Consider the following 46,420-nt stretch of genomic DNA (forward strand, 5'->3'; position numbering starts at 1 on the left):
CTTGCCGTTCTCGTCCTTGCCGTTCTCGTCCTTGCCGTGCTCGTCCTTGCCCTTGTCGTGGTCGGAGGAGTTCTCCTCCTCGCGCCACTCGCGGTCCTCACCCCGGTCTTCATGCGCCGGCTTGAGCTTGACCTTGCCGGTGACCTTGGACCACACGTACGCGTGCTCCTGCCGATCCGGGCAGATCTCGAGGAGCTTGACCTCGTCGCCAGCCTTGACGACGTGCGGCTTGGCGTAGACCTTGCCGTCGTCGTGGCCGTCGGCGAACGCGATCCCCGGTGCGAACACCAGGAGCGACGCGCCGCCGAGCGCGGCGCCCGCAACGACCTTCCCGAGCATCTTCTTAGCCATGACCTGCGTCACTCCATCCCTGTTGTCCTGAGCTCGGCGACAACCGAGCTAAGACCGACGTTAGACCGTTTCATGACTTATGAAGTGAAAGATTCGCGTTTTACCTTTGATCCAAGTAAGAGGTGAAGGGGTGGTACGCGGCTTTCGTTGCGCTGAGCGTCGTGTCAGGCGGCTCGGAGTCCTGTGGGTGTGCCATGGCGTTCCGCGCTTCCCGTGCCGGGCCTGCCCGGTCAACCGGTAGCGGCGGGTCCGAGCGGCGCGTGCCGGTCGGGCGCAGTCGGAGGTATCGTCCGAAACGGCTCCGGCAACACATCGAGCCATTGCCATGGAAGCGCTCCCATGCAAGAATCGGCGGACGCGGTTCAGAGAGCCATACCGTGCAGGCAGGGGAGTCGAGGGCACCCGGTTTCACCGGGCGACGCACCCCGCCGCCGATCGACCGGCCGACGCATTGGCCGGGCACCACCACCACCATCGCCCGTCCGGGTCGGGCGCCCCCCAAAGAATCCCGTGGTGCCGACGGCCGTCCGTGCAGGACGCCCATCGGGCCGTCCCGCCGGGCCGTACCTGGGCCCGGTCTCGCCCAAGGAGATCAGTGGCATGAATGTGTGGAGAAGGCTAACCGGCCCACGCCGGGCCCTCGCGCTCGCCGGCGCGGGTGCCCTGGTCGCCGGTGGGCTCGTAACGATTCCGGTTACCGCGGCGCAGGCCGCGACGCAGTGCGACATCGCGTACACGAGCAATGACTGGCCCGGCGGTTTCACCGCGAGTGTCACCATCAAGAACGTCGGCGACGCGCTGAACGGCTGGACGCTGGGCTGGACCTTCGCCAACTCCAGCCAGCGGGTGCAGCAGGGCTGGTCGGCCACGTTCACCCAGTCCGGCAGCCAGGTCACCGCCCGGAGCCTGTCCTACAACGGCACCCTGGCCACCGGCGCGTCGACGAGCATCGGCTTCAACGGCGCGTGGAGCGGCAGCAACCCGAAGCCGACCTCGTTCACCCTGAACGGCGTGGTCTGCAACGGCGGCACCACTCCGCCGACCGACCCGCCCACCGATCCGCCGACCGACCCGCCGACCGACCCGCCGACGGATCCGCCGACCGACCCGCCCACCAACCCGCCCGGCACCAAGGTCGACAACCCGTACGTCGGGGTGCGCGGCTACGTGAACCCGGAGTGGAAGGCCAAGGCGGACGCCGAGGCCGGCGGAAGCCGCGTCTCCAACAACCCCACCGCCGTCTGGCTGGACCGGATCGCCGCGATCAACGGCACCCCGGACAGCAGCTCCAACGGCGCCTTCGGGGTTCGTCAGCACCTGGACGAGGCGCTGCGCCAGGGCGCCGGTTACATCCAGTTCGTGATCTACAACCTGCCCGGCCGGGACTGCTCCGCGCTCGCCTCCAACGGCGAGCTGGGCCCGGACGAGCTGCCGAAGTACAAGGCCCAGTACATCGACCCGATCGCCGCGATCCAGGGCGAGTCGAAGTACAGCAGCCTGCGGATCATCAACATCATCGAGATCGACTCGCTGCCGAACCTGGTCACCAACACGTCCGATCAGGCCGGCGGCACTGTCATGTGCGACACGGTCAAGGCCAACGGCGCCTACGTCAACGGTGTCGGCTACGCCCTGGCCAAGCTGGGCGCGATCGGCAACGTCTACAACTACATCGACGCAGGCCACCACGGCTGGCTCGGCTGGGACTCCAACTTCGTCCCGACCTCCAACATCCTGAAGACCGCAGCGGTCGCCTCCGGCAGCACTGTCAACAACGTGCACGGGTTCATCACCAACACGGCGAACTACTCGGCGTTGCAGGAGCCGTACTTCAAGGTCACCGACAACGTGAACGGCCAGACGGTGCGGCAGTCCAAGTGGGTCGACTGGAACTTCTACGTCGACGAGCTGTCGTTCGCCCAGGCGTTCCGCAACCAGCTGGTCTCGGTCGGCTTCAACTCCAACATCGGCATGCTTATCGACACGTCCCGTAACGGCTGGGGCGGCTCCGCCCGGCCCACCGGTCCGGGCGCGACGACCAGCGTCGACACGTACGTCAACGGCGGCCGCATCGACCGCCGGGCCCACCTCGGCAACTGGTGCAACCAGGCTGGTGCCGGTCTCGGTGAGCGGCCCCGGGCCACCCCGGCGACGGGCATCGACGCCTACGTCTGGGTGAAGCCGCCGGGTGAGTCGGACGGCTCCAGCAAGGAGATCCCGAACAACGAGGGCAAGGGCTTCGACCGGATGTGCGACCCGACGTACGGCGGTAACGCCCGCAACGGCAACAACCCGTCCGGGGCGCTCGGCGACGCGCCGATCTCCGGTGCGTGGTTCTCCGCCCAGTTCCAGGAGCTCATGCGCAACGCCTACCCGGCGCTCTGATCGGGTAGCTCACGCACCAACCCGCTGCCAGTGGTTGGTGAGGCACTGTTGGCAGCAGGTTCCCCCCGGGTCCCCGGCTCGACCGTCACAGGTCGGGCCGGGGACCCCCCTTAGGGCACTGTGCGTTCGATCGCCGCCCGGCCCTGCTCGGCCAGGTCACGGCGGGCCTTCTCCAGGTTCTCCGGTGTCAGGTCCTGCCCGCGGGCCATCACCAGGTCCTCCGGCTCCCAGGGCTGCTCGCCCCCGGTGCGGATGTTGTCCCCGCCGGCGCCGGTGCCCGTCCCGGTCGCCCCGGTGCCGGCGGCGTACGGGTCGCCGATCAGCTCGTCGGTGTCCGGTGCGAGGTCGGCCGGTCGGCTGCGGGGTTCGGCGAAGCCCGGTGTGTCCCGGTCCGGGCCACCTCCGGTCCGCAGTTGCGGCACGGTGGCGTCATCGTCCACCGCCGAGGCCACCTCGGGGCTGTCCTCCAGCGGCGGTTGGCGATCGCGATCGGTCATGGTGCTGCCTCCTGTGTCCGACACGGTGCCTGATTTCCCCCACGTACCCCTTCGTGCCGCGCTCATGCCGCACGGCCCGGCGGTCGGCCGGGCCGTGCTCAATCCGTGCGGTCAGATGCTCAGGCGTCGGGCTGCTGCTCGTTCGGGTCCGGCGCTTCGGCTGGGCGCCACCACTGCCAGAGCAGCATGAGCAGACCGAAGGCGAGCATCGCCAGCCCGGCCCACAGGTTGATCCGAACGCCCTCGGCCTTGTCGATCTCGGCCCGGCTGTCGAAGATGCCGATCAGCGTCACGATGACCCCGTACGCGACGAAGAGGCCACCGATCACCCGGCGGATGTCGAACAGCCGGGCCGCGGCGGAACGCCTCTGCTCCGCCTGCGCCTCGTCGATCAGCGGGTCCTGTGCCGGCTGGCCGTCGTTGCTCATCTGCCGACCCCTTTCCTTAGAAGACCGGGATGTAGAAGAGGGCGGCCAGCGCGACCGCGATCAGACCGAGCAGCACCGGGGAGCGGTACCAGGCGGCGTCCCCCGCGAGCACGTCGCCCTTCAGGTCGACGCCGCCCATGCCGTACACCAACCCGCGCAGTTCCTCGTCCCGCTTGGGTGAGGTGAGCGGGGTGACGATCGCGGCGACCACCACCGCCGTGACGAACGCCAGACCGGCACCCCAGAAGCTCTCCTCCAGGTCGGAGTTGAAATGGATGACCCCGCCCTTGTAGAGCAGGTAGAGGCTCAGCGACACCAGGGTGCCCAGCAGCAGCGACCAGAAGCCGGCCAGCGCGCTCATCCGCTTCCAGAACATGCCGATGATGAACGTGGCGAACAGCGGCGCGTTGAAGACGGAGAAGAGCGCCTGGATGTAGTTCATGATGTTGCTGAACCCGGCCGCGATGAACGCGGTGCCGATCCCGATCACCACGGCGGCGACAGTCGCCCACCGGCCGACCCGCAGGTAGTACTCGTCCGACCGGTCACGGCGGATGTACGCCTGCCAGATGTCGTAGGTGAAGACGGTGTTGAAGCCGCTCACGTTGGCCGCCATGCCGGCCATGAACGAGGCGAGCAGGCCGGTGACCGCCACCCCGAGCACGCCGTTGGGGAGCAGGTCGCGCATCAGCAGCGGGATGGCGTTGTTGTACTGCAGGTCGCCGCTCTCCGCGCCGAGGCCCTTCACGGTGACCAGGGCCACCAGGCCGGGGATGACAGTGACCAGGGGGATGAACAGCTTCGGGTACGCGGCGATGATCGGCGTGCGCCGGGCGGCGCTCATGTTCTTGGCCGAGAGGGCCCGCTGCACCTCGGCGAAGTTCGTCGTCCAGTAGCCGAACGACAGCACGAAGCCGAGGCCGAAGACGATGCCGATCCAGTGCGCGCCCAGCGGGTTGGCAGTGCTGCCGGTGTCCTGCCACGCGTGCAGGCCCGCCTCGCCGAGTTTGGTGTCGCCGACCGCGTCCATCAGGCCGTTCCACCCGCCGACCTTGACCAGGCCGATCACTGTGACCGGGATGAGGCCGGCCAGGATGACGAAGAACTGGAGCACCTCGTTGTAGATCGCCCCGGACAGGCCGCCGATGGTGATGTACGCCAGCACGATCGCCGCGCCGACCACGATCGCCGTCCAGAGCGGCCAGCCGAGCAGCGCCTGCATGACGAGGGCCAGCGCGTACAGGTTCACGCCGGCGATCAGCACTTGGGCGACGGCGAAGCTGATCGCGTTGAGCAGGTGGGTGGGGCGGTTGAACCGCAGCCGCAGGTACTCCGGCACGCTGCGGACCTTGGAGCCGTAGTAGAAGGGCATCATCACGATGCCCAGGAAGACCATCGCCGGGACCGCGCCGATCCAGTAGTAGTGGACCGTCATCACGCCGTACTGGGCCCCGTTGGCGGCCATTCCGATGATCTCCAACGCGCCCAGGTTCGCCGACACAAAGGCGAGACCGGTCACCCAGGCGGGCAGGGAGCGGCCGGAGAGGAAGAAGTCGACGCTCGTCCGGATGGCCCGGCGCGCGGCGAAGCCGACCCCGAGGACGGTGACGAAGTACAGCGCCAGGATCAGGTAGTCCAGGCCGTTCATGTTGAGCCGGAGACCGTCGCCGTCCATCCCGTCACCCCTCGTCCCGACGTCCGCGCTGGTTGGTGTGCGCGCGCCCTATTACCCCGTCCGCGCCGTTTCACTCGCGGAGGTCGAGACCGCCGTGTTCGGGCCCTGTCGAGTGGTCTGGCGGGGTTGGCGACTGTCGGCACGCACGAGGGCGCCCCGGCCGGTTTCGGCCGGGGCGCCAGTGGTGGTGCTGTGTACTCAGCGACCGAGTACGCGGTCCAGGAAGTCCCGGTAGTTGCGGACCGCCATCCGCAGTTGCTCGGTGTCGGCCGAGCCGGCGTCCTGCCACCCGCCCAGGGTGCTCTTCTGAGCGGCGAGCGCCGAGGAGAGGGCCTGGATGGCCTCCTCCACCAGTGACTGCGCCTCACCGGCAGCCGCCTGTGGGTCGTCGACGAAACGCAGCTGCACGTCCCGCCAGCGGTCCCGGAAGCCCTGCGCGGTGTCCGTGTCGAGGAGCGTGGCCGGCTCGGCCGCGACCGTCGACCCGGCGGATCGGGACGTTCCGGCGGACTCCAGCGTGGGGCTGGTGTCGTCGCCGGGGACCGGTTCGCCGTCCGCGTCCGGGTCGACCATCTCCGGTGTCGCGCTGCCGTAGCCGGCCGCACCCGCCGCGGCGGCATCGCGGTCGCCGGTCAGATCGACGCGCCGCTCGGGGTCGCCGTCAGTGCTTCCCGGCGGAACGACGGTCCGCGCGGACGTGTCCGCGGCGGTGCGGTCGTCGAGATCCGCGCTGTCGTCGACGTCCGCGCTGTCGTCGACATCAGTGTCGCGGCGGTGCAGCTCGGCGGTGGGGTCGGCGCGCAGACCCTCCCGCTCGCCGTCCTCGGCGCCGTCGCCCGGCTGGGCGGTCCGCTCGGCCCTCGGGTCCGGCTGATCCTGCGGGTGCGGGCTGGCCAGCGCGGAGGCGGCCACCGCGTCGGCCACCGTGGTGGCGCCGAACGTGGTCGGCAGCGGCCCCGGCTCGTGGAAACCATCCTCGTCGGTGGACCGGTCGTCGCGCCGGTGGCGCGGGTCGGCGTCGTCGGTCAGCTCGTCGTCGGCCGGGTCGTACGCGGCGTCCCGGTCGGTGTCGTTGGCCCGCTCGTGGGCGGTGGTCTGGTCGTCGAAGGTGCCCCGCTCGTCGAGGGCGTCCTCCGGGACGTCGGAGCGGCCGGCCCGGTCGCCGGCCGGGGGTACCGGCACGGGCGCGGACCGGACGGCCTCCGGGTGGTCGTTGCTCACCTGCTGCTCTTCCTGGCGCATCGGTGGCCTCCTCAGCGGCTCGTGGCGTCGTGGTCCGGGTGGTGGCGCTGTTCGGGAGTGTGGTGGCCGACCGGCTCCTCGCCCAGCAGGTCGGCGAAGAGTGCGCGGTAGTGCACGACCGCCTGCCGCAGCTCCTCGGTGTTGGCCTCGCCCCGGGAGTTGCGCAGGTGGATCTCGTGCGCGTCCCGGTAGTTGGTCAGGGTGCGGGCGTGCTCGACGGAGAGGTGGGCGATCTGGTCGGAGAAGTCACCGGTCGGGTAGCCCTGCTCCTCGATGAGCCGGGTGACCAGTTCATCCGCGTCGCCCACGGTCTCGCCGGGGGAGTCGATGAAGCGGACCTGGAGTTCCTCCCAGGCAGCGGCGTACCGGGCCCGGGACTCCGGGGTGAGTGGGGTGAGCGTGAGCTCGGCATGCCGGCGTTCCCGGTCGCGCAGTTCGCGCTCCGCGGCGGACCGGCTGTCCTGTTCCGCCACCACCCGGTCGTACTCCGGTCCGAACCGGTTGCGCAGGGCCCGGCGGTTGTTGAGCGAGCGGGCGGCCACGGCCAGCACCGCGACGATCACCAGCACGACGAGCACGATGACGACTATCTGCGTGGGCGACATGGGCTCCTCCTTCGTCATCTGCTATTCCCTCCGCGCAGTGATCGCCAATCCCGATCCGAGGCACTTTCCTGACGAGGGGCGCAACTACTCACCGGCCAAAACCTGATTCATCCCAGATGAGGCGCATGGGCGGTGGAGACACGGGCGGTAGTGAAACAGCCTCCGATTACGTATCCTGCCCAAGGCGCCCGCGCCGGTGCCCGGCGACGCGGCCGGGCTCGCAGCCGGCAGGCGCGGTGCTCGGCAGCGCCGGCACCCTCCTGCCACCCTGTACGGGCGAGGTCTGATGAAAACCCGCGACTGGCCGATCCGCTCGAAGCTGACCGCGTTGGTCGTCGCGCCGGTGACCGCGCTCCTGGCACTGTGGATCTTCGCGACCACGCTGACCTTCGGTCCCGCACTGAACCTGCTCTCCGCCCGCACCCTGTTGTACGACCTGGGTCGCCCCGGCGAGACAGTCGTCACCGAGCTGCAACGGGAACGTCGACTCTCGGTGGTGCAGCTCGCCGGTAACTCCGAGCTGCCCGCGCTCGCCGAGCAGCGCCGGCGCACCGATCGGGCGATCGCCGAACTGCGCCGGCGGGTGGACGGAGAGCCGCTGCGCGACGCCGCTGACGACCTGCTGGAAACCCGGGTCGACCAGCTGGTCAACACCCTGGCGGCGCTGCCGGACGGGCGGAAGTTCATCGACCAGCGCAAGGTGGACCGCGCCGGTGCCATCGGCCTGTACAGCGGCATGGTCTCGGCGGCCTTCCAGGCGTTCGCCGGCATGGCGACCCTGACCGACCCGGACATCAACCGGCAGGCCCTGGCGCTCACCGCGCTCGGTCGCTCCCGGGAACTGCTCGGCCAGAGCGACGCGCTGCTGGCCGGCGCGCTCACCGCCGGACGGTTCGCCGAGGGGGAGCACACCCAGCTCGTACAGGCCATCGGCAACCAACGGTGGCTCACCGAGAGCGCCGTGGCAGACCTGCCCGCGAGTAGCCGGGTCGCGTACCAACGGTTGACCGAGAGCGAGGCGTTCACGCGGCTGCGCAGCATGCAGGACGCGCTCGTCGTACCGAACCGGTCCGGCCGGCCGACTGTCGACGCGGCGGCCTGGCAGGCCAGCCAGGACGCGGTGCAGCAGCAGTTGCGGGACTTCGAACTGTCCGAGGCCGACGCTCTCGCCGACCGTTCGGTGCCGATGGCGGTCCGCATCCTGGTGCGGCTGGCCGCCGCCGGCGTACTCGGGCTCGTCGCTGTCGTCGTCTCGGTGCTCGTGGCGCTGCGGGTCGGCCGCACCCTGGTCCGCCGGCTCAGCGGCGTCCGCACCGCCGCGCTGGAGCTGGCCGAGCACCGACTGCCCGACGTGGTGGCCCGGTTGCGCCGTGGCGAGCAGGTCGACGTCGCCCGGGAGGCGCCGCCGCTGGAGTACGGCCACGACGAGATCGGCGAGGTCGGGCGCGCCTTCACCGAGGTGCAGCGCACCGCCGTCCAGGCCGCCGTCGACGAGGTCACACTGCGTCGCGGGCTCAACGAGGTCTTCCTCAACATCGCCCGACGGAGCCAGAGCCTGGTGCACCGTCAGTTGCACCTGCTGGACCGGATGGAGCGGCGTAGCGAGGACCCGGACGAGCTGGCCGAACTGTTCCAGGTCGACCACCTGGCCACCCGGCTGCGCCGACACGCCGAGGATCTGGTCATCCTCGCCGGCTCCGCGCCCGGCCGGGGTTGGCGGAACCCGGTCGCGATGGTCGACCTGATCCGCGGCGCGATCTCCGAGGTCGAGGCGTACGAACGAGTGGACGTCAAGGCCGTGCAGCCGGCCGGCGTGCTGGGGCGGGCGGTCGGCGACATCATCCACCTGCTCGCCGAGCTGGTCGAGAACGCCACCGCCTTCTCCCCGCCGGACACCCGGGTCACCGTCACCGGGGCCCAGGTTGCCAACGGGTACGCCCTGGAGATCACCGATCAGGGGCTGGGCATGTCCGACGCGGCACTGGAGACCGCCAACACCCGACTGGCCAGCTCGCCCGAGTTCGACCCGGCGCAGAGCGCCCGACTCGGCCTGTTCGTGGTGGCCCGGCTCGCGGCCCGGCACGGCGTACGGGTGCGGTTGCGCCCGTCCGGCGAGGGTGGCGTGACCGCTGTGGTGGTGGTCCCCGGCGATCTGGTCACCACCGAGCCGCCGGCCGGCCCCGACCCCGCCACGCTCGGTACCGCTTCGGCCGACCCAAGCCGACGGTTGGCTCGGACGGCGCGCCGGGGCGCTGTCACCCGTCCCCGTACCCGCCCGCCGACGGCCCCGTCCGCCAGCACGGCCCCGCCCGCCCCACCCACCGGAGCGCCGACCTCGGCCATCCCGCCCGCCAATGGGCGCGACGAGGTTTCGGCGACCTCCGACGAGCCGGAGGACGAGCTGGATGGCCTGCCCCGCCGGGTGCGACGTCGTACCCCCGCCGCCCAGCCCCGGTCGACAGTCACCGACACGCCGTCGCCCCGCTCGCCGGAGGAGGTCCGCCAGGTGATGGCGGCGCTCCAGGCCGGCACGGCCCGCGGACGCGCCACCGCCACCACCCCGACGGCGCCAACCGGCCCGACGGCTCAGGCGGCCCCCACCGACCCGCCGACGACCCCCGAACCCCCGACCGTGACTGAGAGGGACGCCTAGTGCGGCATTCGACGAAGCAGAGCGCCGGCCTGGACTGGTTGCTCGACGAACTGGTGCAACGGGTACCGGCCGCCCGCGAGGCGGTGGTGCTCTCCGCCGACGGCCTGCTGCTCGGCTGCTCGGCCGAGCTGGAGCGCTCCGACGCCGAGCACCTCTGCGCGCTGGCCGCCGGCTTCTCCAGCCTCGCCCGAGGCGCCAGCCGCCACGTGGACGGCGGCCCGGTCCGGCAGACAGTGGTGGAGATGGAGGCGGCGTACCTCTTCGTCACCGCCGCCGGGCAGGGTGCCTGCCTGGCCGTGGTGAGCGACGCCGACGCGGACATCGGGCTGGTCGCGTACGAGATGGCGATGCTGGTGATCCGGGTGGGGGAGAGCCTCGCCGCGCCGGCCCGATCGGCAGCGGGTGCCGGAGATGCGGACTGAGCCGCCCGGGCCGCAGCACGAGTGGCTGGACGGTGAAGCCGGCCCGGTGATGCGCCCGTACACGCTCACCGGAGGCCGAGTGCGCTCCGCCGTCGACGATTTCAACCTGGTCGCGTTCGTGTTGGCCGGTTCGGACATCGACGCGACGAGCCATTCGCATCTGCTGCCGGAGCATCGACGGCTGGTCATGTTGGCCCACCGGCCGGTGTCGGTGGCCGAACTGGCGGCCGAGCTGGACCTCGCGGTCGGCGTGGTCCGGGTACTGCTCGGTGATCTCCTCGCCGAGGGCCTGGTAGCGGTGCACGAGCCGCCGGCAGCCGGCATCCTTCCCGACGACGACATCCTCAAGGCGGTGGTCAGTGGACTCCGTGCGCTATGACCAGGTGGGCACCAGCACCACGATCCCACTGGCACTGAAGATCCTCATCGCGGGAGGCTTCGGGGCTGGCAAGACGACGTTGGTGAGCGCCCTGAGCGAGGTCCGTCCGTTGCAGACCGAGGAGGTGCTGACCGGTGCCGGGATCGGCACCGACGACATCTCCGGCGTGGAGGGCAAGTCCACCACCACTGTGGCGATGGACTTCGGCCGAATCACCATCAACGACGACCTTCAGGTCTACCTGTTCGGCACGCCGGGGCAGGACCGGTTCTGGTTCCTCTGGGACGAGCTGGCCTTCGGCGCGCTCGGCGCGGTGGTGCTCGCCGACACCCGGCGGTTGGCCGACTGCTTCCCCTCCATCGACTACTTCGAGCAGCGGGGAATCCCGTTCGTGGTGGGCGTGAACTGTTTCGACGACTCCCGCCGATTCAACCTGGAGACCGTACGCCGAGCGCTCGACCTGGACCCGGAGGTGCCGATGGTGCTCTGCGACGCCCGGGACCGGCAGTCCGGGAAGATGGTGTTGATCTCTCTGGTGGAGCACGTGGCCCGACAGCGCGGCGAGCCGGTGCCGGCGGCCTGAGATCCGGGCCGGAAAGCGGGTTAACGGGCCGGCAACGCGGGCAGCCTCTGGTTGGATCAACGAAGGATGCCGGCGGAGGAGTTGGGCGTGAGCGGTCAGGGTGAGGTCGTCCACATCGGGGGTTACACGGCGCAGAGCGGCGGGCGGGGCAGCGGCATCGTCGCCGCTCGTCGCGACCCGAGGACCGGGGCGCTGACCCCGCTCGGCACTGTGGCGGTCACCCCGTCCCCCTCCTTCCTGGTGCGGCACCCCACCCAGCCGGTGCTCTACGCGGTCAACGAGCTGACGGACGGCGAGATCAGCGCCTGGCGGGTCGGGGCGGACGGCGCTCTGGACCCGATCGGCAGTCGGTCGACCGGCGGCGCCGAGCCCTGTCACCTGGCGGTGTTGCCCGGCGGGGGTCACCTGCTGGCTGCCAACTACGGCAGCGGCAGCATCGCGGTCTTCCCGCTCGACCAGCAGGGCACGCCCGGCGAGCGCACCGACCTGGTGGTGCACGAGGGGCACGGCCCCGACCCGGAGCGCCAGGACCACGCCCACGCCCACATGGTCTCGCCCGGGTCCGGCCCGGGGCCGATCTTCGGCGTGGATCTCGGCACCGACTCGGTCTACCGGTACGACCTGGACGAGGCGACCGGACGACTGGTGCCGCGGGCGCCCCGGATGCGTACGAAGCCCGGCACCGGTCCCCGGCACCTGGCCCGGCACCCCGACGGGCGGCGCTGCTACCTCGTCGGTGAGCTGGACGCCTCCGTCACCGCCTACGAGCTGACCCACGACGGCGCGTTGCACCAGCGCGGGCGGGTAGAGGCGAGCGAGCGCGCCGGTCACGTCCAGCCGTCGGAGGTCGCTGTCGCCCCGGACGGCCGGTTCCTCTACGTCGCCAACCGTGGGGTGGGAACCGTGGCGGTGTTCACACTGACCGGGGAGCTGCCCGAGTTGGTGGCCGAAGTGGACACCGGCGGGGAGTGGCCCCGGCACTTCGCCCTCATCGGGGAGCACCTCTACGTCGCCGACGAGCGGGCGGACATGGTGCGGGTGTTCCGGCGCGACGCGGACACCGGTGTCCTGGAGGCGGTTGGCGAGCCGGTGCCGGTGCCGAGCCCGACGTGCGTACTGCCCTGAACGATGGTTTAGAGACGTGAGGGCGGCACTGGTTTGGCGACGCCGTGAGGCTGCCTCGTCACTCTGTGTTGCGAAAAGGTGGTCAACTGTTTCTCCTCCGTAACTTTAGTCCGAACGGATGTGGCAGAGACGGCACCTAGTACGCAAGATGGTCACCGTGTCAGCAGGCCGCCATCGCATGCGTTCGAAACTCCATCTAGCCGCCGCCGCCGCAACGGCGGGGGTGCTCGTCGTGACGACGGGCGCGTGGTTCGGCTACCAGGAGTTGATCCAGCCCAGCTGCTCGGGAGAGATCCGACTCGCCGTGGCGGTCGCCTCCGAACTCGCGCCAGCGGTGGACGCCGCCGCCTCCCAGTGGGTCAAGGATGGCGCCGCGGTGGGTCCGACCTGCATCCGCGTCGACGTGTCCGCGTCCGACCCGGTCGACGTGGCGGCCGTGGTGGCCGCCAAGCACGGCGCCGTGCTGGCCGGCGTGGGGCAGGCCAGCGGCACCGCCGTCAGCCCCGACGTCTGGGTGCCCGACTCCTCGACGTGGCTGCTGCGGTTGAAGAAGGACGCGACAGCGTTCGCGCCGACCAACGGCCAGTCCATCGCGCGCAGCCCGATCGTCGTCGCGATGCCCGAGCCGATCGCCACCCGGCTGGGCTGGCCGGACAAGAAGTTCACCTGGACCGACCTGCTCAAGCAGGTCACCAACACCGGCGCGCCACTGCGGACCGGGATCGTCGAGCCGACCCGCGACGCGGCGGGCCTGTCCGGTCTGCTCTCGCTGACCGCCGCCGCCAACGGCGCCGGCGGCGACGCCCAGCGCAACACCGTCGGCGCGCTCCGCGCACTGGCCACCGGGCGCTCCTCGCTCCGCAACGACCTGTTGGCCCGCTTCCCGACGGCCAACGACACGACGTCCATCGCCAGTGGTCTCGGCGCGGCGGCGCTGTCCGAAGAAGACGTGATGGCGTACAACAGCAAGAAGCCGCCGGTGCCGCTCGCCGCGCTCTACATGGAGCCGGCGCCGATGCCGCTGGACTACCCGTACGCGGTGCTGCCCGGCATCGAGCCGAGCAAGGCGTCGGCGGCCAAGGTGCTGTTCGAGCTGCTCACCAGCCCGACCTTCCGTGACCGGCTCGCCGCGCAGTCGCTGCGCGCGCCGGACGGCAACTGGGGCGAGGGATTCAAGGCGCCGCAGGGTGCCCCGAGCCCGTCCGGCGGCGCGCCGACCGCACCGGCGAACGGCGGCACCGCGGCGGGTGGCCTCGACCCGGCCGCCATCCAGCGGGTCGTCTCCAGCTGGTCGATCGCCACCCAGTCCGGTCGGATGCTCGCCGTCATCGACGTCTCCGGCTCGATGAAGGACCCGGTGCCCAGCGCCAACAACCGCAGCCGGGAGGAGGTCACCGTCGACGCGGCCCGTCGCGGCCTCGGCCTCTTCGACGACTCCTGGTCGATCGGCCTGTGGACCTTCTCCACCCAACTGGTCGGCAACCGGGATTACCGGGAGCTGGTCCCGATCGGGCCGCTCTCCGGCCAGCGGGCCCAGTTGGAGGGCGCGCTCGCCACCGTCAAGCCCTCCAGCGGCGACACCGGCCTCTACGACACCATGCTGGCCGCGTACCAGGCGGTGCAGGAAAACTGGCAGCCCGGCCGGGTCAACTCGATAGTGCTGTTCACCGACGGCAAGAACGAGGACAACAACGGCCTCAACCAGCAGCAGCTGCTCGCCAAGCTCAAGCAGATCGCCGACCCGGAGCGGCCGGTCCAGGTCATCATGATCGGTATCGGCGAGGGCGTCAGCAAGGCAGAGCTGGAGTCGATCACCAAGGTGACCGGTGGCGACGTCTTCGTCACCAAGGACCCGAGCGAGATCGGCAGCATCTTCCTCAGCGCCATCGCACGGCGTCCCCCAGCGCCACGCTGATCCGACGCTCAGACGTCCGAGGGCCTGCCGTACCGTCGATTCGGTGTGGCAGGCCCCTTTCGGCCACCAGTTTGTTGAAGAAAAGTGACGGCAATACGTCGGAAGCAATCGGCAGTCATAGTTGTCAAGGCAGGATGTCGACTGTTCCGGCTTAGTCGGTCCGCCTCCGGTCCGACCCGTCGGCCGGGGCCATCCTGTACAGAGTGGGAGGGCCGGTGAGCGTGGCGACACTGTTGACCCCCGCCACGTCGGCGGAGCCCGATGGTCGACGCGCCGGGTTTGTGGCGCGTGCCGACGAACGGTCCTACGTCCGGGTCCTGGTGGTGCTGGACACCACCATCCTCATCATCGCGCTGCTGATCGGGTACGTCGCGCGTTTCGGTGACGACGAGCCGACCGGCTCGGAGATCCCGTACGTGCTGGTCGCCCCCGGGTTGGTGCTGGCCTGGCTGATCTCGCTCAAGGCGCTCGGCTGCTACGACGACCGGGTGATCGGCTACGGGGCGGACGAGTACCGGCGGGTCAGCTCCGCCAGCCTGCGCCTGGCCGGGGCGATCGCCATCATCGGATACATCGCCGACGTCGGCGTCTCCCGGGGCTTCCTGGGAATCTCCTTCGCGGTCGGCACCGTCGGGCTGGAGGTGGCGCGGTTCGCCGCCCGCAAGCGGCTGCACCGGGCCCGCTCGGTGGGCGCCGGCTGGTCCCGCAAGGTGCTGGTGGTCGGCGACACCGCCCACGTGTTGGAGTTGGTCCACACGCTGCGCCGTGAGCCGTACGCCGGCTACCAGGTGGTGGGCGCCTGCATCCCGGACGCGCTGCTCGCGCCGGTGGCGCAGCGGCTGGGTGACGTGCCGGTGGTGGGGTCGTTCCGGGGTATCCCGGAGGCCGCCACCGCGATCGGCGCGGACACGGTCGCGGTGACCGCCTCCGGTGAGCTGACCGCGACCCGGCTGCGCCGCCTCGGTTGGCAGTTGGAGGGGACCGGCATCGACCTGGTCGTGGCACCCGCGCTGACCGACGTCGCCGGCCCGCGCATCCACACCCGCCCGGTCGCCGGCCTGCCGCTGATCCACGTCGAGGCGCCCGAGTTCCGCGGCGTCCGCAAGCTGGTGAAGGGCTTCGTCGACCGGTCCGTCTCGTCGCTGGCGCTGGCGGTGCTGCTGCCGCTGATCGCGTTCATCGCGCTGGCCATCAAACTGGACAGCCGGGGCCCGGTGCTTTTCCGACAGGTCCGGGTGGGCCGGGGCGGGCAGGAGTTCGGCGTGTTCAAGTTCCGCACGATGGTGGTGAACGCGGACGCGCTGCTCGCCGAGTTGACAGCGCGCAACGAGACCGACGGCCTCATGTTCAAGATGCGCCACGACCCACGGGTGACCCGCGTCGGTCGGCTGCTGCGCAAATGGTCACTGGACGAGCTGCCACAGCTGGTCAACGTGCTGCTGGGGCAGATGAGCCTGGTCGGGCCCCGCCCGCCGCTGCCCTCGGAGGTGGCCCGCTACGACGGTGACGTGGCCCGACGGCTGCTGGTCAAGCCCGGCATGACCGGCCTGTGGCAGGTCAGTGGCCGCTCCGACCTGAGCTGGGAGGACGGCATCCGGCTCGACCTCTACTACGTGGAGAACTGGTCCCTCGCCGCCGACCTCACGATCCTCTGGAAGACCTTCGGAGCGGTGCTGAACGGCCGGGGCGCTTACTGACCACCGGTCACGGTTGCGGGCCGGTCCAGTCCAGGCAGACGACCACCGCGTCGTCGACCAGGTCACCGGCCACGAACGCGCGCAGATCACCGATCAGCGACCGGACGGCGTCCAGGGGTGCCATCGGCCCGGTCCGCCGCAGGAACCGGTCCAGTGCCGTCTCGCCGTAGCGCATGTGCTGACCGGTGGCCTCCACCACGCCGTCGCTGACCACGAAGACCCGGTCGCCGCGTTGCAACGGGAACTTCTGCTCGTGATAGTCGGTCGCCTCGAACATGCCCAGCGGGAACTGCGCCTCCAGGGGCTGCTCGGTGACGTCCCCGTCGCGAAGCAGGACCAGCCGGGGCGACCCCGCGTCCACCACTGTCATCATCCCGGAGCGCAGGTCCAACTCCATCAGCAAGGCGGAGAGGTGCTGCTCGCCCCGGTACAGGTCGTAGATGGCCTGATCGGCGAGGGCTGCCTGGTCGGCCAGGCTCAGCCCGGCCCGACGCGCGTTGCGCAGCGCGTGGGTGGCCAGCGAGGTGAGCAGGGAGGCGGCCACTCCCTCACCGGTGCCGTTGATGGTGGACAACCAGACCCGTTCCCCGTCGTCGGACCAGTCGAAGCTGTCGCCGCGCACCGCGTACGCCGGCTCCAACTGCCCGGCCAGGCTGAACGAGGGACGGATCCGGCTGCGGCCGGGGAGCAGATCCCACTGCATCTCGGCGGCCAGGGTGAGGCGTTGGGTGCGCCGGGCCGCCAGATAGACGTCGGTGCCGGCGGAGACCGCCGCCACCTCGTGGGCGAGTGCGGTGGCGATCTCGGCCAGCGCGGCGACGACGTCCTGGTCGTCCGCCACGGGTGACAGGCGCAGCACCCCTCGACGCTCGCCACGCATGGTGACCGGGAACCAGGCGGTGCCGTCGGTCAGTATCGGCGACTGGTGGTCGAAGGCGCGCCAGGCCGGGTGCCCGGGGCTGGTGATCGAATCGTCGTCGCCGAGTGGCAGCAGCTCCGCGAGCCGGTAGTCGACCTGGTAGAGCTCGACGTCGGTGATGCCGTACGACTCGGCGAGCACGTCCCCGATACCACCGACAAGCCGGTCAGCTGGTGTCTCGTTCAGGGCACGTCGTGCCCGATTGACCGGTTCGCTCATCGTCAGTCCTTCACTGAAAGCTCGACCACCAGGAGGTTCGGAGTACTCTCGGGCCACCATGGCCGAACAGAACCGTCCGACGGACCCTGAGACGAGTATGGCTGCCGCGCTGGATGCGGCGGCCGCTGCCCTGCTGGGCATCTGGGAGTCTGCCCGGGAGGGGACCGCGAACCGCGTCTCCGGTGCCCAGTTGCGGGCGGTGATGGTGGTGGAACAGTACGACGGGATCAACCTGCGTCGGCTCGCCACCCGACTCGACATGCTGCTCAGCTCCGCCAGCCGTCTCTGCGACCGGCTGGTCGCCGCCGGCATGCTGGAACGCGAGCCGGGCCGCTTCGACCGGCGGGAGATCTCGCTGCACCTCACCCCGGAGGCCCGCCGGCTGGTCGCCGAGCTGCGGGCCGACCGCCAGGGCCAACTCGCCGCCGTGCTGGCCGGGATGAGCCGGGAGGGCCGCGACGCGCTGCTGCGCGGGATGCGGGAGTTCGACGAGACCGCCCGACGCCAGCAGGCGCAGCACGCGCCAGCGTCGGATGAGTCGACGGGCCAGGGGGACTGGCCGGGCGACCCGGACCGGCCCGGTGGGCGGCCGGATGACTGGTCGGGCGATTCGGGTCGGCAGATCCAAACGGGGTGGACGGGTTCGTCGGGCGGTCCGGAACGATCGGTCGGCACCACGAGGGAATGGCCGGCCGGCGGCCCGCCGGTGGCGCGTACCGCCTGATCGAGCCGGCCCGGCGGTCGCCCGTCGGTCACGCCGAGGCGCCCACGGCCAGCATCGCGATGTCGTCGTGGGCCTGCCCGCCCAGCCAGTCGTCGACCGCCCGGAGCACCTGGTCGATCAGCGCCGCCGGCGGTTGCCCGGCCGCCGCCACGAGCGCGGCCCGCAGCCGGGCCTCGCCGAACATCGCCGCGTCACGCGGACCGCGCGCCTCGGTCACCCCATCGGTGTACGCGAGCAGCAGATCGCCCGGATCGAGGTGCACCCGGGTCTCGGCGAACCGTGCGGCCGTCAGCGCCCCCACCGGCATGCCACCGACCGGGACCGGGGTGACAGTGCCGTCGGTGGTGACCAGCAGGGGCGCCGGGTGACCCCCGCCGGCGATGCGGAGGTCCAGCCCGGCCGGCCCCCGGTCCAGGGAACCGAGCAGCAGGGTGGTGAACTGGTTTCGCCGTGCCGCGTCCGGCGCGTCGAGCAGTGCCTGGTTGAGCAGGTGGATCAGCTCCAGCGGGCGTTGCTCGACGAGTCGCAGCGTCTGCAACGACTGGCGGACCCGGCCGGTTAGCACCGCCGCGCCCACGCCCTTGCCGCACACGTCGCCGAGCGCGAACAGGGCGCCGCGGGGGTGCGGAAACACCTCGTAGAAGTCGCCGCCGATGCGCAGGGTGTCGCCCGCTGCCCGGTAACCGCCGGCCAGGCTCACACCGGGCACGACGGGCAGCTCGGGCGGGAGCAGACTGGTTTGCAGCACCCGGGCCAGGTGGGCCTGCTCACCGTGCAGGTCGGCGGTGGCCAGCGCGGCACCCGCGCGGGCGGCGAACTCCCGGGCCAGCTCCACGTCGCGCCTGTCGAAGCCGGCCCGCCCGGACCGACGGATGAGCAGCAGCGCACCGGCCGACCCGCCGGCGCTGAGCAGCGGGCTGACCAGCACCATGCCGGCGGGGCCGAACTCGGGCGGAAGCAGGTCGGCCACGTCGGTGAGCGGGACGTCCGGCCAGGGGCCCGGCTCGGCCCGGTCGCCGGCCAACGCTTCGGCCAGCCCGGGCACGGAGCTGGTCAGCGCGGGGCTGGCCAGCCCGGTGATCGGGGCAGGCTCGCCGTCGGCGTACCGGATCCATCGGGCGTGTGGCTCGGCCGGCGCGGTCGGTCGGGGCAGTGCCACCGCGACGTCGGCCAGGTAGGGAACGGCGAGCGTGGTGGCGGCCAGGAGGACCTGGTCCCGGTGCAGGGCCAGCGCCAGCCGACTGCCGGCCTGGGCGAGGAACGCGGTGCGGGAGCGTTCGGCGAGCAGGGCCTCGGCGCGGGTGTGCTCCTCGGTGACGTCGCGGACGTACCACGCCCATCGGGAGCCGGCGAGTTGCCGTCGGACGCCGCGCAGTCGCCGGCCGTGGTGGTCGGCGTCGAAGCGGTCAGCGCCGCTGGCGACCGCCCGGGCCAGGGCTGCCACCGGGCAACCGGCCAGTTCGGTGCCGGCGTCGATCTCCGGGATCAACTCGGCCGCCATGGCGTTGACCAGGGTGACCCGACCGGTCCCGTCCGTTGTCAGCACGGCCTCGGCGAGCCCGTCGAGCAGCTCCCGGGCCAACCGTTCGTCGGCCGGCAACGGGGTGCCGCCGGGTTGCTTGGTCGTGGTCACCGCCGGACGCCGGCTCGCGTCTGACGACGTGTGCGCATGCTGCTTCTCGACTCCTCACCGGGGATCGTTGCCTGAGAGCAAGGGTACCGATTCTCCCCGACAGCGGCGCACGGCGCGGGGTGGCGATCAGCCGGCGCGGGCCAGCCAGCCGGCGGGCTGGGCGACGATCCGGCGGGCCACCGAGCCGGCGGCGCCCACCGCGGCGGCCTCCGCGCCGAGCGTCGACGGGCGGACCGTGACCGGCGACCAGGCCGCGGTGAGCACCCGGGCGCCGATCTCGGCGAGGACCGGGGGACACAGCCAGGGTGCGAGCGCCGCGTAACCGCCACCGAGCACCACGGTGTCCAGGTCGAGCAGATTGACGACGCTGGCCACCGCGACGCCGAGCGCCGTTCCGGCGTCGTGCAGCGCCCGCAGCGCGTCGGCGTCGCCGGCCTGGGCCAACTCGGCCAACCGGGCCGTCGCGGTGTCCGCGGGAAGCTCCGCCCGGGCCAGCCCGGCGGCGGCCACGATCGCCTCCTGGCCGGCGTACTGCTCCAGGCAGCCCTGCCCGCCGCAGCGGCACGGACGGCCCTCGGGGTGCACCGGAAGGTGCCCTATCTCGCCGCTCCACCCGCGTACGCCGCGAAACAGCGCGCCGTCCAGCACGATGCCGGCGCCGATGCCCACCTCTCCGGAGATGTGCAGGAAGCTGGACGGGCCGGGTGGCTGAGAGTGCAACTCGCCGAGCGCCGCGAGGTTGGCCTCGTTGTCTACCACCAGTGCGGGGATGCCGGGCACCTGCTCGATCAGCGGAGGGTGCTCGGCGAGCAGCGCGGGCACCGGCACGTCACGCCAGCCGAGGTTCGGCGCGAGCCGGACCAGCCCGGCGTCGTCCACCAGGCCGGGCACCGCCAGCGCGGCCCCGACCAGGGTGAGGCCGTCCTCGGCAGCGTCCTCGCGGGCTGCTCCGGCCATCTCGACCAGGCGGGCCAGGGCGTCGGCGGGGGCCACCGGGCGCAGGTCGGCCCGGTGGACGGTGCGGTGCCGGACCTGGCCGGTGAGGTCCACGACGCAGACCGCCAGGTAGTCCACGTTGACCTCCAGGCCGAGCCCGGCCGGCCCCTGATCGGCCAGGACCAGTCCGCGCGCCGGGCGGCCGGCGCCCGAGCGGGGCGCGGGGTCGGACTCACTGACCAGCCGGCCGGCGAGCAGGTCCTCGACCACCGCGGACACTGTGGCTCTGGTCAGGCCGGTCGCTGTCGCCAGGTCGGCCCGGGAGGGAGGTCGGTCGGCCGTGGCGATTCGGCCGAGGACCAGGGCGAGGTTGAGCTCGCGCAGGCTGCCCTGACGGACTGCGCCGGCCGGGGCGTGGGTGAGGCTCACCCCTTGACAGTGCCATAGGGTGGGCAAATAATTCAATCGCTGAACAAATAGCGGACAACACCACCCCGGAGGTCGCTCATGGCACCCCGTCCCACCCCCGCCGACAAGTTCTCCTTCGGGCTCTGGACCGTGGGCTGGCAGGCCCGCGACCCGTTCGGTGACGCCACCCGTCCCGAGCTCGACGCGGTCGAGGCGGTGCACCGGCTCGCCGAGCTGGGCGCGTACGGCATCACCTTCCACGACGACGACCTGATCCCGTTCGGCGTCGACGCGGCCACCCGGGACCAGCACATCGCCCGGTTCCGCAAGGCCCTCGACGAGACCGGCCTGGTGGTGCCGATGGTCACCACCAACCTCTTCACCCACCCGATCTTCAAGGACGGCGGCTTCACCAGCAACGACCGCGACGTCCGCCGCTACGCGCTGCGCAAGGTGCTGCGTCAGGTCGACCTGGCCGCCGAGCTGGGTGCCAGCACCTTCGTCATGTGGGGTGGCCGCGAGGGCTCCGAGTACGACCTCGCCAAGGACGTCCGCGCCGCCCTGGACCGCTACCGCGAGGCCGTGGACCTGCTCACCCAGTACTCCATCGACAAGGGCTACAACCTGCGGTTCGCCCTGGAGCCCAAGCCCAACGAGCCGCGCGGCGACATCCTGCTGCCGACCATCGGGCACGCGCTCGGTTTCATCTCCCAGTTGGCCCACCCGGAGCTGGTCGGCCTCAACCCGGAGGTCGGCCACGAGCAGATGGCCGGGCTCAACTACGCCCACGGCATCGCCCAGGCGCTCTGGCAGGGCAAGCTGTTCCACCTGGACCTCAACGGCCAGCGCGGCATCAAGTACGACCAGGACCTGGTCTTCGGCCACGGTGACCTGATGAACGCGTTCGCCCTGGTGGACCTCCTGGAGAACGGCGGCCCCAACGGCGGGCCGGCCTACGACGGCCCCCGGCACTTCGACTACAAGCCGTCCCGCACCGAGGACATGGACGGGGTGTGGGCCTCCGCGGCGGCCAACATGAGCACCTACCTGCTGCTCAAGGAGCGGGCAGCGGCGTTCCGCGCCGACCCCGAGGTGGTCGAGGCGCTCGCCGCCAGCAAGGTCGGCGAGCTGAGCACGCCGACGCTGGGCGACGGCGAGGGCTACGAGGAGCTCCTGGCCGACCGGTCCGCGTTCGAGGACGTCGACGTGGACGCCGTGGCCGCCCGGGGCTTCGCCTTCGTCCGGCTCAACCAGCTCGCCGTCGAGCACCTGCTCGGCGCTCGCTGAGGCCCCGCCATGCCGTTGGTCGCAGGCGTTGACTCGTCCACCCAGTCCTGCAAGGTGGTGATCCGGGACGCGGAGACCGGCACCCTGCTCCGGCAGGGCCGGGCACCGCACCCGGACGGCACGGAGGTCGACCCGGAAGCCTGGTGGCAGGCGCTGCGTAGCGCCGCCGACCAGGCCGGCGGGTTGGCCGACGTGGCGGCGGTCTCCGTCGCCGGCCAGCAGCACGGCATGGTGTGTCTCGACGAGGACGGCCGGGTGGTCCGCCCGGCGCTGCTGTGGAACGACACCCGATCCGCCGACGCCGCCGCCGACCTCATCGAGGAGGCCGGCGGCGGCTCGGCCGGGAGTCGGTTCTGGGCGGAGGCCACCGGCAGCGTTCCGGTGGCCAGCTTCACCCTCACCAAGCTGCGCTGGCTGGCCACGCACGAGCCGGAGCGGGCAGCCCAGGTGGCGGCCGTCTGCCTGCCACACGACTGGCTGACCTGGCGGCTGGCTGGCGCACCGGGGCTGGACGCGCTGCGTACCGACCGGGGCGACGCCAGCGGAACCAGCTACTGGTCGCCGGCCACCGGTCAATACCGGCTGGACCTGCTGGAGCAGGGCTTCGGCCGGCGGTTGGTGCTGCCCGAGGTGCTCGGTCCGGCGGATTCGGCGGGGAAGCTGTCCGACGTACTGGGTGGGCCGGGCGGCGCGCTGCTGGGCGCGGGCACCGGGGACAACGCCGCCGCCGCGCTCGGTGTCGGCGCCGGGCCCGGTGACGTGATCGTCTCGATCGGCACCTCCGGCACCGTGTTCAGCGTCGCCGACGTGCCCGCCGCTGACGAGAGCGGTGCGGTGGCGGGCTTCGCCGACGCGTCCGGTCGCTTCCTGCCGCTGGTCGCCACGCTCAACGCGGCCCGGGTGCTGGACGCCGCCGCCGCGATGCTCGGGGTCAGCCTCGACGAGCTGGCTGAGCTGGCGCTCTCCGCGCCAGCCGGGGCGGACGGGCTGGTCATGGTGCCCTACCTGGAGGGCGAGCGGACGCCGAACCGACCGCTCGCCACCGGCGCCGTGCACGGCCTGACCCTGCGCACGTCGACCCCCGCGCACCTGGCGCGGGCCGCCGTGGAGGGCATGCTCTGCGCGCTCGCCGACGGCTTGGACGCGCTGACCGCGCAGGGTGCCACCGCCCGCCGGGTCATCCTGGTCGGCGGCGGGGCCCGGTCGGCAGCGGTGCGGCAGATCGCCCCGCAGGTCTTCGGCTGCCCGGTCGTCGTTCCGCCAGCCGGCGAGTACGTCGCCGACGGTGCCGCCCGGCAGGCCGCCTGGGTCGCCCTGGGCGGCGACGCGCCGCCGGTCTGGGCGGTCGAGGGCACCGAGGAGTACGCGGCGACGGCCGTCCCCGCCGTGCGCGACCAGTACGCCGCGGCGCGCGGGTTGGTGCTCGACCGGCGCTGACAGTCGGGATCGACGCGGGTGGGTGCGGGCCGACGGTGACCGGCACCCACCCGCGTGACGACCTCCTTCACGTGGTCTGGTTGGCTGCCGGTCATGACGGTGACCAGTGGCGGGCCCGGCCTGCGCCCGCACGGTCGGGGCGGTGGGCCGGCGCACCGGCTGTACAGCGTCGTGGTGTTCGTGCTGCTCGCCTCGCTGGACAACGTGGCGATCGGGCTGGTTCCCCCGCTGTACGGCCCGATCTCCGACGCGTTCGACGTGTCCGGTCGGCTGCTCGGCGTGGTCACAGCGGTCAGCTTCCTGGTCAGCGCGGTCGCGGCGGTCGGCTGGGCGTACGTCGGGGACCACACCAACCGCAAACCACTGCTCATGGTGGGCACGCTGCTCTGGGCGGCGGGCACCGGCGGTAGCGCGCTCGCCGACGGCTACCTGACGTTCCTGGCCGCACAACTGGTCGCGGCTGTCGGCCTCGGCGCGGTCGGCTCGGTGGGCTTCTCCGTGGTCACCGATCTGATCTCACCGACCCGGCGCGGGCTGGTGATGAGTTTCTGGGGGCTCTCCCAGGGGGTCGGCACCCTCGCGGGCACTCTCGTCGGCGGGCTGCTCGGGGCTGCCGACTGGCGGCGGCCGTTCCTGCTGTTGACCGGCGTCGGCCTGGTCGCCACAGTGGCCTACCTGTTCACGTACGACGTCCGGCGTGGCCAGAGCGAGCCGGAGCTGGCCGGCAGGTTGGACGCCGGCGCCGAGTACGACTACCGGATCAGCCGCGCCGACCTGCCGCGCATCCTGGCCCGGCGGACCAACCGGTGGCTGATCCTGCAGGGCCTGACCGCGCAGGCCGCGTTCGGCTCGTTGGTCTGGCTGCCGGTGCTCTTCGCCGAACGGGCCGAGGCGCAGGGCTACTCCACCTCGACAGCGGTGGTGGTGGGCAGCGTCTTCGCCACCCTGTTCCAGCTCGGTGGGGTGCTGTCCATCGTGGGCGGGCTGATCGGTGACGCCGTGCAACGGCGTACCCCGCGAGGGCGGGCACTCGTCGCCTCGATCGGCATCCTCGCCGCGCTGCCGTTCTACCTGGTGTTGTTCTTCGTACCGGTGACCATCGACGTGCCGGACGGCGCGAGCGGCGGCGCGGTGGTGGGTGCGGTGCTGGCCAGTGTGTTCACCGAGCCGTCGGTCGGGCTGAGCCTGCTCACCGCCATCGTGGCGCTCGCGTTGACCTCGGCCAACTCGCCGAACTGGTTCGCCTTGATCGCCGACGTCAACCCACCGGAGCACCGGGGCACTGTCTACAGCCTGGGCAACCTGGTCAACGGGGTTGGTCGCGCGGCCGGCAACGGGCTGGTCGGGGTGGCCTTCCAGGCCCTGCGGGCGGCATTCCCGCCACCGCTGAACTTCGCCGTCGGGCTGGCCGCGTTCCAGCTCTTCTTCATCCCGACCGGTGTCATGTATTGGCTCGCCTCGCGAACCTCACCGGCGGACATCGACAACGTGCACGACCTGCTGCACACCCGAGCCAACCGCCTCTAACCCCCACTCACCCCCACTCACCCCCGCCCCGCGATCTTGCGCTTACTGTCCCGACACAAGCGGCATAGAGCCCATACCGACGACCGAATCTGCAAGATCGGCGCGGCGGCGGCGTGGGGGGGCACGTTCGGTGTGCGGGTCCGAGGGACTGGGCGTCCCGCGCCACTCGAGATCGCGCTACTTCCTGGTTCTCGTTGCCTTCCGGCGGGCCGAGGCCACCGCATCCTGGAATGAGTGCGATCTCGAGGGTGCGGGGCGCGGGCGCACGGCGGGCGGGCATGAATCGTTTACGACATCAGCTCCATAGCGGGCCGGTCCACGCTGATCGGCCCGCCCGCGAGTACCGCGGAACGGGCCGGTCAGCGTTCGGTCAGCCTCGCAGCCAGACGGTCACGTCAGCCGGGAGCGCGCCGTCGTCGTCCAGGGGCGCGCTGGCGGCGAGCACCTCGGCGCCGGCCGGCACCGGCACCGGGGCGGCACCGAAGTTGGTCAGCACTGTCAGCTCACCGTTGCGGAAGCTCAGCACCTCGTCGCCGGAGGACAACCACTCCAGGGTGCCGCGACCCAGCCCGTGGGCACGGCGCAACCGCAGCGCCGTGCGGTACAGCTCGTACGTCGAGCCGGGCACGTCGCGTTGGCGGTCCAGCGCGTACTCCGCCCAGAGCGCGGGCTGCGGCAACCAACTCGCGTCGGTCGGCCCGAAGCCGTACGACGGGGCGTCGGCCTCCCACGGGATCGGCACCCGGCAGCCGTCCCGGCCGCGCTGGGTGTGCCCGCTGCGTGCCCAGGTCGGGTCCTGCCGGGCCTCGTCGGGCAGAGTGGTGTGCTCGGGCAGCCCCAGCTCCTCACCCTGGTACAGGTACGCCGAGCCGGGCAGCGCCAGCATCAGCAGGGTCGCCGCCCGGGCCCGGCGCAGACCGAGTGCGGCGTCCGGCTGCGGGTCGCCGATGCCGATGCCGTTGGGGCGTACGGTGCCGACCGGCAGCCCGAGGCGGGAGGCGTGCCGCACCACGTCGTGGTTGGACAGCACCCAGGTGGTCGGCGCGCCGACCGAGTCGGTCGCCTCCAACGAACGGGTGATCACCGCGTACTGGGCCGGTGCGCTCCAGGCGGCGAGCAGATACTCGAAGTTGAACGCCTGGTGCATCTCGTCCGGGCGGACGTAGCGGGCCAGCCGCTCGGCCGGTTCCACCCAGGCCTCGGCGACCAGCACCCGCTCGCCGGGGTAGCTGTCCAGCACCTGCCGCCACTGCCGGTAGATCTCGTGCACGCCGTCCTGGTCCCACATCGGCGGGCGGGGCTTGTCGATCTCGTTGCCGGAGAGGATCTCCTGCGGCTCCTGCCAGTCCGCCAGGTCGGCCTGCTTGATGAGGCCGTGCGCCACGTCGACCCGGAAGCCGTCCACGCCGCGGTCCAACCAGAAGCGCAGCACGTCCAGGAACTCCGCGTGCACCTCCGGGTTGTCCCAGTTGAGGTCCGGCTGCCCGGTGTCGAACAGGTGCAGGTACCACTGGCCGGGCTGTCCGTCGGCGTCGACAGTCCGGGTCCAGGCCGGACCACCGAAGACGCTCTGCCAGTCGTTCGGCGGCTGGTCGCCGGCCGGACCTCGGCCGTCCCGGAAGATGTACCGCGACCGTTCGGCGCTGCCGGGCGCGGCCGGCAGCGCGGCCTGGAACCAGCGATGCGCCGAGGACGTGTGGTTCGGAACCAGGTCGACGATCACCCGCAGGTTGCGGGCCCGGGCCTCGGCGATCAGCTTGTCCGCGTCGGCGAGGGTGCCGAACAGCGGGTCGATGTCGCGGTAGTCGGCCACGTCGTAGCCGGCGTCGGCCTGCGGCGAGGGGTAGAAGGGGGAGAGCCACACCGCGTCCACGCCCAGCTCGACCAGGTGGTCGAGGCGGGCGGTGATGCCGGGCAGGTCACCGATTCCGTCCCCGTCCGAGTCGGCGAACGAGCGGGGGTAGATCTGGTAGATGGCGGCCTCGGTCCACCAGCCGGTGGCCGGGTGACCGGAGGGGGTCTGCTGCGTCGGATCGGTGTTCAGGGTCGTCTCCCGTGTTGCGGTGTGTGGATTTCAGTGTGCCCGGGGCGGTGCGGTCGAGTCCCGGACCACCAACCGAGTGGGCAGGACCACCGGAGTGTCGCAATCGGCGCCCCGTTGACTGACGATGGGGCCCGGCGGTCGGGCCCCGAGCGGGTCGAGCAACATCTGGGCGGCCAGCCGGCCCTGCTCGGCAGCGGGCTGGGCGACGGTGCTGAGCCCGAGCACACCGGCCAGGTCGTGGTCGTCGATGCCGATCACGCTGACGTCCTGCGGCACCCGCAGTCCGACGTCGCGCAGGGCGGTCAACGCGCCCATCGCCATCTCGTCGCAGGCGGCGACGATCGCCGTCGGTGGCTCGCCGCGGGCCAGTAACTCGGCGGTGGCCCGGTTGCCGCCGTCGATGGTGAAGGTGGACTCGATGTCCAGGGTGGGGTCGGGTCGCAGGCCGGCGGAGCGCAGCGCCGACTGGTAACCCCGACGTCGGTCGAGGTGGGTGGTGAAGGCCAACTCGTCGTCCGGGTCGCCGGAGATGTGGGCGATCCGGTGATGGCCGAGGTCGATCAGATGCTTGGTCGCGACCCGCGCGGCAGCCACGTCGTCGATCCGTACGCACGGCCAGTTGGGCACCCTGCTGCCCGAGCTGATGGTGACGCCGGGCAGTTCCAGGGTGGCCAGCGCGGTCAGGTCGGCCGGACGCAGGGGCGTGGCGACCAGCATCATGGCATCGACCCGCTTGTGCAGGTTCGCCGTACGCAGAACCCGCTGGCGGACCTGCTCCCGGCCGCCCAGGTTGTAGAGCAGCAGGTCGTAGCCGGACTGGTGGAGGTATTCCTCGACCGCCTCGACGACGGTGCTGAAGAACCAGCGGGTGATCCGGGGGACCACCACCGCGACAGTGCCGGTCCGGCCGCCGGCGAGCCGGGACGCGCTCGGCGAGACCTCGTAGTCGAGTTGCTCGGCGGCGGCGAGTACCCGGCGTCGGGTGGCGGCCGAGACCGTCGGTAGTCCGCGCAGCGCCCGCGAGACGGTGGCAGTGGACACTCCGGCCAGCCGGGCCACATCATCGATCCTCGTCACGGTTTCCCCCGCTCGGTGCCCGGAGCGTCCGCCGCCGCCCGAGGGGCCAGGCGGCGGCGGACGCCTGGGTCAGCCCTTGACGCTGCCGGCGAGCAGACCTCGCACGAAGAAGCGCTGCAGGGACAGGAACACGATGAGCGGTACGACGATGCTGACGAACGCACCGGCGGTCAGGCGCTGCCACTCGTTGCCGCGGGTGCCGGCCATCTCGGCGAGCCGGACGGTGAGCGGAGCGGTCTCGTCGCCGCCGCCCGCGAAGATCAGCGCGACCAGCAGGTCGTTCCAGACCCAGAGGAACTGGAAGATGCCGAACGCCGCCAGCGCCGGGGTGATCAGCGGCAGCACGATGGTGCGGAAGATCTTCGGGTGGGTGGCCCCGTCGACCCGGGCCGCCTCCATCAGGTCCCCCGGCAGTTGCGAGATGAAGTTGTGCAGCAGGAAGACGGCGAACGGAAGCGCGAAGCAGGTGTGGGCGAACCACACCTGGGCGAACTTCTGCTCGTCGACCAGGTCCCAGGCCGGCATCAGTGTGACGCCGCCGAGGCTGACCCCGGTGGAGAAGAACCTCAGCAGCGGCACCAGGGCCATCTGCAGCGGCACGATCTGCAACGCGAAGATCGCGATGTAGACCCAGTCCCGGCCACGGAAGTTGATCCACGCCAGCGCGTACGCGGCGAGGGCCGCGAAGGCGAGCGGGAAGAGCACCGACGGGATGGTGATCGCCAGCGAGTTGATGAAGGAACCGGCGAGCTGCCCGGAGGACGCCGAGCGCCCGAACAGGACCTGCTCGTAGTTCTCGAAGGTGAACTGCGGGTTGGTGAAGGCCGTCCACCAGCCGGTGGTCTTGATCTCGTCCTCCGGGCGGAGGGAGGAGATGAGCAGACCGAAGGTCGGGATGGTCCAGACCACCGCGATGACGATCGAGACGAGCGTCGCGGTGCGGCTGTTCAATCGCTTGCGGACCCGGCCGACCGCGCTGGTCGGGGTGCCGTCGGTCTTCTGGGTGCCGGCGGCGACGGTGGGCGTTGCGGTGGTCATCTCAGCCCTCCCGCTGTTGACGGAGGTTACGGATCTGGTAGATCACGACCGGGATGACCAGGATGAAGAGGAAGACCGCGAGCGCGGAACCCCGCCCGTTCTCGCTGTACCGGAACGCCTGGTTGTACATCTCGTTGGCGATCACGCTGGTGTCGTAGTTGCCGTTCGTCGAGGTCCGGACGATGTCGAAGACCTTGAGCGTGGCGATCGTGAGGGTCACCATCACGACGATCAGCGCCGGTCGGATGCTCGGCATGGTGATCTGCCAGAACATCTGCCACGGGCTGACACCGTCGAGCCGGGCGGCTTCGACGATGTCGCCGGGGATCGCCTTGATCGCGGCGGAGAGCACCACCATGGCGAAGCCGGCCTGGATCCAGACCATGATGACGATCAGCAGCAGCGTGTTCAGTGGTGATTCGAGCAGCCACTGCTTGGGCTCACCGCCCAGGCTGACCACGATCTGGTTGAGCAGACCGATCTGGTCGCCGTCGCCTCGGTAGGCGTAGACGAACTTCCAGATGATGCTGGCGCCGACGAAGGAGATGGCCATCGGCAGGAAGATCAGTGACTTGGCCACCGCCTCGAACCGGGCCTTGTCCACCATTACGGCGTAGATGAGGCCGAATCCGGTCGCCACCAGCGGGACCAGGAGCACCCAGATCAGGGTATTGATCAGGACCCGGACGATCGCGTCGTCGGAGAACATCCAGCCGAAGTTCTCCAACCCGACCCACTCGGTGCTGGTCCTGTTCATCAGGGAGAGCAGCACGGTGCGGATGGCCGGTACGACCAGACCGATGGTGAGCAGCAACAGCGTCGGCAGCAGGAAGAAGAGCGCGAAGATCCCCTCCCGCTGCTTGAGCCGACGGGGAAGTGGAGCACCACTCGCCGAGGCGGCGACGAGCTGCGCCTCCCGTCGCCGGGCGAACCAGGCCGGCACCACGTCGAGCAGCAGTAGGAGACCACCCACCACCAGCACGAAGGCAACCAGCCCGTACATCAGCATGAGGAGCTTCGGCTGCTCATCGGCGAAGTCGAACTCCATCAACCCTCCCTTCCGGGTCCACCTCGGCCGGTGGCCCGGCCCGCGTCAGCGGACCGGGCCACCGTCGGGGATCACTTAGGCCAGCTGCTCTCGATGCCCTGGAGCACCGGGGCGGTCGCCTTGCCGTTCAGCCACTCGACCATGCCCTTCCAGAACGTTCCCGCGCCGACGCCGGCCGGCATCAGGTCGGATCCGTCGAAGCGGAAGGTGCCCGTCTTGTCCTGGAGGATCTGGACGGAGAGCTTGTCGATCGGGCTGGCGACGTTGGCGATGTCCAGCTTGTTGTTCGCCGTGACCCAGTTGCCGAGCTTCGCGCGGCTGTTCACGTACTCCGCCGAGACCAGGTAGGTCTGCACGGCCTGGACCTCGGGACGGTCGGCGTAGCCGACGACGAACTCGCCCGCGCCCAGAACCGGCTTGCCCTTGGACGGGTCGATGGCCGGGAAGTAGAAGGCGAACGCGTCGCCGTCCTCGGCCACCTTGGTGCCCTCGGGGAACTGGTTGGCGTAGAACGACGCCTGTCGGTGCATCGCGCACTTGCCGGTGGTCACCGGCAGGCCCGCCTCCTGGAAGGCGGTGGTGGTGATGCTCTTGACGCCGCCGAAGCCGCCGTTCATGTACTTGTCGTTCTTGAGGATGCTGCCGGCGCGGTCGACCGCGTCGACGATCTTCGGGTCGTTGAACGGGATGGCGTGGGTGGTCCACTGGTCGTAGACCTCGGGACCCTGCGTCCGCAGGACCACGTCCTCGATCCAGTCGGTGGCCGGCCAGCCGGTGGCGTCACCGGACTCGACGCCCGCGCACCACGGCTTCGTGCCGCTGGCGGCGATCTTGTCGCTCAGGGCGATGAGCTGGTCCCAGGTGGTCGGGACCTCCCAGCCCTTCTCCTTGAACGTCTTCGGCGAGTACCAGACGAAGGACTTCACGTTGGCGCCGAGCGGCACGCCGTAGAGCGTCCCGTTCACGGTGCCGTACTTCAGCCAGTCGGCCGGCATGTTCTGCTCGGCGAGGGCCTTGGTGTCGGCGCCGAGGGACTTCAGCTTGCCGGCGTCCGCGAAACGCTTCACCAGGCCCGGCTGCGGCACGAAGGCGATGTCGGGGGCATTGCCACCGTCGACCCGGACGGGGAGCTGCGCCTCGAACTCGCCGCTGCCCTCGTAGTCGATCTCGATGCCGGTGCACTCGGTGAACTGCGACCACGACCGCTCGAGCAGGTCGGCCTCGGCGTCACGGATGGACGCGTAGATGGAGACCTTCTTGCCGTCGTGGCCCTGGTACTTGTCGTATGCGGCGCACTCCGCGGAGCCCGCTTTGCTGCTCTTCTTGTCGTCGCCGGTACCGCAGGCGGTGGCGCTGAGCGCCAGCCCGATTACACCGGCGATCACGAAGGCCTGGCGTGGTCTGGTAAAGACCGCCATGCCGTCCTCCTTCCTAGCCGGCGCGGTCGTGCTGGTGACCCGTCGCCGGTCCGATTGGGCGTGCACACATGTAAGCGCTTGCATCCGGCCCGGTCCACCCCCTGTCAGACACGAGCGAGTAACAATCCGGAAACCTGCGGTCTGCCTGGTGGGCGCGCTCCCGGCGACAAGCTGGGGACTCTTTCGAAGATTGACGATATCTGTCAGGCTGGACACCTCGTATCGAAGGTTTTCGACATAGGAGGAGCTGTATGCGAAAGCGGTGGATCAGCCTGCTGGTGACGGGTCTCATCGTCGGGGGAGTCCTGGCGCCAGCCAGCCCGGCGCTGGCCGCGCCGACCTTCAAGGTGCCGTTCCCGTGCGGCCAGTCCTGGTCCGGGCAGACTCGATCGGGTCACAGCCCGGCGAACGCCGTCGACTTCAACCGCACCGACGATCAGGGCGACCCGGTGGTGGCGAGCGCCCCCGGCACCGTCGACCGGGTGACCGACCTCGGTGGCACCAGCTACGGCAAGTACGTCCGGATCAACCACGGCGGCGGTTACAGCACCTACTACGCGCACCTCAACGGCTTCAACGTCTCGGTCGGGCAGACGGTCGGGTACGGCAAGGTGCTCGGCTGGGTCGGCACCACCGGCGGATCGACCGGCCCCCACCTGCACTACGAGCAGCGCCTCAACGGCGCCGACATCCAGGTCCGCTTCAACGGCACTCTCGCGCTGTACTGGGGCACCAAGAGCTACACCAGTAACAACGGGTGCTCCTCGGGCAGCGGCAACGGCACTGTCGACACCAGCGGCACGGCGCTGACCGTCCGCTCCGGCCCCGGCACCGGGTACGCCTCGGTGGGCACCGTCGCCGACGGCGCCCGGGTGACCATCGCCTGCCAGACCAGCGGCACCACTGTCACCGGCACGTACGGCACCAGCTCGATCTGGGACCGGATCGGCTCCGGCCGCTACATCGCCGACGCGTACGTGTACACCGGCTCCGACGGCTACATCCCCGGCGTTCCCCGCTGCTGATCCGGCCACGGTCCCCGGCGGCCACCGCCGCCGGGGACCGGTCGGTCAGTTGTTCAGCTGCCAGATCGACAGGTTCAGCGCGGCGGCGAAGGTGACCCAGGCCCAGTACGGCAGCATCAGCGCCGCCGCCACCCGGGACACCCGGGCGAACAGCACCACTGTGAGCCCGATCGCCAGCCACATCAGCACGATCTCGGCGAACGCCAGCCCGTACTGCCCCGCGCCGAAGAACAGCGGGGTCCAGATCGCGTTGAGCACCAGTTGGGCGGCCCACGCCCAGAGGGCGGGGGAGAAGCCGACCCGCCGCCACACCAGCCAGCCGGCCACCGCGATCAGCGCGTAGAGCAGCGACCAGACCGGGCCGAAGAGCCACGAGGGCGGGGCCCAGCCGGGCTGCCGCAGGTTCGCGTACTCCTCGGTGGCGCCCTGCACGCCGAGTCCGCCGATCGCGGCCGCCACGAAGACCGCCGCCGCGAAACCGGCGAGGGCCCACCACGCTCGCCGCCCGGAGGTGGCCGGTGCCTCCTGAGATGTCTCCATGGTCGAGATATTTCCTCTCGCTGTCGGCTCAAACCGCCGAGCGGGAGGGCGGTTCACGGGGCCGGCCACGCACGAAAAAGCGCCGGGATCGCCACGGCCGGTGCTTCTGTCGGGAGGACGAAGCTCCGGTCGCGGCGACCCCGGCGGGTCCCGGTGTTGAGGCGTACGAGCGCTAATTGAAAATGCTGACACCACCCGGGCCGACCAACAGCCCGACGACGATGAGGACGATGCCCCACAGGATCTGCCGGCGGAACAGCGCGAGGATGCCGGCGACCACGAGTACGACTGCGAGAATCCAGAGAATCAGCTCCATGACCTCTGACTACCCGACTGGCCGATCGGGGAAACCTGGTCGGTGTCGAGTTGATCGCCAACGTGAAAGACGCTGTACGCCTGCTTGATCACCGGGTGCGCGACGTTGCGGACACGTACCCCGCCGGGGGTCGTGCCGCGCTCGGTCCCGGCGTGCGCGTGCCCGTGCACGGCGAGCGCCGTGGGCGCCGAGTCGATCGCCTGCCCCAACTGGTACGACCCCAGGAACGGGTAGATCTCCAACGGCTCGCCGGCCAGCGTGTCCGGCACCGGCGAGTAGTGGGTGAGCGCGACCAGCATGTCGCAGTCCAGCGAGCGCAGCGCCGCACCGAGACGGTCCGCGCTGTCGGTGGTGGTCCGCACGAAGGCCTTCATCTCCGGCTCGCCGAAGTCACTGGCGCACCGACCGGCGAACCCGCCGCCGAAGCCCTTGACGCCGGCGATGCCGAGTCGGCCACCCGCGCAGTCCAGCACGACGCCGTTGCCCTCCAGCACTGTGATGCCCGCGTCCTCCAGCACCTTGACCACCTGTGGCACCTGGTCACACTGGTGGTCGTGGTTGCCCAGCACTGTCACCACCGGTACGGCCAACCCACCGAACTCCTCGGCCACGCAGCGCGCCTCGGCCTCGGTGCCGTGCCGGGTCAGGTCCCCGGCCAGCAGCAGCACGTCGGCGCACTCCGGCAACTCCTCCAGCGCCGGTCGGAACCGGCCGACCACGTCCTCGTCCAGATGCACGTCGCCCACAGCGGCAATCCGGATCACCATGGAACCTCCCTCAGGGCAGTTGCTCGATCTCCGTGGGCGCTTGGGCGCGGATCACCCCGATGTCGCTGGTGACCGGCACGTCCGGAAAGCGCTCGGACACCCGACGCAGGATCTCGTCCCGCCGGTGCGGACTCTCCACCTCGCCGTAGAGCACGAGGGCGCGTTCCCGTCGAACCACTGTGATCCCCTGTTCGGCGACGGCCGGGTCCTCGACGAGCAGCCGTTGGATCTCCGCCTCGACGTACTCGTCCGGTGGCCCGGCGTCGATGTCGCGATGATGGGTCACGATGTCCCCTCTCCTGGCTGGGTGCCGGCGGCCGGCACCACCTCCAGCCGGTCCAGCAGCACCAGGAACGCCTCGGCGTACGGCGAGTGCTGCGTCTCCTTGCGTACCCGTTCCCAGTCGATCTGCTCCCGCAGCGAGCGGGCCAGTGGCAGACCGCGGGCGAAGTCGCAGTAGTGCTGGGAGAAGCTGAGCAGTTTGTGCACCATCAGCTGGGTCGCGGACAGCACCGGCATGCGAATCGCGTCCACCGGTCGGATGACAGTGTCGGCGAACGTCTCCTCGGTGACCGGCGTCTCGATCGGCCGATGGATCAGGTCCACCATCCGGCCGTCGTCGAACACCTTCACCAGCCAGTCCTCCGGGGGATGCTCGGCGACGAAGCCGGCCGCCACCAGGGCCTCCAGTGCCTCGTCCACGTCGGCCTCCCGGATCAGGAAGTCGACGTCGTGATCGCTGGAGTGGCCCCCGTGGGCGTAGACCGCGAAGCTGCCGCCCAGGGCGAACGGAATCTCGGACTGCTTGAGCACGGCGGCGACCTTCTTGAGGGTGTGCACCAGACTCTCGTCTCCGCGCTCAGCCATCTGGTTCCTCCGTCGTCGTGTTGGTGGACCGGCGGTTGGATTTCAAACTCCGGTACCCGGCATTCAGGTCGTCCACACCTGCTGGTGTCTCGGTCGGGCGTCAACAGGGATGAAGCACCACAAACCTCGCGGACCAAGTGCGTGGGTCGGATAACCTGTGGAGAGTGGCCAGATCATCGGGGATGCGACGACGCAAGGCCCGATTGCGCACCGTCGCCCTGATCGGGATCGACGGTTCGGGCAAGACCACGCAGGCACACCGGCTGGCCGACGCGCTGACCGCCGCCGGACGCCCCGCCACCTACCGCCGCAACGCCAGTGGCCGCCGCTGGCTCGGTCGGCTCGCCCAACGCCTCGGCCGGCCGGACGCGCAACGGCTCGTCGGTCGCGACGGCGTGCTGGCCGTGGAGTCGGTGCTGCGCTGGCTGGCCATCGCCATCGCACTGATCAGCTGTCTGCTCACCGGCCGGACGGCGGTGATGGATCGCTACTCGGCGTGCCAGTACGCGAGCATCCGGGCGCACGGCGGGCAGCGCTGGGAGCGGCTCGCCCGGGCCGGCTACCGGTTGTTCCCGACGCCGCAGGTGACCTTCCTGCTCGCCGTCGACCCGGCGGAGGCGTACCGGCGCATCGAGGAACGCGGCACCGACCACGAGACGATGGGGTGGCTGACCGCAGCCGACACCGCCTACCGGGCACTGCCCGAGTACCCCAGCTTCGTGCTGGTGGACGCGGGCCGCCCGGCCGAGGAGGTGACCGAGCAGATCCAGGCGCACCTGGAGACCTGGCTACCGCCGTCCGCCTCGAGCGGAGAGGACGTCGGCCCGGTGGTGGCTCAGGCCCGCCCGTAGACCGGCACCGTGGCACCACTGGTCGGGGCGGAATCGGCCGACGCGAGGAACCGGATCACCGGCGCGATCTCGGCCGGGGTCACCCAGCGGGAATGGTCGGCGTCGGGCTGGGCCGCCCGGTTCGCCGGGGTGTCGATGACGCTGGGCAACACGGTGTTGCAGCGCACGTTCTGCGACCGGTACTCCACGGCGACCGCGTTGGCGAAGGCCAGCACCGCCGCCTTGGCCGTCGAGTAGCCGGCCGCGCCGCGGAACGGGGTGACCGCCGCGCGGGCCGAGACGCAGACCACCGCGCCGCCGCCGGACGACACCAGGTGCGGGAGCGCTGCCTGGGTGACCAGGTAGGTCGGCCGCAGGTTGACGGTGAGCATCCGCTCGAACTCCTCGACCGGGGTCTCGTGCACCAACCCGCCGCTGGCGTACCCCCCGACGAGGTTGACCACCGCGCGCAGCGGTGCCGCCGGTTCGCCGGCCGCGGCCTCGACCGCCCGCGCCGCGCCCGCCGGCTCGCCCAGGTCCGCGAGCACGCGGACCAGTCCGGCCGTCGCCGGCTCCGACCCGGGCCGGGCTTTCCGATCCGGTACGACCACCCGCCAGCCCGCCTCGACGAACGCGGTGACGACCGCCCCGCCAAGCCCCCCGAACCCCCCGGTCACCAGAACGCTGCCCTGTCCCATGAACCCCACGCTAGTGCCCCCACGCCTCCTTCGGGCCCCTCCGTCGATCATGAAGTTGTTGCCGTGACACGCCGATCCGAGTGGTGACAACTTCATGATCGCGGTCTGCCGTGGGCAGATTGGTGGGGTCGTTCGAGCCTTGAGGGCGCAGGATCGGCGGATGCGGATCCTCATTCTCGGTGGCACCCAGTTTCTCGGCCGGGCCACGGCACGGCTCGCCGTCGAACAGGGTCACGAGGTGACCTGCGCGGCCCGGGGTGTGTCCGGCGCCGTGCCGGACGGGGTGCGCTTCGTGGTGGCCGACCGCGATGATCCCGACTCGCTCGTCCCGCTCGCCGCCGACGGCTTCGACGCAGTGGTCGACGTGACCCGCCAGATCAGCCACGCCCGGCACGCGCTCAGCGCGCTCGCCGACCACGTCGGCCACTGGTCGTTCGTGTCGACGATCTCGGTGTACGCGGACCACGCCACCCCGGGTCAGACCGCTGCCGACGCGCCGATCCTGGTACCGGCCCCGCCGGACGTGGACGGTCCGGTCGGCCCGGACCACCGCTGGTACGGCGAGTGCAAGGTGAGCATCGAGGAACTGGTCCGGGAGCGGGTCGGCGTGGACCGTTCGTTCATCTGTCGGGCGGGGCTGATCGTCGGCGCGGAGGATCCGAGCGACCGTTTCCCGTACTGGGTGCGGCGGCTGTCGGCCGGTGGCGAGGTGCTGGCCCCCGGGCAGCCGACTGACCGGGTGCAGTTCGTGGACGTCGCCGATCTGGCGCGTTGGCTGTTGCACGCCGCCGGCACCCGCCTTGGCGGCACGTACGACGGCACCGGTCCGGCGATGTCCCGGGCCGATCTGTTGGCCGGGGTGGCCGCCGGGCTTGGCGTCGCCGATCCGGTGTTCACCTGGGTCGACCAGGAGTTCCTGCTGTCCCAGGACGTCCGCGAGTGGTCGGGGGAGCGGGCGCTGCCGCTCTGGGTGCGGCTGCCGGAGACCGCCGGCCTGATGGACCGGGACGTCCGGCCGGCTCTGGAGGCGGGTCTGACGGTCCGTCCGCTGGCCGACACCGTTCGGGCGACAGCGTCCTGGATGGCCGCACACCCGGCGGCCGTCCGGCAGGGTGGACTCGACCCGGCGGATGAGGCGGCGATCCTGGGAAGGTGGCAGGCTGTGCGGGACCGGTGATCCCGGCGATCGAAGTTTCCCCCCACCTCGGACAGTCATAGTTGACGCTCACGCCTGCTGAAAGTAAGTTTCATCCGTGGCGAAGAGTCCGAAGATTTCTGCGAGTCACGAGCCCGGTGGGCTGATCGTCCACATCAGCGGGCTGTTGCCATCGCTGTCGCCCGCCGAGCAGCGGGTCGCCCGGCTGGTCGTGTCCGACCCGGCGGCCGCCGCCCGGCGGACAATCACCGACCTCGCCACCGCGGCCGAGACATCCGAGGCGACAGTCATCCGGTTCTGCCGTTCGGTCGGCATGGACGGTTACCCCCAGCTGCGCATCCGCCTCGCCGCCGAGGCCGCCCGCCGCATCGAGCCGCCAGACGCCCGAGTGGTGGGCGGTGACATCCCGCCCGGTGCCGACCTCGCCCAGATCATCGCCACCATCGCGTTCAACGACGCCCGCGCCGTCGAGGAGACCGCCGAGCAACTCGACCCCGCCATCTGCGAGCAGGTGGTCGAGGCGATCAGCGGTGCCGGCCGGATCGACATCTACGGCGCCGGCGCCAGCGGGTTCGTCGCCTCGGACTTCCAGCAGAAGCTGCACCGCATCGGCCGGATCGCCTTCTACTTCCCGGACGTGCACACCGCGCTGACGTCGGCCGCCCTCCTGGGCCGGGGCGACGTGGCGATCGGCATCTCGCACACCGGCACCACCTCCGACGTGATCGAGGTGCTGGAGCAGGCCCGCACCCGCGGTGCCGCGACAGTGGCGCTGACCAACTTCCCGCGCTCGCCGATCACCGACGTGGCGGACTTCGTGTTGACCACGGCGGCACGGGAGACCACCTACCGCTCCGGCGCGACGGCCAGCCGGCTGGCCCAGCTCACAGTGGTCGACTGCCTCTTCGTCGGGGTGGCCGCCCGCAACCGGGCCCGGGCCCGCAAGGCCCTGGAGGCGACCGCCGAGGCGGTCCAGTCGCACCGGGTGGGTGCCAACCGGAGGCGGGCATGACGGCCGGTGCGGAGATGCCCGCACGGCCCGCTCGCCCCACGGTCCGGGTGGGTGCCCCCACCGAACGGCGTAACCCGCTCAGCGTCGACCTCGACCTGATGTCGACCCGGGACGTGCTCACCGTGATCAACGAGGCGGACCGGCGGGTGCCCGCGGCGGTCGCCGCGGTGCTCGACGAGATCGCCACCACCGTCGACCTGGCGGTCGCGGCGCTACGCGGCGGTCACCGGGTGCACTACTTCGGGGCCGGCACCTCCGGCCGACTGGGCGTGCTCGACGCGGCCGAACTGGCCCCCACCTTCAACTCGCCCCGACACTGGTTCTGCGCGCACCTCGCCGGGGGCCCGGACGCGATGTGGCGGGCCGTCGAGGACGCCGAGGACGACGACCGGGGCGGCGCGGTCGAAGCGGCCAGTTGTGTACGGGCCGGGGACCTGGTGGTTGGTCTGGCGGCAAGCGGACGCACCCCGTACGTCCTCGGGGCGCTTGCCGCGGCCCGCGCCAAGGGCGCCTCGACGGTGCTGCTCTGCGCCAATCCGGAGGCGGAGGCCGCCCGGTCGGTCGACGTGTTCATCGGGGTGGACACCGGACCCGAGGTGGTCACCGGGTCGACCCGGATGAAGGCGGGCACAGCGCAGAAACTGGTCCTCAACACGTTCTCGACCGCCGTCATGGTGCGCCTGGGGCGGGTCTACTCGAACCTCATGATCGATATGGTGGCCACCAACGCGAAACTCCGGGGACGAATGATCTCGATCCTGGTCGAGGCCACCGGTTGCTCGGAGGAGCTCTCCCGGCAAGCCCTCACCGAGGCCGACGGGGACCTGAAGACGGCGCTCGTCGCCCTCGTCTCGGGCGCCGAGATCGACGCCGCCCGTGCCGCGCTGGCCCGCTCGGCCGACCAGGTGCGCGGCGCCCTCGCCCTGCTCGCCTCCTAGCGCCACCCGCACCGGGAAGCGAACCGGCCCTCGGATTGTTCATCTGGCCGGGGGGTAATAACACCCCCGTGAATGAACCGACCGGTGCACCGGTGCGTATCTGGCAGTGACCAGGATCGCATCGCGGTGGTGACCCGGGTCGCTGTGCCCCCACGGCGGGCGGTGTTGCCATGGTGCGGTAACCCGTACGTGGTGCCCAGTGGCGAGCCGCCCGATGGGGTGCTGACAGCAAACATGGATCGTGCTCTCAGCTACTACTCAGGCATTCGTGACACTTTCGACTCACGACGAGGAATCCCCGACACGTCTCATCTGTTGTGTAGGTGTCAGCACCGATGGGCACAGCAGAAGTTACCAGGGGCCGACAGGTGTGGGGAATGGCAAGGAACCGGGCAACCGGCGCGAGCGAGGGGACCGTGGGCAACGTGGACAAGAACATCGGCATGCGAACCGACGAGGTTGCCGAGGAGCGCGACCTGGTCGGCGTCTACCTGCACGAGATCTCCCGGACGCCACTGCTGGACGCCGCCAAGGAGGTCGATCTCTCCAAGGCGATCGAGGCCGGCCTCTACGCCGAGCACCTGCTCGGTGAGGAAGCCGTTCCCGCCGGTGTCGACCGGGCCGACCTGGAGTGGCTGGTCGTCGAGGGCGAGCGGGCGAAGGACCTCTTCATCCGTGCCAACCTCCGACTGGTCGTGTCGATCGCCCGGCGCTACGTGCGCTCGGGGATGCCCATGCTGGACCTGATCCAGGAGGGCAACACCGGCCTCGTCCGGGCGGTCGAGAAGTTCGACTACGAGCGCGGCTACAAGTTCTCCACCTACGCCACCTGGTGGATCCGGCAGGCGATCAGCCGGGCGATCGCCCAGCAGGAGCGCACCGTCCGTCTGCCGGTGCACCTGGTGGAGGACGTCAACCGGATGCGCAACGTGGCCCGGCAGCTGACCCGTGAGTTGGGCAGCGACCCGGAGCCGGAGCAGATCGCCAACGCCCTCGGCGTCACCGTCGAGCGGGTGAACGAGCTGCGCCGCTGGTCGCAGGACACCGTTTCGCTGGACACCCCGGTGGGCGACGACGGCGACACGAACCTCGGTGACCTGGTCGCCGACAGTGACGCGCCGTCGCCGGAGGACATCGTCCTCAGCGGCCTGGAGCGGCAGCGCATCGAAGGGCTGCTCAACCACCTCGACGACCGGTCCGCCGGCATCATGCGGGCCCGCTACGGGCTGGAGGACGGCCGGGAGCACTCGCTCACCGAGGTAGCGTCCCGCTTCTCGCTGTCCCGCGAGCGGATCCGACAGCTGGAGATCCAGGCCCTCGGCCGGCTCCGCGAGCTGGCCCGGGCGGAGGGGCTGCAAGCAGCCTGACCTGGTAGTAATGACGGCGAACGGCCGGCGTCCGATAGGGGGACGCCGGCCGTTCGCCGTTTCCGATGGTGGTTAGCGCACCCGGCCGTAACCCTGGATGGACATCATGTTCATGCCACGCTTGAGCACGTTGCGACCGGCGCTGGGCGCGTCGATCACCTGACCGTCGCCCACGTAGAGGGCGACGTGCCCGAGCCCGCTGTAGAAGACCAGGTCGCCGGGGCGCAGTTCGCCCCGCCCGATGTGGGCGACAGCGCTCCACTGCATCCGGGTGTTGTGCGGCAGGGACTTCCCGGCCGCCCGCCAGGCAGCCGAGGTCAGGCCGGAACAGTCGTAACCGTTCGGCCCGTCGGCCGCCCAGACGTACGGCTTGCCGATCGCGCCGAACGCGTAACGCACCGCCGTTCCGGCAGCACCGGACACGGCGGGCACGTTCTTGGCCTCGCTCGTCGCCGCCCTGGGCTCGGGTCGCTCGGTGGCGGCCCCGTACGCCTGCCGGCGCAGCTCGTACAGCTTGGCCAGGTCCTGCTCGATCTGCTTCTTACCCGCGGCGAGCTGACGAGCCTGTGCGGCCTGCCGGGTCAGGGTCGCGCCCAGGCGTGCCTTCTCGTCGAGCAGCCGCTGCTGGTCGGCAGTGAAGCCGGAGATGCGCTCCTGCCGCTGACGGGTCAACTGCTCGATCGTGCCGAGCCGGTCCAGCAGTGCGGCCGAGCCGCCGGGACGGAGCAATGCGTCCGCGGTGCGCAGACCGCCGCTCTTGTACGCGGTGGAGGCGAGTTCCGCCACGTCGGCTCGGCTCTGCTCGACCTGCTGTTCGAGCGGGCCGATGCGGGTCTGTAATCGGGCCACGGCGGCCTCGTTTGTCTTGATCTCCTCACGCAACTTGTTGTAGGACTCGACGACCCGCTCCAACTCGGCCGAGGACGTCTCGATCCGGCGGGTCAGGTCGGCGGGGGACGGCTCGGCCTGGGCCACCGCCGTCGGGGCGATCAGCGCGGCCGACATGCCGACCAGCGCCACGGTGCGCAGCAGATTTCTCAGGGATGACAAGAGCGGAAGGCCCCTCTCCCACGGCCGTCGGGGCTGCTGACGCCCTCGACGACACCGGCCGGGGCCATCCGGGCGGACGGCACTGGGCCGGACCGGCTCGCCCAACCTAACCCGGGACGGATGTCGCTCGCAGTTGAAGCAGGGGCGAAAGTTGGGAGAGTTGCGGGTCGGGCGCCTGCGCTGGGTGGCGCCATCGTGGCTGATGACACCTGCGAGCGAGGGAACATCGCCCTTTTGGCGGCCTACTGACGGATATGCGACTTTCGTCGTTCCGGGCGTATGCCGCCGGATTCCTAGCCGCCATAACCGATAAAAGCTGAAATGGATGCGGTTTCTCGGCGATGTCACCCGGTGGTGGCGAGCTGTCGGGACCCGGTAAATGCCCAGGTCGACTGGCGGCGCCGCAACACAATGAAGTCCGGAGCCGGGAATCCCGTCAACAGGCAGCGATGAATCGCCGACGGGGCCACTCGGCCAACCGTCCCCTTCGGGAGGAACCGTGAATCGTGAAGGCGCAAAGACGCGACCCCCGCGAACGGTGCCGGGCGCTCGGTCGACCCTGCTGTACGCGCGGCCCGGCATCATCGTGACCGTCGACAGGTTCACCGTCGGTCGGAACAGTTACCGGATCGCCGACCTGACCCATCTGCGTACCACCCGGGGTCCGCACGACCGGATCGCCGTCCGGGCCGTTGTCATCACCGCCAGCATGCTCGGCGGTGTGGGGGTGCTCCTCGGCTTCACCGGCGGTCTGCACCGCCTCACCGCCGGGGCGTACCTGATCCTCGGCGCGGTGTTCCTGCTCCCGGCCGCTCTCGCCCTGGTCGGCGATCGCTGGCGCCCACCGCCGCACGAACTGTGGGGGTGGTACCAGGGCTCGGAGGTGCTGCTGTTCAGCGCCGACGACGAACGGCAGTTCGGCCAGGTCACCCGGTCGCTGCTGCGGGCCCGGGAGGTCAACCGCTACGGCAGTTGGGTCGACCCGCTCGCCGGAGCGGACCCGTGGCGGCCCAACCGATGACCCGACGGCGGTGGGCCGGAGCCGCGTTGGGCCCACCGGCCGTCCAGGCAAGCTCAGCGGGCGATCGGCTCCGGAGTCCGTGCCTGCTGCGGCGCGGCCACCCAGGCGCTGACCCGGCGCTCGGCGTAGAACGAGACGAACGGCACCGTGCCGGCCAGCATCACCAGCAGCATCCGCTTCAGCGGCCAGTCGGCTCGGCGGCTCAGGTCGAACGCGGCCACCAGGTAGATCATGTAGAGGAAGCCGTGCGCCGGCCCGATGGTCTCCACGACGACCGGGTTGTCGAACGCGTACTTCAGCGGCATGCCGATCACGACCAGCAGGATCAGCACCACGCCCACGATCCAGGCGATCACGCGGTACCGGGTAAGGGCAGCGCCCACCTTCGTCCGTCCTTCCGAGCCCGGCTCAGCCGGGATAGTCACCGGGCCGGGCGCCCGGATTGGCGTTCAACCATGACAGGTAGTGGTTGTAGGCGGCCAGATCGGTGTCCTCGACGACATCGCCGGTGGCCGGTACCCGGGACACCCGCACCGGGCGGCGTACCGCCGGTCGGGACCCGGTGGTGACCGTCGGCGCCGGCTCGACGGCCGGATCCGCGGGCGGCGCGTCGGCCTCCGCCGCCTTGCGGCGGGCCAGCTTCACCTCACGCCACCAGACGTAGACCACGAAGCCGGCGAAGATCGGCCACTCGACCGCGTACCCCCAGCTCAGGCTGTTGCCGGCGGTGGCCCGGCTGATCTGCCACCAGCCCAGCCCGAGAAAGCCCACGACCAGCACGACCATGGCCACGTGGCGTGCGATCCACGCCGGGGTCCAGAGCCGCCTCATGACATTGAGGGTACCGGGGGCGCTACCGGTCTCCGACACCGTGTCGTAGTCGTCGCCTCGCCGGCTTGGTTTGGCATCACCGCGCCTGGGCAATCGTCTAGACGCCAGCCCAAACGAGATCAAGGGGGGCGATCATGACCGGATCGGTACGTGGGGACGGCTTTGCGTCCAGCGGCAGTGCGGATATGAGCCCGGAGCAGCGGGTGCCCGAGTGGGGCGGCGATCAGCTCGGCGACCCGGCCGGCGCTCCCGGCCTCGACGGCGACCTGCTCGGCATCGACCCGACGGAGCTGACCGACGAGGACCTGATCCGCGAGATGCACAGCCTGCACCGCACCCGTCTGGACACGCTGCGGCACGCGGCGGACTCCGCACTCGCGAACCACCTGCGGCGCACGGCGGAGCTGGAGACCGAGTACCTGGCCCGCCACCCGGGTCGCGAGGTCGATCCCAGCCGCCTGCGGGACGCGTGATGCCGGCGCGCGCCGTGCGCGGCATGTCCGCGCCACCCGAGGTGGTCTTCAGCACGGCCACCGACCCCGACCGTGCCTCGGCCTGGCTGCCGGAGCCGCTGCGCGGAGACGGCAGCCCCGCCGCGGAGATCAGTGGTGAGGAGCTGCGCGCCCGCTGGGGCGACGGCGACGCCGACGACTGGTCCGCCGAAATCCGGGTGGAGCCGGCGGATTCCGGTGGTGCCCGAATCCAACTCGACCTCGCCGACGGGTCCGGCGGGCCCGGTCCGGACCAGTTGGCCGACGAGGCGCTCACCAACCTGGCACGCGAGGTCGCCGACAACCTCCAGGCCGGCTGAGCCGGCCGCGCGGGACGTCGTTCCCGCACCACCACGACAGTTGAGGAGATCGGGTGAGCGACACTGGCCTGCGACAGAAGGCGGCCCGGCTGCGCCGGGCGTACGCGCCGCACGAGCACCGGCCGCTCGGCGGCTACCTGGTGGCGATGGGCGCCTACGCCGGGGTGACCGGGGCTCTCGCCGGTCTGGTCAAGGCGACCGGCCGTCCGGTGCCGGAGCGTCCCGCGCCGTCCGACGTGGTGCTGCTCTCCATCGCCACGCACAAACTGAGCCGGTTGCTGTCGAAGGACGCGGTGACCAGCCCGTTGCGGGCGCCGTTCACCCGCTATGACCGTCCGATCGGCAGCGGCGAGGTGATGGAGCAGGTGCGCGACTCGGGCAGCCCCACCCGGCACGCCATCGGCGAGCTGCTGAGCTGCCCGTTCTGCCTGGCGGTCTGGGTGGCCACCGGGCTGACCGGTGGCCTGGTGCTCGCGCCCCGGCTCACCCGCCTGGTGGCCACCGCGCTGACGGCGGTCGCCGCGTCCGACTTCCTCCAGATGGCGTACGCGACGGCTCAACAGGCCGCCGAGGGTGGGCACCAGGACGACGACTGACCAGCGGGACGGGAAAGGGGGGCCGGCAGACACCGGCCCCCCTTTCGCGTACGCCTCAACGTTGCATGCCGGACCAACCGTGCGGCGACTCCGGCTCCCGTTCGTCCTCGTCCGCCCCGGTGATGATGTTCCGATCCACCGCCGTGCGGTCGTGCTCGTTGGCGAAGTCCGGCTCGGGTGTGGTGTCCCTGCCCTTCGGGGGCTGACCCAGCGCCGGCACCTTCTCGTCGTGGTCCTCGTGGTGCGTCATGTCGATGTCCCTCCTGCGGTCATTCACGCGATGGCGCCGCCCAGGTCGCTCAGCCGATGGAACCGCCTAGCAGGTCGCTGGCCTCGTCCACCGCGTACTCGCCCTCGGGAAGCGCGTCGATGCGGGCGAGCAGGTCCGGTGGAAGCTCGGCGGCCACCGCCCGGCGATAGATCTCCGCCTGGGTGACCCGCTCCTGCGCCCGGAAGATGTCGTCGAGCAGGTCGTCGAGGGCCTGGGTGTCCGGCTCGCCGGCCACAGATGCGTCGTCGGTCACGTCGATCAGCTACCCGGGGCGGAATCGGTCAAACGTCACCCCGGTGGCGGCCTGCGCTCTCGGCCGACAGCCCCTCGAATCCTCCTTTGCTCTGCACCCGCCCAGGCGACAGTCACGCTCGGTAGGTGGTGCGCGGGCGGGTGCAGAGCAAAGGGCGGGTGCAGAGCAAAGGGAGGCAACGACGTAGCGGGGGCGAAGGAGGGCGAGGGTGATGTTGCTCGGCCCTCTCGGCCAGGCCGGTCCGTCCGCTGGTGTCGGTGTGCAGGTCGCCTCTCGGCGAGTGGCACTACGCGGCTCCAGCCGGACGGTATTCCGCGAAGGCTATTTGCGTGCGAGACTGGGAGCGTGGACACGAGGTCGATGCGTGCTGCTGGTGGTCCGCCGTCGGGGTGACTGTGG

At 71.0% G+C, this 46,420-nt stretch carries 45 protein-coding genes and 2 pseudogenes; 22 read left to right on the top strand and 25 right to left on the bottom strand.

The window, feature by feature from the left end:
* Window positions 1-351: pseudogene (locus tag NIE111_RS11960) on the bottom strand (hypothetical protein); the annotation flags it as partial.
* A gap of 600 nt (window positions 352-951) precedes the next feature.
* Here NIE111_RS11960 and NIE111_RS11965 point away from each other — a divergent pair.
* Window positions 952-2,736 carry a glycoside hydrolase family 6 protein gene (locus tag NIE111_RS11965; protein ID WP_238684481.1) on the top strand — a complete coding sequence of 595 codons (1,785 nt, stop codon included), beginning with the start codon at window positions 952-954 and terminating at the stop codon, window positions 2,734-2,736.
* Window positions 2,737-2,846: 110 nt separating this feature from the next.
* Here the strand turns inward: NIE111_RS11965 and NIE111_RS11970 are convergent, their stop codons facing one another.
* The 5 genes from NIE111_RS11970 to NIE111_RS11990 all read right to left on the bottom strand — a co-directional run bounded on the left by NIE111_RS11970 (window position 2,847) and on the right by NIE111_RS11990 (window position 7,183).
* Window positions 2,847-3,233, bottom strand: a complete 387-nt coding sequence (locus NIE111_RS11970) for a hypothetical protein (RefSeq protein ID WP_210786102.1) — start codon at window positions 3,231-3,233, stop codon at window positions 2,847-2,849.
* 119 nt (window positions 3,234-3,352) lie between these two features.
* Entirely contained in the window at window positions 3,353-3,661 is a 309-nt protein-coding gene (locus NIE111_RS11975) for a hypothetical protein (protein ID WP_238684482.1), read from the bottom strand.
* A 16-nt stretch (window positions 3,662-3,677) separates the two neighbouring features.
* Window positions 3,678-5,336 (bottom strand): sodium:solute symporter family protein, encoded by a 1,659-nt coding sequence (locus tag NIE111_RS11980; protein ID WP_238684483.1) that lies wholly within the window; start codon window positions 5,334-5,336, stop codon window positions 3,678-3,680.
* Window positions 5,337-5,534: 198 nt separating this feature from the next.
* On the bottom strand, window positions 5,535-6,578 hold the full coding sequence (locus NIE111_RS11985; protein WP_238684484.1) for a hypothetical protein: 1,044 nt from the start codon (window positions 6,576-6,578) through the stop codon (window positions 5,535-5,537).
* A gap of 11 nt (window positions 6,579-6,589) precedes the next feature.
* Window positions 6,590-7,183, bottom strand: a complete 594-nt coding sequence (locus NIE111_RS11990) for a hypothetical protein (RefSeq protein ID WP_238670584.1) — start codon at window positions 7,181-7,183, stop codon at window positions 6,590-6,592.
* A 286-nt stretch (window positions 7,184-7,469) separates the two neighbouring features.
* Here NIE111_RS11990 and NIE111_RS11995 point away from each other — a divergent pair, with 286 nt between their 5' ends.
* The 7 genes from NIE111_RS11995 to NIE111_RS12025 all read left to right on the top strand — a co-directional run bounded on the left by NIE111_RS11995 (window position 7,470) and on the right by NIE111_RS12025 (window position 15,957).
* Window positions 7,470-9,836, top strand: a complete 2,367-nt coding sequence (locus NIE111_RS11995) for a sensor histidine kinase (RefSeq protein WP_238684485.1) — start codon at window positions 7,470-7,472, stop codon at window positions 9,834-9,836.
* Window positions 9,836-10,258: a roadblock/LC7 domain-containing protein gene (locus tag NIE111_RS12000; RefSeq protein WP_112584065.1), complete on the top strand. Its 423-nt coding sequence runs from the start codon at window positions 9,836-9,838 to the stop codon at window positions 10,256-10,258. Before NIE111_RS11995 ends, NIE111_RS12000 begins: the two co-directional genes overlap by 1 nt.
* On the top strand, window positions 10,248-10,637 hold the full coding sequence (locus NIE111_RS12005) for a DUF742 domain-containing protein (RefSeq protein WP_238684486.1): 390 nt from the start codon (window positions 10,248-10,250) through the stop codon (window positions 10,635-10,637). The genes NIE111_RS12000 and NIE111_RS12005 overlap by 11 nt, the downstream gene beginning before the upstream one ends.
* Window positions 10,618-11,220 carry a GTP-binding protein gene (locus NIE111_RS12010; RefSeq protein WP_238684487.1) on the top strand — a complete coding sequence of 201 codons (603 nt, stop codon included), beginning with the start codon at window positions 10,618-10,620 and terminating at the stop codon, window positions 11,218-11,220. Before NIE111_RS12005 ends, NIE111_RS12010 begins: the two co-directional genes overlap by 20 nt.
* Before the next feature lie 87 nt (window positions 11,221-11,307).
* Window positions 11,308-12,345: a lactonase family protein gene (locus NIE111_RS12015; RefSeq protein ID WP_238684488.1), complete on the top strand. Its 1,038-nt coding sequence runs from the start codon at window positions 11,308-11,310 to the stop codon at window positions 12,343-12,345.
* Window positions 12,346-12,502: 157 nt separating this feature from the next.
* Complete coding sequence (locus NIE111_RS12020; RefSeq protein WP_238684489.1) at window positions 12,503-14,260, top strand: substrate-binding domain-containing protein; 1,758 nt, start codon at window positions 12,503-12,505, stop codon at window positions 14,258-14,260.
* Between the two features lie 215 nt (window positions 14,261-14,475).
* Window positions 14,476-15,957, top strand: a complete 1,482-nt coding sequence (locus tag NIE111_RS12025; protein WP_372488317.1) for a sugar transferase — start codon at window positions 14,476-14,478, stop codon at window positions 15,955-15,957.
* A 7-nt stretch (window positions 15,958-15,964) separates the two neighbouring features.
* Here NIE111_RS12025 and NIE111_RS12030 read toward each other — a convergent pair whose 3' ends face one another.
* On the bottom strand, window positions 15,965-17,095 hold the full coding sequence (locus NIE111_RS12030) for a PP2C family protein-serine/threonine phosphatase (RefSeq protein WP_238684490.1): 1,131 nt from the start codon (window positions 17,093-17,095) through the stop codon (window positions 15,965-15,967).
* A gap of 97 nt (window positions 17,096-17,192) precedes the next feature.
* Between NIE111_RS12030 and NIE111_RS12035 the strand changes: the two genes are divergently transcribed.
* Entirely contained in the window at window positions 17,193-17,819 is a 627-nt protein-coding gene (locus tag NIE111_RS12035; RefSeq protein ID WP_238684491.1) for a MarR family winged helix-turn-helix transcriptional regulator, read from the top strand.
* Between the two features lie 28 nt (window positions 17,820-17,847).
* Here NIE111_RS12035 and NIE111_RS12040 read toward each other — a convergent pair whose 3' ends face one another.
* Complete coding sequence (locus NIE111_RS12040) at window positions 17,848-19,452, bottom strand: PP2C family protein-serine/threonine phosphatase (protein ID WP_238684492.1); 1,605 nt, start codon at window positions 19,450-19,452, stop codon at window positions 17,848-17,850.
* A 126-nt stretch (window positions 19,453-19,578) separates the two neighbouring features.
* Window positions 19,579-20,817: an ROK family transcriptional regulator gene (locus NIE111_RS12045; RefSeq protein WP_238684493.1), complete on the bottom strand. Its 1,239-nt coding sequence runs from the start codon at window positions 20,815-20,817 to the stop codon at window positions 19,579-19,581.
* Between the two features lie 78 nt (window positions 20,818-20,895).
* On the opposite strand from NIE111_RS12045, the gene xylA reads away from it, so the two are divergent.
* The 3 genes from xylA (at window position 20,896) to NIE111_RS12060 (ending at window position 25,047) form a co-directional block, all read left to right on the top strand.
* Entirely contained in the window at window positions 20,896-22,083 is a 1,188-nt protein-coding gene (xylA, locus tag NIE111_RS12050) for a xylose isomerase (protein ID WP_210784534.1), read from the top strand.
* Between the two features lie 9 nt (window positions 22,084-22,092).
* Window positions 22,093-23,520: a xylulokinase gene (xylB, locus tag NIE111_RS12055; RefSeq protein ID WP_238684494.1), complete on the top strand. Its 1,428-nt coding sequence runs from the start codon at window positions 22,093-22,095 to the stop codon at window positions 23,518-23,520.
* Between the two features lie 93 nt (window positions 23,521-23,613).
* Window positions 23,614-25,047 (top strand): MFS transporter, encoded by a 1,434-nt coding sequence (locus tag NIE111_RS12060; RefSeq protein WP_238684495.1) that lies wholly within the window; start codon window positions 23,614-23,616, stop codon window positions 25,045-25,047.
* 370 nt (window positions 25,048-25,417) lie between these two features.
* Here NIE111_RS12060 and NIE111_RS12065 read toward each other — a convergent pair whose 3' ends face one another.
* From NIE111_RS12065 to NIE111_RS12085, 5 genes are all read right to left on the bottom strand, one after another.
* Window positions 25,418-27,091, bottom strand: coding sequence for a glycoside hydrolase family 13 protein (locus tag NIE111_RS12065; RefSeq protein WP_238684515.1), 1,674 nt, complete (start codon window positions 27,089-27,091; stop codon window positions 25,418-25,420).
* 30 nt (window positions 27,092-27,121) lie between these two features.
* Window positions 27,122-28,168 carry a LacI family DNA-binding transcriptional regulator gene (locus NIE111_RS12070; RefSeq protein ID WP_238684496.1) on the bottom strand — a complete coding sequence of 349 codons (1,047 nt, stop codon included), beginning with the start codon at window positions 28,166-28,168 and terminating at the stop codon, window positions 27,122-27,124.
* Window positions 28,169-28,237: 69 nt separating this feature from the next.
* A complete protein-coding gene (locus NIE111_RS12075; protein WP_238684497.1) occupies window positions 28,238-29,206 on the bottom strand; it encodes a carbohydrate ABC transporter permease in 969 nt (322 codons plus the stop codon).
* A gap of 1 nt (window position 29,207) precedes the next feature.
* Window positions 29,208-30,254: a carbohydrate ABC transporter permease gene (locus NIE111_RS12080; protein ID WP_238684498.1), complete on the bottom strand. Its 1,047-nt coding sequence runs from the start codon at window positions 30,252-30,254 to the stop codon at window positions 29,208-29,210.
* A 71-nt stretch (window positions 30,255-30,325) separates the two neighbouring features.
* Window positions 30,326-31,672, bottom strand: a complete 1,347-nt coding sequence (locus NIE111_RS12085) for an ABC transporter substrate-binding protein (RefSeq protein WP_238684499.1) — start codon at window positions 31,670-31,672, stop codon at window positions 30,326-30,328.
* 251 nt (window positions 31,673-31,923) lie between these two features.
* On the opposite strand from NIE111_RS12085, the gene NIE111_RS12090 reads away from it, so the two are divergent.
* Window positions 31,924-32,697, top strand: a complete 774-nt coding sequence (locus NIE111_RS12090) for a M23 family metallopeptidase (RefSeq protein WP_238684500.1) — start codon at window positions 31,924-31,926, stop codon at window positions 32,695-32,697.
* Between the two features lie 45 nt (window positions 32,698-32,742).
* On the opposite strand, the gene NIE111_RS12095 is transcribed toward NIE111_RS12090, so the two are convergent.
* From NIE111_RS12095 to NIE111_RS12115, 5 genes and pseudogenes are all read right to left on the bottom strand, one after another.
* Window positions 32,743-33,237 (bottom strand): TspO/MBR family protein, encoded by a 495-nt coding sequence (locus NIE111_RS12095; protein WP_238684501.1) that lies wholly within the window; start codon window positions 33,235-33,237, stop codon window positions 32,743-32,745.
* Between the two features lie 172 nt (window positions 33,238-33,409).
* Window positions 33,410-33,553: a GPGG-motif small membrane protein gene (locus NIE111_RS12100; RefSeq protein ID WP_007464364.1), complete on the bottom strand. Its 144-nt coding sequence runs from the start codon at window positions 33,551-33,553 to the stop codon at window positions 33,410-33,412.
* On the bottom strand, window positions 33,544-34,320 hold the full coding sequence (locus NIE111_RS12105) for a metallophosphoesterase family protein (RefSeq protein ID WP_091405690.1): 777 nt from the start codon (window positions 34,318-34,320) through the stop codon (window positions 33,544-33,546). The genes NIE111_RS12100 and NIE111_RS12105 overlap by 10 nt, the downstream gene beginning before the upstream one ends.
* Window positions 34,321-34,330: 10 nt before the next feature.
* On the bottom strand, window positions 34,331-34,606 hold the full coding sequence (locus NIE111_RS12110; protein WP_238684502.1) for a hypothetical protein: 276 nt from the start codon (window positions 34,604-34,606) through the stop codon (window positions 34,331-34,333).
* Window positions 34,603-35,190, bottom strand: a pseudogene (locus tag NIE111_RS12115) (nucleotidyltransferase); the annotation flags it as partial. The pseudogene NIE111_RS12115 and the gene NIE111_RS12110, both read right to left, overlap by 4 nt.
* A gap of 179 nt (window positions 35,191-35,369) precedes the next feature.
* Here NIE111_RS12115 and NIE111_RS12120 point away from each other — a divergent pair.
* Window positions 35,370-36,038, top strand: a complete 669-nt coding sequence (locus NIE111_RS12120) for a dTMP kinase (protein ID WP_238684504.1) — start codon at window positions 35,370-35,372, stop codon at window positions 36,036-36,038.
* Here the strand turns inward: NIE111_RS12120 and NIE111_RS12125 are convergent.
* Window positions 36,023-36,715 carry an SDR family NAD(P)-dependent oxidoreductase gene (locus tag NIE111_RS12125; RefSeq protein ID WP_238684505.1) on the bottom strand — a complete coding sequence of 231 codons (693 nt, stop codon included), beginning with the start codon at window positions 36,713-36,715 and terminating at the stop codon, window positions 36,023-36,025. The genes NIE111_RS12120 and NIE111_RS12125 overlap by 16 nt on opposite strands.
* A gap of 160 nt (window positions 36,716-36,875) precedes the next feature.
* On the opposite strand from NIE111_RS12125, the gene NIE111_RS12130 reads away from it, so the two are divergent.
* The 4 genes from NIE111_RS12130 (at window position 36,876) to NIE111_RS12145 (ending at window position 41,188) form a co-directional block, all read left to right on the top strand.
* Entirely contained in the window at window positions 36,876-37,892 is a 1,017-nt protein-coding gene (locus NIE111_RS12130; protein ID WP_238684506.1) for an NAD-dependent epimerase/dehydratase family protein, read from the top strand.
* 76 nt (window positions 37,893-37,968) lie between these two features.
* Window positions 37,969-38,883: a MurR/RpiR family transcriptional regulator gene (locus NIE111_RS12135; protein WP_238684507.1), complete on the top strand. Its 915-nt coding sequence runs from the start codon at window positions 37,969-37,971 to the stop codon at window positions 38,881-38,883.
* Window positions 38,880-39,821 (top strand): N-acetylmuramic acid 6-phosphate etherase, encoded by a 942-nt coding sequence (gene murQ, locus NIE111_RS12140; RefSeq protein ID WP_210784546.1) that lies wholly within the window; start codon window positions 38,880-38,882, stop codon window positions 39,819-39,821. Before NIE111_RS12135 ends, murQ begins: the two co-directional genes overlap by 4 nt.
* 377 nt (window positions 39,822-40,198) lie before the next feature.
* A complete protein-coding gene (locus NIE111_RS12145) occupies window positions 40,199-41,188 on the top strand; it encodes a sigma-70 family RNA polymerase sigma factor (RefSeq protein WP_091405669.1) in 990 nt (329 codons plus the stop codon).
* Between the two features lie 72 nt (window positions 41,189-41,260).
* Here NIE111_RS12145 and NIE111_RS12150 read toward each other — a convergent pair whose 3' ends face one another.
* Window positions 41,261-42,238 carry a C40 family peptidase gene (locus tag NIE111_RS12150; RefSeq protein WP_238684508.1) on the bottom strand — a complete coding sequence of 326 codons (978 nt, stop codon included), beginning with the start codon at window positions 42,236-42,238 and terminating at the stop codon, window positions 41,261-41,263.
* A 499-nt stretch (window positions 42,239-42,737) separates the two neighbouring features.
* Here NIE111_RS12150 and NIE111_RS12155 point away from each other — a divergent pair, with 499 nt between their 5' ends.
* Complete coding sequence (locus tag NIE111_RS12155; RefSeq protein WP_238684509.1) at window positions 42,738-43,259, top strand: DUF6232 family protein; 522 nt, start codon at window positions 42,738-42,740, stop codon at window positions 43,257-43,259.
* Window positions 43,260-43,312: 53 nt separating this feature from the next.
* On the opposite strand, the gene NIE111_RS12160 is transcribed toward NIE111_RS12155, so the two are convergent.
* Both NIE111_RS12160 and NIE111_RS12165 read right to left on the bottom strand, forming a co-directional pair.
* Window positions 43,313-43,642, bottom strand: coding sequence for a DUF3817 domain-containing protein (locus NIE111_RS12160; RefSeq protein ID WP_238684510.1), 330 nt, complete (start codon window positions 43,640-43,642; stop codon window positions 43,313-43,315).
* Window positions 43,643-43,667: 25 nt separating this feature from the next.
* Window positions 43,668-44,090 carry a hypothetical protein gene (locus tag NIE111_RS12165; protein ID WP_238684511.1) on the bottom strand — a complete coding sequence of 141 codons (423 nt, stop codon included), beginning with the start codon at window positions 44,088-44,090 and terminating at the stop codon, window positions 43,668-43,670.
* 131 nt (window positions 44,091-44,221) lie between these two features.
* Here NIE111_RS12165 and NIE111_RS12170 point away from each other — a divergent pair, with 131 nt between their 5' ends.
* Genes NIE111_RS12170 through NIE111_RS12180 form a run of 3 tightly spaced genes read left to right on the top strand, consistent with a single transcriptional unit; the run spans window position 44,222 to window position 45,497 of the window.
* Window positions 44,222-44,563: a DUF6158 family protein gene (locus NIE111_RS12170; protein WP_372488318.1), complete on the top strand. Its 342-nt coding sequence runs from the start codon at window positions 44,222-44,224 to the stop codon at window positions 44,561-44,563.
* The gene (locus tag NIE111_RS12175; protein ID WP_238678168.1) at window positions 44,563-44,901 is read left to right on the top strand and encodes an SRPBCC family protein; all 339 of its coding nucleotides are present in this window, start codon (window positions 44,563-44,565) and stop codon (window positions 44,899-44,901) included. Before NIE111_RS12170 ends, NIE111_RS12175 begins: the two co-directional genes overlap by 1 nt.
* A 53-nt stretch (window positions 44,902-44,954) precedes the next feature.
* Complete coding sequence (locus tag NIE111_RS12180; RefSeq protein ID WP_124858679.1) at window positions 44,955-45,497, top strand: DUF1360 domain-containing protein; 543 nt, start codon at window positions 44,955-44,957, stop codon at window positions 45,495-45,497.
* 55 nt (window positions 45,498-45,552) lie between these two features.
* On the opposite strand, the gene NIE111_RS12185 is transcribed toward NIE111_RS12180, so the two are convergent.
* Complete coding sequence (locus NIE111_RS12185; protein WP_238684513.1) at window positions 45,553-45,747, bottom strand: hypothetical protein; 195 nt, start codon at window positions 45,745-45,747, stop codon at window positions 45,553-45,555.
* A gap of 49 nt (window positions 45,748-45,796) precedes the next feature.
* Complete coding sequence (locus tag NIE111_RS12190; RefSeq protein ID WP_274531013.1) at window positions 45,797-46,030, bottom strand: hypothetical protein; 234 nt, start codon at window positions 46,028-46,030, stop codon at window positions 45,797-45,799.
* Window positions 46,031-46,420: the final 390 nt, after the last annotated feature.

This window comes from Micromonospora hortensis (assembly GCF_022230935.1).
Taxonomy (GTDB): domain Bacteria; phylum Actinomycetota; class Actinomycetes; order Mycobacteriales; family Micromonosporaceae; genus Micromonospora; species Micromonospora hortensis.

Coding starts and splice junctions, on each gene's coding strand:
- NIE111_RS11965 (WP_238684481.1), top strand. CDS start 952: ATGAATGTGTGGAGAAGGCTAACCGGCCCACGCCGGGCCCTCGCGCTC.
- NIE111_RS11970 (WP_210786102.1), bottom strand. CDS start 3,233: ATGACCGATCGCGATCGCCAACCGCCGCTGGAGGACAGCCCCGAGGTG.
- NIE111_RS11975 (WP_238684482.1), bottom strand. CDS start 3,661: ATGAGCAACGACGGCCAGCCGGCACAGGACCCGCTGATCGACGAGGCG.
- NIE111_RS11980 (WP_238684483.1), bottom strand. CDS start 5,336: ATGGACGGCGACGGTCTCCGGCTCAACATGAACGGCCTGGACTACCTG.
- NIE111_RS11985 (WP_238684484.1), bottom strand. CDS start 6,578: ATGCGCCAGGAAGAGCAGCAGGTGAGCAACGACCACCCGGAGGCCGTC.
- NIE111_RS11990 (WP_238670584.1), bottom strand. CDS start 7,183: ATGTCGCCCACGCAGATAGTCGTCATCGTGCTCGTCGTGCTGGTGATC.
- NIE111_RS11995 (WP_238684485.1), top strand. CDS start 7,470: ATGAAAACCCGCGACTGGCCGATCCGCTCGAAGCTGACCGCGTTGGTC.
- NIE111_RS12005 (WP_238684486.1), top strand. CDS start 10,248: ATGCGGACTGAGCCGCCCGGGCCGCAGCACGAGTGGCTGGACGGTGAA.
- NIE111_RS12030 (WP_238684490.1), bottom strand. CDS start 17,095: ATGAGCGAACCGGTCAATCGGGCACGACGTGCCCTGAACGAGACACCA.
- NIE111_RS12035 (WP_238684491.1), top strand. CDS start 17,193: ATGGCTGCCGCGCTGGATGCGGCGGCCGCTGCCCTGCTGGGCATCTGG.
- xylA (WP_210784534.1), top strand. CDS start 20,896: ATGGCACCCCGTCCCACCCCCGCCGACAAGTTCTCCTTCGGGCTCTGG.
- xylB (WP_238684494.1), top strand. CDS start 22,093: ATGCCGTTGGTCGCAGGCGTTGACTCGTCCACCCAGTCCTGCAAGGTG.
- NIE111_RS12060 (WP_238684495.1), top strand. CDS start 23,614: ATGACGGTGACCAGTGGCGGGCCCGGCCTGCGCCCGCACGGTCGGGGC.
- NIE111_RS12075 (WP_238684497.1), bottom strand. CDS start 29,206: ATGACCACCGCAACGCCCACCGTCGCCGCCGGCACCCAGAAGACCGAC.
- NIE111_RS12080 (WP_238684498.1), bottom strand. CDS start 30,254: ATGGAGTTCGACTTCGCCGATGAGCAGCCGAAGCTCCTCATGCTGATG.
- NIE111_RS12085 (WP_238684499.1), bottom strand. CDS start 31,672: ATGGCGGTCTTTACCAGACCACGCCAGGCCTTCGTGATCGCCGGTGTA.
- NIE111_RS12090 (WP_238684500.1), top strand. CDS start 31,924: ATGCGAAAGCGGTGGATCAGCCTGCTGGTGACGGGTCTCATCGTCGGG.
- NIE111_RS12095 (WP_238684501.1), bottom strand. CDS start 33,237: ATGGAGACATCTCAGGAGGCACCGGCCACCTCCGGGCGGCGAGCGTGG.
- NIE111_RS12100 (WP_007464364.1), bottom strand. CDS start 33,553: ATGGAGCTGATTCTCTGGATTCTCGCAGTCGTACTCGTGGTCGCCGGC.
- NIE111_RS12105 (WP_091405690.1), bottom strand. CDS start 34,320: ATGGTGATCCGGATTGCCGCTGTGGGCGACGTGCATCTGGACGAGGAC.
- NIE111_RS12120 (WP_238684504.1), top strand. CDS start 35,370: ATGCGACGACGCAAGGCCCGATTGCGCACCGTCGCCCTGATCGGGATC.
- NIE111_RS12125 (WP_238684505.1), bottom strand. CDS start 36,715: ATGGGACAGGGCAGCGTTCTGGTGACCGGGGGGTTCGGGGGGCTTGGC.
- NIE111_RS12130 (WP_238684506.1), top strand. CDS start 36,876: ATGCGGATCCTCATTCTCGGTGGCACCCAGTTTCTCGGCCGGGCCACG.
- murQ (WP_210784546.1), top strand. CDS start 38,880: ATGACGGCCGGTGCGGAGATGCCCGCACGGCCCGCTCGCCCCACGGTC.
- NIE111_RS12145 (WP_091405669.1), top strand. CDS start 40,199: ATGGCAAGGAACCGGGCAACCGGCGCGAGCGAGGGGACCGTGGGCAAC.
- NIE111_RS12165 (WP_238684511.1), bottom strand. CDS start 44,090: ATGAGGCGGCTCTGGACCCCGGCGTGGATCGCACGCCACGTGGCCATG.
- NIE111_RS12175 (WP_238678168.1), top strand. CDS start 44,563: ATGCCGGCGCGCGCCGTGCGCGGCATGTCCGCGCCACCCGAGGTGGTC.
- NIE111_RS12185 (WP_238684513.1), bottom strand. CDS start 45,747: ATGACGCACCACGAGGACCACGACGAGAAGGTGCCGGCGCTGGGTCAG.